Below are 57671 nucleotides of genomic sequence, written 5' to 3'. Positions count from 1 at the left end.
AACCTAAGGTATGGAAATTAGGTTGGAATCAAGATTCAACAGGCTGGTGGTATTGTACAGATTTAGGGAATAAATATTATTATAAAGATTGTTGGCAAATGATAGAGGGTTCATGGTATTCCTTTGACAGTCGTGGATATGCAAGGGAATCTGCTTGGCTAGAAGAAAATGGAAAATGGTATTATTTAAAAAGTAATTGTGCCATGGCAAAATCAGAATGGTTATGGATAGATGGTGAATGTTATTGCTTTGACGAACATGGAGTATTATACGTAGACGCTACAACTCCAGATGGCTATAGAGTTGATGAAAGTGGTGCATGGATTCCATAAAAGTAAACCATGAAATTTAAAATATAAAGTATATTAATAAGCAACAGTAATAATAATGAATACCTGACCTTCTTTAGGTACACTAAGAGTATTAAATAGAGAAGAGAAAGCTAAGAAATATATTGAAAATTTAAACAAAGAAGTATAAAATTATATAAAGAAAGCTTATTATATATTAGCTATAATATATAATTTGAATTGTAGATAAAGGCGTTTTCTTAAAATTAAGAAAATGCTTTTTCCTTCTATGAAGAAATTATATTATAAACTCAATAAAATCCTTATTTTTACTATGTGCTTTTAGCAACTCTATATCCATTTTGTATTTCTTAAAATATGCTTATTATATTAAGCCATCCCATTCCTCATAAAATTCTGAAAGAAAATTTTCCATATATTTATGGCGTGATTCAGCTATTTTTTTTGCAGCTTCGGTATTCATTAAAGCTTTTAAATTTAAGAGCTTTTCATAAAAATGATTAATGGTAGTTCCGTTAAGGGTAGAATATTCTTCAAAATTCATATTATCACGTGGTTTTTTATTAGGGATATGCATAGGCCTATTTTTATTCCCTCCATATGCAAAGGTCCTTGCAATACCAATGGCCCCTATTGCATCAAGTCTATCTGCATCTTGTACTATTTTTCCTTCTAAACTTTCAGGAACTTGACTATCTGTACCTTTAAAAGATATTGAAGCAATTATATTACAGATAAATTCTATTTTTACATCGGATATTTTATTATTCTTTAAAAAATCTTCTGCATTTGAATAAGTAGATACATTACCATCAAATAACTTATAATCATCAACATCATGTAGTAGAGCAGCTAATTGAATTATCTCTAAATTACCATTTTCTTTTTTGCATATAGAAGTAGATAAATTATATACTCTAACACTGTGATAATAATCATGTCCGCTGTAATCATTTTGAAATCTATTTTTAATATAAGATAGTGTTTTTTCTAATAAATCTTCATCCATAAGTTTTCTCCAATTAGTAAGATATAAATTACTAGTTATACATAGCAAATTAACATTTTGTTAATTATAACATAAGTATCAAGGAAGATTAAGTAATAAAAGATTTAAAAAATTGAGTTTCATGAATATTAAACAGGTTAAAATATTATATTAATAAAGGTAGGTGTATTTTAAAAATCTTTGTACCGTAGAAAGATAGAGTGTAATTATACTAGTTTTAAAATAAGATGCTTATTGAAAATATTTATAGAACATTTGTAAAGTACAAATAAATAGATATATACTCTTGAGAAAAATTAATAAAGTGTAAATATTTGAATAACGGAAATATAGTATTTAAAACTATGTTATAATTTAAATAATATATATTAAATCTCATATAAAATATATTATTTAAATAAGGGAGGAATTACATGAAAAAAAAACAAAATGTTATTTTATCTAAGCTGAGCAGAGTATTATTTATGATAGTAGGTTCAATTTTAGCAGCAATAGGTCTTGAAATATTTTTAATACCTAACAATATAATTGATGGTGGAATAACTGGAATATCAATAATGGCAAGCTATGTAACAAATATTCAACTAGGAATATTTATAGTCATATTGAATATACCTTTTGTTATTTTAGGTTACAGACAAATAGGTAAGACCTTTGCTCTTTCAACTATATTTTCAGTAATATGCTTTTCAATTTGTGTAACTTTACTTCATCCAGTTTCAAGTATAACGCAAGATACACTTCTAGCTACTATATTTGGAGGAATTATATTAGGCGTAGGAATAGGATTAATTATAAGAAATGGTGGATCACTAGATGGAAGTGAAATTGTTGCTATCCTTTTAGAAAAAAGAAGTGTATTTTCTATCGGAGAAATAGTTATGTTTATAAACTTTTTCATATTAGGGAGCTCAGGCTTTTTATTTGGCTGGGATAGAGCTATGTATTCGTTAATAGCTTATTTTATTGCATTTAAGGTAATAGATATAACTGTTGAGGGTCTTGAAGAGTCAAAAGCAGTAATTATTGTTTCTGACAAGAGCGGAGATATTTCTAAAGCAATAATTGATAGACTTGGTAGAGGAATTACTTTGTTAGATGGAAAAGGCGCTTATAGTGGTTATGAAACAGAAGTTATATATGTAGTGTTATCAAGGCTTGAGGTGGCTAAATTAAAAGATATTGTACGTGGTTTTGATAAAGAGGCATTAATTACAATTACAAGCGTTGAAGGTACTGGTAAAAAGTATCAGAAAAAAGCAATACATTAGTATTTCATATGGAGAACATGAAATAAGTTTAATTAAAGATACTTACAGAAATGTAAGTATCTTTAATTACTATATAATATGAATAGAATTGATTATGATATTTAGATATGTATATTTAAATAAAAAATAAGTATAGATATATATTTACAATAGTTTTCTTTTAAAATTGAATAATTGAGTGTTGTAAAAATATGCTATAATAATGAAAAAATTATTAGTTTAAGGAGAGAAGAAATAATGTTTGGTAAAGAATCTAATGAAAGGTTTAATGTTATTTTAAAAGAGGGTACTATGTCTGGTTGTAAGATAATAGTAGACAAAGAAACTGGAGTTAACTATTTATTTAGTTGGGATGGATATGCTGGTGGGATAACACCATTACTTAATCAAGAAGGAAAACCAGTTATTACATTAAACAATAAATAACAATACATATAAAAGAAGCTAAACGACTTAATTCTGCTGGATTTAGTTGTTTATCCTCTTTGCTTAAAATTAAATCATCTCTCAAAATTGATAATATGAAATTAAGGGGGAAATATGGATAGAGAAGATATTATAATTAGTAAATATGGAGTTTATCCCAAAGAAGAATATAGAAAGGAAATCAGAAAATTATTAATAGAAGAAATTAATAATGAAGAGTATGTTGAAAGTCATGATTGCTTAAGGCTTTTATGTTTCTTGTTATTTTCAATTGGAAAAGTAGAAGATTGCGAACTTATATGGAAAGCTAAAATGTTGAATATGGATACGGGATGCATGATCGATGCATTATTTTTGTGTGGAGCAGGTTATAAGGAAACACTATCGTATATTAAAAGTAAAGAAGGATTAGAAAAAATGGAGCTTTTTGTAACAAAGGATGTAGATGAAGATTTTATCAAAGAGGAAGTAATTAATGAATTTAAAAGCTACTATAACGTAATGTAAGAAATCAAAGTTGATTGATATATTCTTTTATAAAGGATTACTATTGTCTTTTATAAAAACATAAAAATATTCATGATACGTCTAAAAAACATGTTTAAGTAATGCACAATAGTAATTGCGATGAATTTATTTATAAATAAAAAGTAAGTCCCTGTTAAAGGAACTTACTTAATGAAGATTAATAATTTAAGTAAAATAATTAAGTTTTACTATTTCTATGAGCAACATGTCTAGTAACCATCATAGTATTTTCTTCATTAGGAAAATATACTGGATTTATTTTAGACTGATTATATAAATCTAGTATATCTATAACATCTACGACCAACTCTTTAAAACTCATAAGCCCGTACATTCTTGGTGGAAGAATATAAATAGGTATGCTAGGGGTTGAAACTTTTAGCATTTTTTTTACCTCCATTATTAGATGAGGGCAACATACAAGGATATCAAATTCAGACATTTTCTTATTTGCTGTAAAAAATGGAGAAAATTCGATATAATAATCGTTTTCCATTTGATTTTCCAATATTTCCTTTTGTACCTTACTAGACAAGGCACTTGAGGAGAAACCACCAGCACAACATAAAAGAATTTTTATCATTTTAAAACCTCCATTTTATAAAATTATCTTATAGGAATTTACTAAAATAAATGTATTAATTCAATAAATACAAGCCATTATTTTTTTAAAAGCATATTATTTTAGAATAAAAGTATATAAATTATATTTTACATAAAGTCACAATTTTTGTAATGCTTTTATTGCAAAGTTTATGATTTATTTTTCTTAATTGATTAGCTTTAAAAATTGTGGCTATAATTAAAATAATATAAGGCAAAGGTTTGTAAAAATTTTGATTTTGAGAAAAAATATATAAGCTCAAATTAAAATCTTAAATTAATACATTGAAGAATTAACTTGAAAATTATAAAAGAATTAACTTATTAACTCTTAACAGTTAACTGAAATAAATCCTCATGGAGGAAGATAAATGCAAAGTAGATTAAAATATATAAAAATATTAAAAAATATATGTAATTATTATGGAATTGATGAAGAGAATTTTGTAGAATTATTAAAAAATAGAGATAATAAATACTTATTATTACTAATTCTAAAAAATAATCATTGCTTAGATAAGGCAGAAGTTAAAGAAATATTTAAATTAAAAACTTCTAAAGGTATAAGTAATAGCTTGAGATTAGCAGAAGAAAAGCTACTGATAAACAGAATCTTTAGAGAAAGATATTTTGAATTAGAAGATAATATAGAAAAGAGTGATATGACGAATTTATAAAAAAAAGACTAGATATTAATAAAAATCTGTGATAATATATTACCTATGTTATTAAACGACGCAAATAACCCATAATATATTTTATGAGGTAATTCACATTATAGCATTAGTTGAAAAAAAAGTCAATTAAAATATTAAAATACAAAAATATTATTTAACATGGGAGGATAAAGATGAGCACGAAATATGTTTTTGTTACAGGTGGAGTTGTATCAGCATTAGGTAAAGGAATAACGGCAGCATCTCTTGGAAGATTATTAAAGAATAGAGGCGTGAAAATTTCTCTTCAAAAATTTGACCCATATTTAAATGTAGATCCAGGAACAATGAGCCCATATCAGCATGGAGAAGTTTTTGTAACTGATGATGGAGCTGAAACGGATTTAGATTTAGGGCATTATGAAAGATTCATAGATGAAAGTCTAACTCAAAATTCAAATGTTACAACAGGTAAGATATACAGCTCCGTTATAGAGAAAGAAAGAAGAGGGGAATACCTTGGAGGTACAGTGCAAGTAATTCCTCATATAACAAATGCTATAAAGGATAAAGTATATCAAGTAGCAAAAGAAAGAGACGTAGATGTAGTAATAACTGAAATTGGTGGAACAGTTGGAGATATTGAATCTCAACCATTTTTAGAATCTATTAGACAAATCAAAAGTGAAGTTGGAGCAGAAAATGTTTGTTATATCCATGTAACGTTAGTGCCATTCTTAGGTAAAGCAGGAGAATTAAAAACAAAACCTACTCAACATTCAGTAAAAGAATTGAGAACTATAGGTATTCAACCAGATATTATAGTTTGTAGAACAGAAAAAGAATTATCAGATGACATAAAAGGAAAAATCGGTTTATTCTGTAATATAGATGGAAGATCAGTAATCCAAAACCTTGATGCTGAAGATCTTTATGAAGTACCATTAATGTTACATGATGAAGGTTTAGATAACTTAGTTTGTGAAAAACTACACTTAGGCTGCAAAGATATTGATAATTCTGAATGGATTTCAATGGTACATAAGATAAAGAATCTTAAAGATAATGTTAAGATTGCTTTGGTTGGTAAATATGTTGAATTACATGATGCATATATATCAGTAGTTGAAGCTTTAAGTCATGGTGGATATAATAATGATACTAAAGTAGAAATTAAATGGGTTAATGCAGAAGAACTTGAAAAAGGTGATGTTAATGAAACACTTAAAGGTGTAGATGGAGTACTTGTTCCAGGTGGATTTGGAGATAGAGGAATCGAAGGTAAGATTTTAGCTATAAAATGGGCTAGAGAAAATAAAGTACCATTCTTAGGAATATGTTTAGGAATGCAATGTGCCGTTATAGAATATGCAAGAAATGTATTAGGATATGAAGGTGCAAATAGTTCAGAAATAAATCCAGATACAAAATATCCAGTAATAGATCTTATGAATGACCAAAAAGATATAGAAAATCTTGGTGGAACAATGAGACTTGGACAATATCCATGTAAGCTTGAGGAAGATAGCAATTCTTTTGCAGTATATAATTCAGAGCTTATAAGTGAAAGACACAGACATAGATATGAATTTAATAATACTTATAGAAACCAAATAGCTGAAGCAGGAATGCAAATTGTAGGAACTAGTCCTGATGATAGATTAGTTGAAATTGTTGAAATTAAAGATCATCCTTGGTATGTAGCAGTTCAATTCCATCCAGAATTGAAATCAAGACCCAATAAACCACATAAATTATTTATAGGATTTATTAAAGCTGCATTAGAAGAAAGTAAAGCAAAATAAATTTGTTTTATTAGAAAGTTTAATATATAATAAAACTTGAATATAACAATTTAAAAGAACTGGTAAATTTATAATAAGGATTTGCCAGTTCAAAATTATATTAAGGTATAAGGCATACTCCAGAAAATAATAAGTCAGCATAATTCTACTTTGTGTCATATTGTGTTAACATGTTTAGTTAATCCCACTATTGAGCAAATATACTTCCTTGCTTGACGTAAGGTGAAACTTTTTTGGTAGAATTTCACATTTCAGCTGAATTTAGTTGAATCTATCTTAAGGCAAAATATATATCGCATCATTAACTTATTATTTTATTTCATATGCCTAAAGAAAATATATTTTCTTAAATATTCAAAATTCTCATATCATATCTAAATATAAATATCTTATTAGAAAATTTCCTTATATAGAAATATATTATGTTGCAATAATAAAATTACATTCAAAAAAAGGTTATGTGCTGAATAAATGATTAGATATATGATGTAAAGAACTAATTGCAACGTATATAATTAAAATACATATTGTGAAAAGAAAGCTACAGATAAATTATGTAATAATAGTTTGATTTTGCTGAAAACTAAATTTGCAAAATATTATGTGGAAATTTAATTTACAAAATATTATGAATAGAAAGTGATTTTTATAGATTTTTAATCTATAAATTGGAGGTGCCAATTTGACAAAACAAGAATATGAAAGCATGACTTTAACATCTTTAAAAGACATTGCTAAAAATTTAGGTGTTAAAAATATATCTAAATATAAAAAGACTGAATTAATAGAAGAAATATTAAAAAATTCCAATAATTTTATAGAAAAAGATGGTGTGATATTAAGAGAAAATATAGCGCCTAAAATAGTAAAAGAACCTAAAAACGAAAAAGAAACAGGGAATGTAGTTAAATCTGTTAGTAATGAAGCTTCAAGGACAGCTGCGAGTGAAGTTTCAAGAGTGGTTAATAGTCAAGTTTCAAGGACAGCTGCGAGTGAAGTTTCAAGAGAGGTTAATAGTCAAGTTTCAAGGATCGCTAGTAATGAAGTTTCAAGAACTTCTAATAATAATCCAACAAGAGTAAGTAATAATACAGAATTGAATAAAGTTACAACTGAAGCTGCGAATACAGAAAAAAAAGAAGTTCTAAAGGAAATGATAAATGAATCTGTTATGGCAAAAGGAATTTTAGAAATTTTAGAAAATAACAGTTTTGGTTTTTTAAGATGCAAAAATTATTTGACTAGCAGTGATGATATTTATGTTTCTCCATCTCAAATCAGAAGATTTAATTTGAGAACAGGAGATGAAGTTGAAGGTAAGGTAAGAGAAGCGAAGGAAACAGAAAAATTTAAAGCTCTTTTATTTGTTCAAAGGGTTAATGGAGAACATCCAGAAAAAGCTATAGGTAGAAAATATTTTGAAACTTTAACACCAATATATCCTAAAGAAAGAATTAAATTAGAAACATCTAATAGTGGTGATTTATCATCTAGATTAATGGATATAATTTGTCCAATAGGTAAGGGCCAAAGAGGAATTATAGTGGCACCACCTAAAGCCGGAAAAACTACTTTATTAAAAAAGGTTGCTCAAAATATATCTAGGAATTATCCAGATATTAAATTAATAGTTCTACTTATAGATGAAAGACCAGAAGAAGTTACAGATATGAAGAGGTCTATAAATGGAGATGTAGTTTATTCAACTTTTGATGAAGAACCACAAAACCATGCTAAGGTTGCTCAAATGGTTTTAGAAAGAGCAAAGAGAATGGTTGAGCAAGGTAAAGATGTAGTTATTTTAATGGATAGTATAACTAGATTATCAAGAGCATATAACTTAACAATAACTCCTACAGGTAGAACTTTATCTGGAGGGCTTGATCCAGGTGCGCTTATAATGCCTAAAAAGTTCTTTGGAGCAGCAAGAAATATTGAAGAAGGCGGAAGCTTAACAATACTTGCAACTGCACTTGTTGAAACAGGTTCAAGAATGGATGATATGATATTTGAAGAGTTTAAGGGAACTGGAAATATGGAAGTACACTTAGATAGAAGATTACAAGAAAGAAGAATTTTCCCAGCTATAGATGTATATAAATCAGGAACTAGAAAAGAGGATTTAATATTGTCTAAGGAAGAATTAGAAGTAGCATTTGCACTAAGAAAAACAATGTATAGAGAGAAAAATGCAGATAGCGTTACAGAGAATCTTATTAATATGTTATCTAAAACTAAGGATAATGATGAATTCGTAAATACCTTCCTTAAAAAGTAGAACAAACTTAGAAACTATATAAAATTTTATTTTTATATAAGCTCTAATTTATTTATCACATTAAAGATATATGTAATAAATAATTGTACGCAGTTTATTGGAACATGTATAATTATATATTGAGATTAATTAAAGCTAATAAAAAAAGATGACCATTAGAATTTTTATGGTCATCTTTTATTTATCTAAACTAAGTTTATCTGCTAAATCAACAATTTTTGTTAATGAGTAAGTTGAAGATAATTCTTTAAGTTTATTTTTCATTTTTAATAATTCATTTGGATTTTTTATTAAATGATTTATAGTATCATTAATTTTGCTCAAATCTTTTATACAAATAGAATATCCTTCATTAGTTAGAAAATCTATATTTTCATTTTCTTGACCAGGAATTGCAAAAGGAATAACTAAAGGAATATTTTTTACGATTGATTCTGTAACTGTTAATCCGCCTGGTTTTGATATTATTACATCACAATAATCCATTAGGTAAGAGATATCTTTAGTAAAACCTAATATATGAAGCTTTTTATCTTTGAAATGGTTATCATTGCAATAATTTGTTAATTTGTTTTTTAAATGATCATTCTTACCACAAACAACTGTTATCCGTAATTTATTTGGATTTTTTAATAGCTCTTTAAGAACAATAAAAATAGTATTTAATCCAAGACTTCCACTCATAAGCAGTAAATTGAAATATTCTTCATCTTTTAAATCATCAGCAGATGTAATTTCAGTGTAAAATTTACTGTTTATCGGAATTCCTAAAGGATGTATTTTATTAGGATCAATATTTCTAGCTATTAGTGATTGTTTTGTGTAATTGCTTCCAGTAATATAAGCATCAACATAAGAATCTACATATATATAGTGAGCTTTAAAATCTGTAACTATTAAAATGTAAGGACATTTTAAGCCTTTCTTTTTTAAATCTGAAATTACGCTAATACTGAGAGCATGTGTGGCAACAATTACATCAGGATTAATTTCATTTACCAACTTTGAAACCTTTCTCTTTGTAATAAAAAAAGGAAGCTTCAAGAAGTTATTTATAAATTTATTATCTGTAAGTCTATAAAAGAATCCGTAAGTCTTTGGAAATTTTGCGGCCGAAATTTCATACCCAGCAACAATTATGTTATTTAAGATTGTGCTGCTTTTAGCCAAAAAGTCAAGCTTTGTAATTTCATATCCAGCGCTTTCAAAGGAGTCAGCTACTGAAGCAGCAGCTTGGTTATGCCCTTGACCAGTGGAGGTTGTTAAAATTAAAACTTTTTTCATGAAAGTCACTCATTTCTGCAGTATTATATTAAATAGTTTAACATTTTTATTATAAACTTTAAATATTAAAATAAACTTATCAATATATTAATATTTAGTTAAGGAAACTTTATTAATTGTCCCAGATTCCTCATAAAGGGTATCAATTTTACATTTCAATATATGTTGTATATTAAAAAAATCTATAAATGGATTGTTTCTATGCTTAAAGAAAAAGGGAAAGACAATGTCTTTCCCTAAGTTTCTTACTTGTTGTCAAGGTTAAATCTCTTGTTGAATTTATCAACTCTTCCACCAATGTCAACAATTTTTTGTTTACCAGTGAAGAATGGGTGGCATTTAGAGCATATTTCAACTTTTAGTTCTTCTTTAACAGAACCAGTAGTGAAAGTGTTTCCACATGCACACTTAACCACTGCTTCGTGGTATTCTGGATGTATGCCTTCTCTCATTATTTTTCACCTCTTTCAATTATATAAACTCATGTTAATTATTCAATAACAACCATTAGATTATAGCATAGTCAAATTTTAGCGTCAATAATAATTTACAATTTTAAAGTAAAATAGTAGTTTGAAATTTCTAAGTAATATTCAAATATAACGTAAATATAGCATGAAAATATAAAGTTAAATAATATAAAAATATCTTTTTATGCTGAGTATTAAATGTTATAATCGAATATGATACCTTAAAGAAGGAGAGAACTTTAAACGTGAGTAAATTATATTTTAGATACGGTGCTATGAATTCTGGTAAGTCAACTCATTTAATGCAAGTTGCTTATAATTATGAAGAGCGTGGGATGAAGGTAATTATTTTAAAACCTAAGGTGGATAAGAAAGGTGGTAATACCCTTGTATCCAGACTTGGAGTGAACAGACAGGTGGATCTGTTAATTTCAGAAGAAGAAAATATTTTTGATACTATTGATAATTACTTAAAGGAAAATAGAGAAATACACTGCATATTAGTGGATGAAGTTCAATTTATGAAGAAAAATCAAATAGATGAATTGTTTCAAATTGCAGTTACGTTGGATATACCTATTATATGTTATGGACTTAGAACAGATTTTAGAATGGATGGATTTGAAGGCAGTGCAAGATTACTATTGCTTGCGCATAGCATAGAAGAAATGAAGACCATATGTGCATGTGGTCAAAAAGCTATATTTAACGGAAGAAAAATAAATGGCAACTTTGTATTTGAAGGAGAACAAATTGCAATTGATGAACAGGATGATGTTAGATATGAATCATTATGCGGAGATTGCTACTACAAGTACATTGGAAATCCTAAATAAAAATAATATAAGGGAGTAGTGATTTTATTAATGAAAAGATGTGACGTTGGAGGTCAAGCTGTTATTGAAGGTGTTATGATGCGTGGCAGTAAGAGTCTTGCTACAGCAGTTAGAACTCCAAAAGGAAATATAGAAATAGATTTTAAGGACAATAGACCAGTAACAAAGAAGTATCCATTTTTAAATATACCTTTTCTTAGAGGTTTTTTTGTACTTATAGAATCTATGAAGATTGGAATGACTTCATTAAATTATTCCGCTTCATTTTTAGAGGATGAAACTGAAGAGTCTACAAAGTTTGAAAAGTGGCTTGAAGATAAATTGGGAGAAAAAGCTAATGATATATTAATGGGCGTAACCATGTTTATTTCATTTATTTTTGCAATAGGCCTTTTCGTTGCACTGCCAACTGGAGCAGCATCGTTTTTTAAAGGAGCCGGTGTATCTAATGTAGTGTTAAATTTAATTGAAGCTGCTATAAGAATAATAATTCTCCTATTATATATGTATTTTATAAGCAAGCTTAAAGACATATATAGATTATTTCAATACCATGGTGCTGAACATAAAACAATTTTCTGCTATGAAGCAATGGAAGAACTTACTGTAGAAAATGTTAAGAAACAACCAAGGCTTCATCCAAGATGTGGAACCAACTTTATGTTTTTAATAATGTTTGTTAGTATTGCAATTTTTTCCTTTACTGGTTGGGGAGGAATTGTTGAAAGATTAGTAATAAGAATTATAGGTATACCTGTAGTTACTGGAATTAGTTATGAACTTATAAAATGGCTTGGCAGAAATGAAAATATGCTAGCTAAGATAATAGCGTATCCAGGACTTAAACTTCAATTATTAACGACTAAGGAACCAGATGATTCACAAATTGAAGTTGCTATTGCATCTTTAAAAGCAGCAGAAGGTATTAAAGATCCAGATAAAACAATTGAAGAATTAATAAACATGGGGACGGTTACCTTAAAAGAAAAGGGAATTGATACAGCACGGTTAGATGCAGAATTATTACTTGGAAGTGTAATTGAAAAAAAAAGAGTTTATTTAATTAGTCATAAAGAAGATCAAGTGAGTCTAGAAGATGCTGAAAAATATTTTGATTTAATTGAAAAACGCAGAAATAAAATGCCTGTAAAGTACATTTTAAATAAGTGCGAATTTATGGGACTAGATTTTTATATTGAAAAAGGTGTATTAATTCCAAGAGATGACACAGAGATATTAGTTGAAGAAGTTCTTAAAAAGATAGATGAAAATGATGAAAAACAGGTATGCGACTTATGCTCAGGATCTGGTGCTATTGGAATAGCATTAGCTAATTTTAGAAAAAATATAAAGGTTGATTTAATAGATTACTATCTTATTCCAGAAAAAGTCTCGTTAATAAATATAGAAAAAAATGCGTTAAAAGACAGGGTGAATTTTATAAAGAGTGATTTATTAGAAAGACCTATAGAAGATGGAAAAATGTATGACATTATAGTTTCCAATCCTCCTTATATAGAGGAAGAAGAAATAACCAAGCTTATGGAGGATGTTAAAAATTATGAACCACATACTGCTTTAAGTGGCGGCATTGATGGATTGGATTTTTATAGAAAAATAATTGACCAAAGTCAAGCTGTATTAAAAAATAATGGCATATTAGCTTTTGAAATAGGTTATAATCAAGGGGAGGCAGTAAAATCATTGCTTAAAGAACATAATTTTAATGATATAAGAGTTATTAAAGATTTTGCAAGCCTTGATAGAATAGTTATAGCGGTTAACTCTTAATTGTTAACTGTATTAATATGTGTTATAATGTAGAAATGTGAAAAATGAAATACGGAGTGATTAAATGTTATTAGATAGATTAGAATTTATAGAAAATAAATATGATGAATTATCAGTTAAAATCAGTGATCCATCAATTATGCAAAATCAAAATGAATGGAGAAAACTTTGTAAAGAGCATTCTGATTTAGAGATTATAGTAAATGCTTATAGAGATTATAAGAAAGTAACAGAAGATTTAAAGGCTAATAAGGAAATGTTAAGCAGCGAAAGTGATAAAGAGATGAGAGAAATGTTAAATGAAGAGATATCTGATCTCACAAATAGAGAAGCTGAATTAGAAAATGAAATACAAATTTTATTATTACCAAAGGATCCTAATGACGACAAAAATGTATTTGTTGAAATTAGAGGAGGCGCAGGTGGTGAAGAGGCTGCACTATTTGCATATAACTTATTCAGAATGTATACAAGATATGCAGAAACTCAAAGATGGTCTACAGAAATAATGAGTTTAAATGAAACAGATCTTGGTGGTTTTAAAGAAGTTGTATTTATGATTAAAGGTAATGGTGCTTATTCTAAATTAAAGTATGAAAGTGGAGTTCACAGAGTACAAAGAGTACCAGATACTGAGTCAAGTGGAAGAATTCATACATCAACAACTACAGTAGCAGTGTTAGCAGAAGTTGACGATGTTGAAATAGAAGTTTTAGATAAAGATATCAGAATAGATGTATTTAGAGCTTCAGGAAATGGAGGACAATGCGTTAATACTACAGATTCAGCTGTTAGAATTACACATTTACCTACTGGGCTTGTAGTTTCCTGTCAAGATGAAAAATCACAATTAAAAAATAAAGAAAAGGCTATGAAGGTTTTAAAATCAAGACTTTACGAAGCAGCAGAAAGAGAAAGAGCTGAAGGAATAGCTGAAGATCGAAAGAGCCAAGTTGGAACTGGAGACAGAAGTGAAAGAATTAGAACTTATAATTATCCACAAGGAAGAGTTACTGACCATAGAATAGGTCTAACTTTATACAAGTTGGAAACATTTTTAAGTGGGGATCTTGATGAAATGATAAATGCCCTTATTACAGCAGACCAAGCTGAAAAAATGAAACTAATGGGAAATACACAAGTGTAGTAATTACTCAAAAAGCCTTGCATTAAATATGTAAGGCTTTAGGTATATGTAAAGAAATAATATTTCTCTATTCTTAGTCTATTTCAGAAAATAATAAATCAGCAGCTTAGTTATTAGATAGTGGTTCAGCCACTTTTGTTAATATGACATAAAAATGGAGGATTTAAGATGGATATATATAAAGCTATAAAAAAAGAACGATCACATTTAAAGATATTCTTAATTGCTATGGCTGTTATTGCATTTATTCTTCCTGTAACAGTAGAACTAACTGGATTGACGACTATATTTTATATTATTTATGTAGGTTTTATTGAATTTTTAATAATAATAGCAATCATAATTAAACTAAATGGTTATAAGGTAGAATATAGATGTTCAAATAACAGATTAATGTTTAAAACAGGCATTTCTTCTAAGGAATATTTAATTATTTGTGATAAGGTTGCTTTAGTACATACAAATAAATCAGATTATGATTTAGAAATAGTAATAGTAACAAGCATAGTCTTCAAAAATAGAGCATTAAGGCCAGTTGATCAAAACTTTTTAAAGAGATATCCACAAATTGTGGAACAATATGAATCGATTAAGCAGCAAAATCCTAAAAAAGATTATTATTTTCAAGTTGTAAAAAGAGGCGGATTAAAAAAATATCTTTTGTTGGATTCAATATATAAGAATTGTGTTAAAGCAATTTATACAGATGAAAGCATACAAAATATAAAGATAGCAAGAGGGCAGCTTATAGTTTAGAGAAATGATGAAAAATTAAGGCTGAAAGCTTCGAAGAGAAAGTTTTGATGCCATTGATTATTCATCAATTTGAGAAGGAAGGGAAAATATTTGAATACTAAGGTCGGCATAATTAAGGGTGAAAAAGAAGATGAAATAAGGATAAAAGAAGCAGCTGAATTTATTAAAGCAGGGGGAACCGTAGCATTTCCCACAGAGACAGTTTATGGATTAGGTGCTGATGCACTTAATGCAGAAGCGGTAGAAAAGATATTTAAAGCAAAGGGAAGACCGCAGGATAATCCACTTATAATTCATGTTGCTTCAAAAAATATAGAAGCATATGCCAAAGAAATTCCGGAGGTGGCCAATAGACTTATAGAGAAATTTTGGCCAGGACCACTTACTATAATTCTAAGAAAAAAGGATATAATACCAAATGTAACTAGTGCAAATTTAGATTCTATTGGTATTAGGATGCCTGATAATCAGATAGCTAGAAAATTAATTGAGTTTTCTAATACAACTATTGCAGCTCCTTCAGCTAATATAAGTGGAAGACCAAGTCCAACAGACTTTCAAAGATGTATAGAGGATTTAGATGGAAAAATAGACTATATCTTAGGTGGAGATCAAAGTGATATAGGAGTGGAATCAACAATAGTAGATTGTACTATAAATCCACCAATGGTTTTACGCCCAGGCGGTATTACTCTGGAAATGCTTAGAGAAATTGATTCAAGAATTGAAATAGATAAGGCTATAATGCAAAAGCCTAATAAAGATTTAAAGCCAAAAGCACCAGGAATGAAGTATAGACATTATGCACCTAATGCTAAAGTTACAATAATTTTAGGAGAAAGAAAAAAAACTGTTGAAAAAATAAAAGAAATGGTACACTATAATATAGAAAACAGTAAAAAAGTATGCATTCTCACTGTTGAAGAAAATGCTAAAGAATATACAGAAGGAATAAGTATAATTTTAGGCAGTGGAAAAGAATTATCAACAGTTGCAAGAAGCTTATTTGAAGCTTTGAGAAAATGTGATGATTTAAAAGCTGATGTGATTTTAGCAGAAGGCTATGAAGAAAAGGGCTTTGGAGTAGCTATTATGAATAGATTAAATAAAGCTGCTGGGTTTGACGTAATAGAAGTTTAAATCAGCTAAAAGTTAGCGGCTAATAGTTGAATAAGGTAGTAATTTAAAATAGATAAAATTTAATCTAAAGAATATTAATATCCTTTAGATATGTTTATAAATAAATGTTAAGACTAAATTATAATTCGGAAGGTGATTTGATTATGAAAATTGCAATTGGATGCGATCATGGTGGATTTGAACTAAAAAGTGAAATTATTAAATTTTTAGAAAATGAAAATCATGAAGTGAAAGATTTTGGTACATATTCAACTGGTTCTTGTGATTATCCTGATGTTGCACTACCAGTAGCAGAAGCTGTAGTTGCAAAGGAATATGAATTTGGTATATTAATTTGTGGAACAGGAATAGGCATAGGAATTGCGGCCAATAAAGTTCCAGGAATTAGAGCTGCATTATGTTCAGATACTTTTAGTGCACATGCAACCAGAGAACATAATAATGCTAACATATTAACTATGGGGCAAAGAGTTGTTGGGGTAGGTCTTGCTTTAGACATAGTAAAAACTTTCATAACATCAAAATTTGAAGGTGATAGACACCAAAACAGGATAGATAAAATTTCAGAAATTGAAAAAAAATACACACATTAGAAAAAAGCGCTTTAGCGCAAATAAGAACAATTCACATTAGAAAAAAGCGCTTTAGCGCAAATAAGAACATTTCACCTTAAAAAAGGTGCGTTAGCACAACCATGAACATTTCACATTAGAAAAAGCCCTTTAGCGTAATTAAGAACGTTTTAAATTAAAAAACTGGATAGAGCATATAATAAAAAATTATATAGCACTATAAATATAAAAAGTGAATTTTGGAGGAATAATAATAATGAGTAAAGTTATAGAAATAAGTCACCCACTAATACTACATAAACTGGCATTTTTAAGAGATGAAAGAACAGGTTCAAAGGATTTTAGAAAATTAGTAGAAGAAATTTCTATGTTAATGGCTTATGAAGTAACAAGGGATTTAAATATGGAAGAAGTTGAAGTGAAAACTCCAGTAGCCTTAACAAGATGTAAAATGCTTGCAGGTAAAAAGATGGCAGTAGTTCCTATTTTAAGAGCTGGTCTTGGAATGGTTGATGGAGTACTTAACTTAATTCCGGCAGCTAAGGTTGGACACATTGGATTATATAGAGATGAAAAGACTCTTCAACCAGTAGAATACTTCTGTAAAATGCCACAAGACATTGCAGAAAGAGATATAATAGTTGTTGATCCAATGCTTGCAACAGGCGGATCATCAATAGATGCTTTAACTATGTTAAAAAATAGAGGTGCAAAAAACTTAAAATTAATGTGTTTAGTAGGGGCGCCAGAAGGAATAGCTGCGGTACAAAAAGCTCATGATGATGTTGATATTTATTTAGCTTCAATAGATGAAAAGTTGAATGAACATGGATACATAGTACCAGGTCTTGGAGATGCTGGAGATAGATTATTTGGAACTAAGTAAACTTTTTTAATTTACAATTGACAATGTAGAAAGAAAAGCCAAGGTAAATTCTTACTACATTGACTACAGGGTATCCGTAAAGGGTACCAACTGTAAATTGTGAATTATAATATAGGTTGCAATTTAAAATTTATATTTTTAGTATTTTATTTCAAGGAAAAGTGAGAATAGAAAAGTGATGTTCCAAAAATGAGAATCAAAAAAGTTAATGTCCCAATTTTATATTTGGAAACATGAACGTTCTCTTTAAGCTTTTATATTTTGTTTTTTTTTTTTTGAACTTTCACATTAAATATTGTATTTAGCTAAGAGAACTTTCCCGGTGGCTATTTTATATTTCGTTCTTGGAACTTTATACTTGGAACTTTCAGCATTCATTGTTAACAGTTAACAGTTAATTCGAACATGTAGTAGTAATTAGTAAGAAATATTTAGATTTGGGGACAGAGTTATATCTGTTTATATAACCCCAAATAATATGGTTTGGGAGAAGATAAAAATGGATAGGCGTGATAAACAAAACTATTATTTAGATATTGCAGAAACAGTTCTAGAAAGAGGGACTTGTCTCAGAAGAAACTATGGCTCAATAATAGTTAAAAATGATGAAATAATTTCAACGGGTTATACTGGGTCACCAAGAGGCAGAAAAAACTGTATGGATTTAAATAGGTGTATAAGAGAGGAACTTAAAGTTCCAAGAGGAACTCATTATGAACTTTGTAGAAGTGTACATAGTGAAGCTAATGCCATAATTAGTGCTTCAAGAAGAGATATGATTGGAGCTACCTTATATTTAGTTGGAAAAGATGCAAAAACTAAAGAATATGTTAGAGATGCTAATTCTTGTTCCATGTGTAAGAGGCTGGTTATTAATGCTGGAATCTCATATGTGGTAATAAGAGACTCAGAAGGAGAATATAGGGAAATAAATGTAGAATCATGGATAGAAGATGATGATTCTTTAAAGATCATAAAGGATGCCGGATATTAATTCGGTTAATAGTTAACAATTAGCTGTTGGCGGTTAACAGTTGGTAGTTGATTTGAGATTTTAATTTTTTGTTAATTTTATGTAAATAGATTTACTATTAAGATAATGAAATAAAAAACTAGAAATCTTAATCATAATCTACAATTATTTATGTATTTAATGAATTATACAATATTATATAGCTGAGTTTTAATCATAACTGTTAACTTATAACTGTTAACTGTTAACTGAATAAAGTGGCTTGAATTAGGAGGGAATAGATTGAGGAAGAAGAAGATTATTACCATTTTTGGAACTAGACCTGAAGCTATAAAAATGGCACCTTTAGTAAAAGAACTGGAAAGAAGAGAAGAAATTGAATCAAAAGTTTGCGTAACAGCTCAACATAGAGAAATGTTAGATCAAGTTTTAGAGTTATTTGATATTAAACCAGATTTTGATTTAAACATAATGCAAACAAGACAAACGTTAACAGGAATAACTAGTAAGGTTTTAGAAGGTTTAGAAGAGGTTTTTGAAAATGAAAAACCGGATATGATATTAGTTCATGGAGATACTACAACTACTTTTGCTGGTGGTCTTGCAGCGTTTTATCAACAAATTAAAGTGGGCCATGTAGAAGCTGGTCTTAGAACCTTTAATAAGTATTTTCCTTTCCCAGAAGAAATGAATAGAAAACTAACAGGTAGTTTAGCAGATTTGCATTTTGCACCAACTAAGGGTTCCAAAGAAAATTTACTAAGAGAAGGCATAGCAGAAAGTGATGTATATATTACAGGTAATACTGTAATTGATGCTATGAAGCATACAGTTGAAGAAAATTATGTTTTTGAAAATGATAAATTAAATAATATTAATTTTAGCAAAAAGGTAATAATGATTACTGCCCACAGAAGAGAAAATTGGGGAAAAGGTATTGAAAATATTTGTATTGCATTAAATAGGATAGTTGAACAAAATGAAGATGTAGAGTTAGTATATTTAGTTCATTTAAATCCTGTTGTTAAAGATGTAGTATTTGAAAGACTTGGTGGGAATGATAGAATTCATTTATTATCGCCATTAGATACTAAAGAAACTCATAATTTAATGAATAAGTCATTTATGGTAATGACAGATTCAGGTGGTCTGCAAGAAGAAGCACCTCATTTAGGAAAGCCAGTATTGGTATTAAGAGATGTTACAGAAAGACCAGAAGCTGTTGCAGCCGGAACAGTAAAATTAGTTGGAACAGATGTAGAGCAAATAGTAAAAGAAGCAAATGAATTATTAAAAAATAAAGAAGCGTATTTAAAAATGAGCAAATCAATTAACCCTTATGGAGATGGTATTGCATCACAAAGAATAGTAGATGCTATATTTAGATATTTTGAATTAAGTAATAAGGAAGTAGAAGAATTTAGAAGATGAAGTTTGTCTAAAATTTAACAATTAACCCTTGATAAAAAAATTAATAATGGTTATAATGAAATTATGTTAATAATTTAACGAAAGTTAATAAAATAATTTATAAATTTTAGGAGGTCAAATATGAGAGAGGTAGTTATTGTAAGTGCAGTAAGAACTGCATTAGGTAGTTTTGGTGGAGCGTTAAAAGACGTATCAGCAGTAGATTTAGGAGCTTTAGTAATTAAAGAAGCGGTAAATAGAGCTGGCGTTAAGCCAGAACTAGTTGAAGAAGTTATCATGGGTAATGTAATTCAAGCAGGTCTTGGACAAAATACAGCAAGACAAGCGACAATTAAATCAGGATTACCACAAGAAGTTTCAGCTATGACAATAAACAAGGTTTGTGGATCAGGATTAAGAGCAGTTAGTTTAGCAGCTCAAATGATTAAAGCAGGAGATGCTGATATAATAGTTGCAGGTGGTATGGAAAACATGTCGCAAGCTCCATATGCTTTAAAAACAGCTAGATTTGGTCAAAGAATGGGCGATGGTAAAATGATCGATACAATGATAAACGATGCATTATGGGATGCATTTAATAACTATCATATGGGTCAAACAGCTGAAAATATAGCTACCCAATGGGGATTAACAAGAGAAGAACAAGATGAATTTTCAGCATCATCTCAACAAAAGGCTGAAGCAGCAATCAAAGAAGGAAGATTCAAAGATGAAATAGTTCCAGTTGTTATTCCACAAAGAAAAGGAGAACCAAAAGTATTTGATACAGATGAGTTCCCAAGATTCGGGACAACAGCAGAATCTTTAGCAAAATTAAAACCAGCTTTTGTTAAAGATGGTACAGTAACTGCAGGTAATGCATCAGGAATTAATGATGGAGCAGCAGCATTTGTTATTATGAGCGCAGAAAAAGCAGCTGAATTAGGAGTTAAGCCATTAGCTAAAATAGTTTCTTATGGTTCAAAAGGATTAGATCCAACTATAATGGGATATGGACCATTCCATGCAACTAAGGCAGCTTTAGAAAAAGCTAACTTAACAGTTGAAGACTTAGATTTAATTGAAGCTAACGAAGCTTTTGCAGCTCAAAGTTTAGCAGTTGCTAAAGATTTAAAATTCGATATGTCAAAAGTAAATGTAAATGGTGGAGCAATTGCTTTAGGTCATCCAGTTGGAGCTTCAGGTGGAAGAATCTTAGTTACTCTTCTTCATGAAATGGAAAAGAGAGATGCTAAGAGAGGTCTTGCAACACTTTGTATAGGTGGAGGAATGGGAACTGCTCTTATAGTTGAAAGAGTTTAAGAGAAGTTTGTATTTCATAAAAAAGGTTACTATGATAATTAATCATAGTAACCTTTTTTAGAAAAATATATATTTTCTAAAAGTTAATTCACCTAAATATAATTTTAAATTATATTTAGATGAAGGAAGTGTATTTTAAATTGTAAATTATTAAATATATATTGTCGATTGGAGTATGTATTCCATAATTTGTTTGAGTAAATATGAAATAATGCTTGAAAATGATTGTAATTTTAGTTAAGATTAGATAAATAGTTTAAAAAAGAAGTTGTAATGGATTTTTTAGTGAAAAAAATTAGATGAATATTTATAAAGAGTTATGTATAAATTAAAGTATAATTTTATTTGATAAAACACTCATAATATGTAATTTTGAAAGTTAAAACATTATTACAGCGTTTTAAATACTCTGTAGTGTAGTTTAAATAAGGATTTAGATGACTTGAATAAAAATTTAAACAATTGAAGATGAGATTGCAAAAAAAATAAATATTGAATAAGAATGAGATTATATATTCACTAATATAAAAGATATAACATTAAATACAATATTATGAAGGGCTAAAAAAGGAAAAAAAACTTTGGAATTTCTAATATTTTCAATTTCATATCATAAAATTTGGGATGAAACTGTTAACACTGGTAAAAAGAAAAAGTTTCTTGTTACAGAAAATTCAAAAAAATGAATAAAAATATTTTAAAACTTTCAAAAATGAAGAAAAATAGAGAAAAATGCAATATTAGGTAAGTAATTTTGAGAATAAGTGAGTTAATCTTATTAAAAACGCATAATAAAGATAATTTAATCTAAAATTGCGTTTTGTTAAAGATAAATATAAAGATATAATATGTCATATTGAGGGTAAAGGGGGTTATGCATGAATAAAGTGATGAATAAACTACTTCTACAACAGGTGCAATACGATTTAGGAAGCGGATTATTTATATCTTTAGTTATAGGAATAATTTCTACTTTCATAAATGCAGGAAGCTATTTGGCAGGAATAGGTGTAGCAGCAATAAACTATTTTATAAGTGGATATGTTATTTCAACATGTCTAGTACAAAATAAAAAGCAGTTTTTTATTATTGTTAGTTATTTTTTGCGATTGGGATTTATAGTAATGACTATAATACCTTTCACAAAAAATGTTAATCTTATGGCATTTTATGTTGCTGGATTTATTACACATTATATACTGCTTGTGGTTTTAGGCATAAAAAATAGGAAAGGAAGTGTTTAGGTTGGAGGGATCCATGAGGCCTATATTTTCTCCTGAAATTTTTGGCATTACCATTAATATTACATCAAGTATATTAATCCAATGGTGTGTTATTTTAATTTTAGGAATAGGTGCTTTTCTATTAACAAGAAATCTAAAGTTAAAACCTAATAAAACGCAATCGGCTTTAGAAAAACTTTATCAAAGTATAAGAGAACTTGTACTTGGCATTATGGGTGATGAATATGAATCATTTTTACCTTACATAGGTACATTAATGATTTATCTGTTAACCTTAAATCTTAGTGGATTATTAGGTGTAAAACCACCTACGGCAGATTTAAGTGTAACCCTATCGTTGGCAATAGTTACGTTCTTGGTGGTAAATCTAAATGCTATCAAGAAACATGGAATGGTTGCTTATGGTAGAGGATTGTTACATCCATATGCATTTATGTTACCAATCAATGTAATGGAAAGATTCGTACTTTTAGTATCTTTATCATTACGGCTTTATGGTAATATGATGGCAGCAGTAGTATTGGTAGAATTAGTGTATCATGCGCTAGGTTCAATTGGTGCACTCGCTCAATTTGGTTCGCCAATAATAGTACATTTATATTTTGATTTGTTTGATGGAGCACTTCAAATGATTGTATTCTCAATGTTAACAATGATTAACATTAAAGTAACCGCAGAACATTAAAAAGCATGAAAAAAATTTAATTATTATTTTTAGGAGGAATTATAATGAGTTTAGGAGTTCTAGCAGCTGGTATAGCTGTATTATCAGGTATTGGAGCAGGAATAGGTATTGGTATCGCTACTGGAAAGGCAACAGAAGCTGTTGGTAGACAACCAGAAGCATCAGGAAAAATTCAAACAATGTTAATTTTAGGAGCAGCACTTTCAGAAGCAACAGCAATCTATGGATTAATCGTTGCATTCATGGTAATGGGTAAATAATTATTAAATGATGAATTCGTATGAGTTAATAATATTGACTCCGAAGGGAGGATATAGGTAAAATATGGAAATGGAATTATCAACACTAATACTAACCTGGGTTAATTTAGGTGTCATGATTTTAATTCTAAGACATTTCTTTTGGGATAAGATCAAAGGAATAATTGAAGAAAGACAAAAATATGTAGATGATAAATTAACTAAGGCCGATGAAGATTCTGAAAAGGCTAGAATGTATTTGCTAAAAAATGAACAAATACTACAATCAGCTAAAGAAGAAGGTAAAAAAATTACTGAAAGACAAAAGCAAAAAGGCGATAAAGTTTATGAAGAAATCATTAATAATGCCAAAGAAGAAGCAGTTTCATTAAAAGAAAGAGCTATGCTAGAAATTGAAAGAGAAAAGGAAAAAGCTGAATACGAAATTAAAAAGCAAGCAGTAGATTTAGCTGTAGAACTTTCAATCAAAGCATTAGATCAAAAAATAGATGAAAATACACATAGACAACTTATTGGTGATTTTATTGCTAAGGTAGGTATGTAATATGTATGAATATTTAGATAGGCGATATGCTTTAGCTATTTATGAAGTTGCTGAAAAAAAGGGCAAAGTTGATGAATATTTAAATGACTTAAGATCAGTCTGTGATTTGATTGATAATAACGAAGATTTTCAACAAGTAATCAGACATCCACAAGTTAATACCACTAAAAAGAAACAACTTTTTACAGATATTTTTAAAGGTAAAATTGATGATGATTTACTTTCTTTTATGATCGTATTAATCGAAAAGAATAGAATTCTTTATTTAAAAGAAAAACTTGACCAGATGGAAAAAATCGATCTGGAAAGAAAAAATATCATAAAGGGTGTAGTTAAAACAGCTATACCACTTTTACCAGAAGAATTAGAAAAGTTGAAAGCTATCTTTGAAGAAAAGTACGATAAGACTATCATATTCACTGCACAAGTAGACAAAAGCATTTTAGGTGGAGTTTACGTAAGTATTGGAAATGATGTTATTGATGATACTATTAAATCAAAGATAGAAGAAATGAAAGAAATAATGCTTAAGAAGGAATAGAGGTGAATCCATGAATATTAAACCAGAAGAAATAACTTCTATTATAAAAAAAGAAATAGAAAAATATGAAAAGCAAATTAAAACAGTAGATTCTGGTACTATCATCCAAGTTGGAGATGGTGTTGCAAGAGTTTATGGATTGGATAATTGTATGGGAGGGGAATTATTAGAATTCCCTAATGAAGTGTATGGAATGGCTTTAAACCTTGAACAAGATAACGTTGGTTGCGTTCTTTTAGGAGATGAAAAAGGAATAAAAGAAGGTGACATCGTTAAAGGAACTAGCAAAATTGTTGAAGTTCCAGTTGGTGATGGATTAATCGGTAGAGTTGTAAATGCATTAGGAATACCTATAGATGGTAAAGGGCCAATACTTACAACTGAAACAAGACCTATCGAAGTTCATGCTCCAAGTATAATAGATAGAAGTTCAGTTAATGAGCCGTTACAAACAGGAATTAAAGCAATCGATTCAATGATTCCAATTGGTAGAGGACAAAGAGAACTTATAATAGGAGATAGACAAACTGGTAAAACAGCTATAGGAATAGATACTATCATTAACCAAAAAGGTAAGGATGTTATCTGTATATATGTAGCTATAGGGCAAAAACAATCTACAGTTGCACATATAGTAAATACATTTACTGAAGCTGGTGCTATGGATTACAGTATCGTAGTAAGTGCTACAGCAGCTGAATCTGCGCCATTACAATATCTAGCTCCATATGCAGGATGTAGTATAGGTGAACATTTTATGCATCAAGGAAAGGACGTATTAATTATATACGATGATCTTTCTAAACATGCAGTGGCTTATAGATCAATGTCACTATTACTTAAGAGACCTCCAGGAAGAGAAGCTTATCCAGGAGATGTTTTCTACATCCATTCAAGATTACTTGAAAGAGCAGCTAAGTTATCTAAAGAATTAGGTGGGGGATCATTAACAGCTCTTCCTATTATAGAAACACAAGCTGGAGACGTTACAGCATATATACCAACTAATGTTATATCAATTACAGATGGTCAAATATTCTTAGAATCTGATTTATTCTATGCAGGACAAAGACCAGCCGTTAATGCTGGTATATCAGTATCAAGAGTTGGTGGTAATGCTCAAATTAAGGCAATGAAACAAGTTTCTGGTACATTAAGACTTGAACTTGCACAATACAGAGAATTAGAAGCTTTCGCTCAATTTGGATCTGACTTAGATGCAGATTCTAGTAGAAGACTTGAAAAAGGTAAGAGACTAGTTGAAGTATTAAAGCAAAACCAATATAGCCCAATGGAAGTAGGAAAGCAAATTGCAATATTATATGCTGCAGTTAATGACTTCTTATCAGATATTAAGGTTAGCGACATAAAAAGATTCGAAAAGGAATTCTTAGAGTATGCAGATACTCATTATAGAGATATTGAAAAATCAATTATTACAGAAAAAACTTTAACTGATGAAATTAAATCTATGTTAGAGGAAGCAATAGTTGAATTTAAAAAGATATTTTTACAAGAAGCATAGCTTAAATTTAGGCTATGCCCTTCTTTAGGAGGTGGAAATCATGGGTGCAGCTGGACTTCTTGATATAAAGAAGAGAATTAAGTCAGTAGAAAATACAAAAAAAATTACAAATGCCATGGGGCTTGTTGCCACTTCAAAGCTTAGAAAATCTAGAAAAGAGTTATTAGTAAATAATAAGTTTATTGAATTAACTGAACCAATCGTAAGAAATCTTGCAACAACTGCTTCAGAAGAAGGTGCTAACATTTATTTTGACGGAAATAAAAGTGAAAATAAATTGTATGTAGTAATGACATCTGATTCAGGACTATGTGGTGGATTCAATGCTAATGTAGTAGCTTACTTAGATTCTTTAATTGGGAAAAATAAAGATACTGCCAAAATTATCGTAGTTGGAAACAAAGGACTTAGTTACATTAAGAGAACTAAACTTCAAACTGTAGGAGAATATGTTGAAATTTCAGATTTACCAACAGTTAGAGAAGCAAAGGTTATCTTTGATAAAGCTCTTGAAATGTATTTAAATGGAGAAGTTTCTGAAGTTAATATTGTGTATTCTAACTTTATATCACCAGTTAAACAAGTGCCAAAAGTAGATAAAATTTTACCTATACAAAAGCTTGAAGGTAAAGTAAACAAAAGTCATGTTGAGCCGAATTTAGAATTGGTATTAGAAAATGCTCTTAATATCTATCTAAAAGGAAAAATCAGAGGCATTTTATTAAGTTCTAAATGTAGTGAACAAAGTTCTAGAATGACAGCTATGGATGGAGCTACTAAGAATGCAGAAGATTTATTATCTGATTTAAAACTTATGTTTAATAGAATTAGACAAGGTGCTATTACGCAAGAAATAAATGAAATTGTTGGAGGAGCAGCAGCTCAAAATTAGTAAGGAGGTATCTTATGCCTGGAAAGATAGGAAAAGTAGTTCAAGTAATTGGACCGGTAATAGATATAAAATTTGATTCAGATTCTCTTCCAAATTTATATAATGCAATTAATATTAATATGGGAGAGCATCAATTAGTAGCTGAAGTTGAACAACACGTTGGTGATGATATAGTTAGAACAATTGCCATGTCAGCTACAGAAGGATTAAAAAGAGGAATGGAAGCTGTTGATACAGGGAATGCTATTTCTGTTCCAGTAGGGGAAGAAGTATTAGGAAGATTATTTAATGTTTTAGGAGAACCTATTGATAATTGTGGAGAGGTTGATATAAAACAACAATATCCAATTCATAGACCAGCTCCTAGCTTCAAAGATCAAGCCGTTGAACCAGAAATGTTTGAAACAGGAATTAAGGTTGTAGATTTACTTGCACCATATCAAAAAGGTGGTAAGATAGGTCTATTTGGAGGAGCTGGAGTTGGTAAAACAGTTTTAATCCAAGAATTAATAAATAACATAGCTAAGGAACATGGTGGATTATCAGTATTTACCGGAGTTGGTGAAAGATCAAGAGAAGGTAACGACCTATATCACGAAATGATGGATTCAGGAGTTATTAGTAAAACTGCTTTGGTATTTGGTCAAATGAATGAGCCACCAGGTGCTAGAATGAGAGTTGCATTAACAGGACTTACTATGGCAGAGTACTTTAGAGATAAAGGTCAAGACGTGTTATTATTTATAGATAACATATTCAGATATACTCAAGCAGGTTCTGAAGTTTCAGCTTTACTTGGAAGAACACCATCAGCTGTTGGATACCAACCAACACTTGCAACTGAAATGGGAGCTCTTCAAGAAAGAATTACATCAACAGTTAATGGATCTATAACATCAGTTCAAGCAGTATATGTTCCTGCCGATGACTTAACAGATCCAGCACCAGCAACAACGTTCTCACATCTAGATGCAACAACAGTTTTATCTAGAAGTATAGCTGAACTTGGTATATATCCTGCAGTAGACCCATTAGAATCTACATCTAGAATATTAGATCCAAGAATAGTTGGTGAAGAACATTATAAAGTAGCATCAGATGTTAAGCATGTTCTTGAAAAATATAAGGAATTACAAGATATTATAGCTATCTTAGGTGTAGACGAATTATCAGATGAAGATAAGGCTGTCGTAGCTAGAGCAAGAAGAATTCAAAGATTCTTATCTCAATCATTTACAGTTGCTGAACAATTTACTGGAATGCAAGGAAAATATGTTACAGTAAAAGAAACAATAAGAGGATTTAAAGAAATTCTTGAAGGTAAATATGATGATTTACCAGAATCAGCATTCTTATTTGCAGGAACTATAGATGATGTTATAGCAAAAGCAAAAACTTTAGGATAAAGGGGATGAGCAATAATGGCTAATACCTTTTTACTAACAGTTACTACACCAAGTCATGAGGTTTACAATGGAGAAGTTGAAAAAGTATTTTTAAAAAATGCTGATGGAGACTTTGAAGTATTAGCAAACCATGAAAACATGATAGCAAGTACTGTTCCTTGTATTGCAAGGTTTAAAGACGCTAAAGGCGCTGAAGAGGAATTGTTTATTTCAACATCAATTGTTCATATTAGTAAAAACACAATGACAATCTGCAGCGATGCAGCTGAATTTGAAGATGACATTGATGTAGAAAGAGCAAATGAAGCAATGCAAAGGGCAAAGAAAAGGCTTGAAGAAGCTGATAAGTATAATAAAGATAGAGCAGAATCAGCATTATTTAGAGCCACACAAAGATTAAGATTAAAAAAATCTAGCAGATAAATATAATTTAAAGCGTACCTCTTTATATAGAAAAACTATGTAAAGAGGTACGCTTTATTTTTGTATGCGAAATTATGGAATTTTGAAGTGTGGAAGGCTAATTAAATATGGCTTTGGACAGATGCTTTTTATTGTGTATAAAAACATGAAATTTAGGGATATTTTATTTTCTAAGGTGGACAACTTTTTAACTATAGATTGTTTTAAAACTGACAAATTAAAAGTGAAAAATCATGAGGTGGCTGAAAATATGACTTTTATTATAATTTGTACCTATTAAAGCATCAGTTGTAAATTAAGGGAGAAAAATTAATGGCTTAATTTATATTATAGAAATATACATCTAGAGAATTAATCTTAAGAGTGCATTGTACACAGAATACCAATAAAGAACATTAAGTGTCAATTTATATTACATACATTCAACTATATGCTGACAAGCTATCACAAAATTCTAATAAAATTATACTATATATATATAGCTCATATAAGGAACGTTCCTAAATTTAATAATAAATATTTTCTTTGCTTATTTTATGCTATAGGATGTAAGAAAAATCTCAAAAGAGTCACTAAAAAGTCACTAATGTAACTATTAATAAAATTCACATATCTAATTTAAAAGAGAATAAAAGATAACAGAGATGGTCATAATTAAAAAAGGATAAGGTATAAGGCTAAATTAAGGGGGATTACTATGAATATAAAAGTAAGCATAGCAATTTTCGTATTGTTATCTTTTTTTAATCTAGGAGCTGTTTCTAATGTTACTCATGGTGATAGAAATTCATTTGATATTTTAGAAAATAATATAAAAACTGTGAGTGAATTTGAGGAAAATGGAGTAAAGCTGCAATATAAAACAAGAGAGAATATAGAAAAAGAAATTTTTAGGATAAAAAAGCAGTTAAATAGCAATATAAATGGTGATTACACAGAAATTAATGAAAATCAATTTCAATTCTTAAATGATAATTTTCATATTGACATAAAAACATGGGATGAAGATAAATATAATTATGTGGAAATTAAATTAATTAATAAAGATGTAAGGTATAGCACGTTAGATTTAAAAAATATGCTGCAAAAAATAGAAGATGAAAAATCTGAAGATAAACAATATTTTTTTTATTATAAAGGAAAAAGAGCCAAAGAAGATAGCAATTATTCTATAAACAAATTATTAAATAAAAATAAGGTACAAAAGGCAAGTTTATTAGAAATTAGTAATGGTTATTCAGGAACAGGGAATTTAAGTAATGGAGATAAAATTAATTTTGCACTTATTAAGTATAATACAGGGTCAAATGTAATAATTGGTATGCCAACTATATTTGAACTGTACTAGCAGAAAAATTTAATAATATTTGTTTATTGCCATTATATACATGTTGCAATAATGATTTTACAATAAAGCTATATTAGTATCAGCCTATGGAATTAACTTTACTGTATAAACTTAATTGCAACATATATATTATGCTTGCTATGATGAGTAAAATTCACTTCTTTGTTAAATAAAAAATATGTATTGTATCTTTGAGCAATTATTTTATGATGCTTAACAATTCAATGTGGAGGATAATATGGAGAAAATAGTGGTTAAAGGGGTAAAAGAACTTAAGGGTGAAGTTGATATAAGTTCAGCAAAAAATTCAATTTTACCGATAATTGCAGCAACTATATTGTGTTCAGAGCCTGTAGTCATAGAAAACACGCCTAAATTAGAAGATGTAGAAGTTATATGTAAATTATTAAGTGGATTAAATTGTGACGTAGACATTTCTAATGTTAATAATAGATTGACCATAAATGCGAAAAATATAGTAGAAATGGATGCTAATGCAGAACTTATGAGAAAAATGAGGGCATCATTTCTAATTATGGGGCCTATGCTTGCAAGGTTTGGTTATTGTAAACTATCATTACCAGGTGGGTGTAATATAGGTAGCAGGCCAATAGATCTACATTTAAAGGGATTTAAGTTACTTGGTGCAGAGGTTATAATGGGTCATGGTTTTGTAGAGGTTATAGCAAAAAAAATCATTGGAAATAGAATATACTTAGATTTCCCATCTGTTGGTGCAACTGAAAACATTATGATGGCATCAGTTTTTGCAGAAGGTACAACAATAATAGAAAATGCAGCAGAAGAGCCAGAAATTTGGGATTTGGCAAGATTTTTAAATAAGATGGGTGCGAAGATAAAAGGTGCAGGTCTTGGAAAGATAACGATAGATGGAGTGCAATCTCTAAAGGGAATAACCTATACGCCTATATATGATAGGATAGAAGCTGGAACCTTTATGATTGCAGCTGCTATTACAAATAGTAAAATAAAGATTAACGGGGCTAATGAGGAACATTTAAGACCTGTAATAGAGAAGTTGAAAGAATGTGGAGTTATCTTCAGTGATTACAAAAATGATTCTGTAATAGTAGATGGAAGAGGCCCTAAAAAACCATTAGATATAAAGACACTTCCATATCCAGGATTTCCAACGGATATGCAGGCTCAAATGATGAGTTTATTATCCACAGTTGAAGGAGTCAGCGTTATTACAGAAACAGTTTTTGAAAATAGATTTATGCATGTTGCTGAACTTAATAGAATGGGAGCCAATATAAAAATTGACGGAAGGATTGCTATAATTGAAGGTATACCTAAATTTACAGGCTGTCAGGTCAAAGCAACAGATTTAAGGGCAGGTGCTGCCATGATACTAAGTGGATTAGTGTCAGAAGGCGAGACAGAAATAGGTGATATTTATCATATTGATAGAGGATATGTTAATATTGAAGAGAAATTTAGAAATCTCGGAGCAGAAATTTATAGAATAGATATATAGAGATAAACGTTTCAAAGCTAAGTTATTAATTAAAGTTTTAATTAATAATTTAGCTTTGAAGCGTTTATTTACATGGAAATTTAGAAATTTTAATATGAAAGGCTTATACAATTGTAGTGGTGGAGAAAATCAAATAAAGGTTTCTGCTAGAGAAATTGAAATTAACAATTGATAATTAGAGTGTGACAATCATTTTTTTATTTTTTTGTATAACTGATCTCGTATTTTCAAATACGAGGAAATTATAATCAAGTCAAATATGTGGATAACTTTTGAAAGAATTGTAAATACAAGGTTAGTAAAGGTAATTTAAATATGAATGAAATGTTAACACAGAACAACATAGTCTGCGAAGCAGATTTTTTTACTTTAAGAAATTATAATTCTAAGAGGGTGACATAATTATCATAATAAGAAAATTAAAACATATACTTTAGAGTGCATGTTTTAGGAGGAAAAGTTAATGAAGACAATTATTCTAAAAGGCTTAAATATAAAATTAAAAAGATTAAGTACAAATATAAAAACAATAACTATCATGACTTTAATTATTTTTGCTATATTAATAGTATTACCAGTGATTTTCTTAGGGTCAGGCAAAGAGAGCATTAATGTGTTTAATTTAAGTAATGATAATATAATAAAGAGTTCAGAAATAACATTTCCTGCTAGTGGCAAAGTTAGGCTATATCATAAAAAAGATGATACCATAGAGGAAATGGATTTAGAAGACTATATTATGGGAGTAGTGGCAAGTGAAGTTCCTGCAAATTTTAATGAAGAAGCTTTAAAAGCCCAAGCAGTGGCAGCAAGAACATTTTATATGAATAGAAGGAAAAATCCATGTAAAGATGCTAAAAATAAGAATGGCGAAATTTGTGACACAACTAATTGTCAAGTTTATATGAGTAAAGCAGAAAGAATGAGCAAATGGAGTAAAAGTGAAGCAGAAAGCAATTGGAACAAAATACAGAAAGCTGTTTTAGATACAAAGGGACAGATACTTACTTATGAAGAATCAGCATTAGAATATCCGCAATTTTTCGCAATAAGTTCTGGAAAAACAGAAGATGCAAAAGATGTATTTTCAGTTGATGTTCCATATTTAAAATCAGAAGAAAGTAAAGGAGAAGAAATTGCACCTAAATATAAAACAACCTTAGAAGTTCCAATAAGTGAATTTATAAATAAGATTAATTCAAAATATGAAAATGCTAATTTGAAAAAAGGTAATTTATCATCAGCAATTAAAGTAGAAAGCTATACTGAGGCAGGAAGTGTAAAAGAAATTAAAATAGGACGAGAAGTTATAAAAGGAACAGATTTTAGAACATTATTTAATTTAAATTCAACAAATTTTAAGTTTGAATTTAGAGACAATATAGTAAAAATAAATTGTATAGGTTATGGTCATGGTGTTGGAATGAGTCAATGGGGAGCAAATGCTATGGGCAAAAGTGGTTCGAAATACGATGAAATTTTAAAACACTATTATAATGGCGTAGAAATTCAAGAAATAAAATATACACCATAGAAAAAAGCGCGAAGCGCAACCAAGATCATTCCACCATAGAAAAAAGCGCGAAGTGCAACCAAGATCATTCCATCTTAAAAAAAGGTGGATAAGCACAACCAGGAACAATTCACCTAAAAAAAGGTGCGTAAGTGCAGCCAGGAACAATTCACCATAGAAAAAAGCACGAAGTGCAATTAAAATCATTTCACAATTCAAAACTTTAATGATTAGGTATATTAATATAATAAAACAGGTAGTTCAATTGAACTACCTGCTAATAAATAAATCAAGAAAAGATTACCAATAAGGTTTATAACTTACATTTTTAATATTCTTTATACACAAAATGCTCTACTTGATTTGATCCTTCAGCAAGATATTTCTTTGCTTCAATAGGATATAGTTCTATAGTGCCTATATCCTTAATATCAATCCATGAAAATTCTAATTTGAACGACTTATCTTCTAATTGTTCGTATAGGCTGTGTCATTTTGTGGCCTAAGCAGCAGAACTTTCCCATCATGTATTAATACTCTTGATGCTCTGTAACTAAAAACATACTCATCTGTTTTTAATATAATATCTTTACCTATTTTTCATTCCTTCTTTACTAAATATTACATAAGTTATATATGCTTAAAATAAATTATCATTATAAGTAAATGCTATACTGTAATTGCATTTACTTACAGTCATACATATTAACAGTATTATCTAGTAAAGTCTAATATAATTAAAATATGTAGTACTTAATTAAAAATATAATAACAAGTTATTTAATCACATTATAATTATTTTTAATCAAGACATTAATTGCTGCATCCACATCGTTTTCCTTGACAAGTATATAGTCAGTATAATATGTAGATAAAGCAAATATACAAATTTGTTCTTTAGCCATTAAACTGCTAATGGAAGCAAGTATTCCTACTAATGAAAAATCCAATGGGCCTTCTACCTTTAATATTCTCCAATCTTTTTCACATTGTGCATTGCCAAGCTTATGCATATTATGAGTAAGCTTTTCTTGTGAGCAGACAATAGACAATTCATCATCTATTTTTGTTATTGAAAAGAAGTCTCCATTCATTGCCCAAGCAGGGAGCACATCATTTTTATTAAGTCTACAAACACTATATATTTCCTTTAATAATTTTATGGTTAATTTAATTGATGTCATTTCTAATTTAATCCTTTCATGGTAAAAATATAAAAAAAGCCTAAAGAAATATTATAAAATATCTTCTAGGCTTTTATACTTCTGTGTACATAGTCAATTATAAGTGCCTTCTCTTGGACCAGTCTAGCATTTATAGCTACGGAACCCTAGAAAACTAATGATCATTTCACTTTTTATATAGTTATTATAACAAGTAATTTCTAATATGCAAATATAAATTAATGTTAAAGTATTAGCTTTTAATTAGAATAAGCACTAACGTTATCTAATTATAGTGATAATTTTTGTTTATAAAATAGAAAAATGGACATAATCTAGAATATCAATATTTTAATACAAGTTATTAGTAGATTAGTATGATAAAAATGCAAAAAAATGAAATAAAAAATTATATTTATGTATTATTTTTCATTAAAGGGGAAATATAACAGTAGGAGGTGTTCATATTGGACAAAAAATTAAAAGAAAGATTTAAAACATTAATTAGGAAGGAGGGATTTTATATTGCTTTATTCCTTTGTCTTTGCATCATAGTTACAGTTGGAACTATTTCCTATAAGATGTCTAATAATAATGAAGTTAATAAGACAGAAGAGATAAATAAAGAACTAACATTAAATTCTGATAGTAATGGAAAAAATGTAAATGAGATTCCAAATGCAGAAAGAGTAGAAAATATTCCTAATGATGGTAAAGAGAATAATGATAAGACAAAGACAGAAAAATCTACTACAGTAGCTACATCTAATAAAGTAAATTTTTCAAATCCTGTAGATGGTATTGAAAGTAGGAAATATTCTTATCCTACACCAGTAAAAATAACTGATGGAGTTTTTAGAACTATTAGAGGAGTAAATTTACAAGCAAAAATAGGAACTGAAGTTAAGGCAGTAGCTGATGGTATAGTAGAGCTTGCTGAAAATTCAGGAGTTGAAGAAGGCGTAGTTGTTGAAATTAAACATGCTAATGGATTAAAGACTAGATATGGAAATCTTGATGCAAATTTATCCGTGAAAAAGGGTGATAAAGTTGTAGCTAATAAAATTATTGGCAAAGTTGGAGAAACTGCAAAAGTGTTTAGCAAAGATCAATTTGGAGAATTTTTAAATTTGCAAGTAATTAATGCTAATGGTGAACAAGTTAATCCAGAAAAGTATTTTACTTTAAAAACTAAATAAAGCATTGTGATAAATCAATATTAGTTATTCATCCTTATAGTAAGTAGGAATCGATGAATGACTAATATTGAGTATTAAAAAATGCTATGGAATAAAAGATAAGATCGAGGAAGTGGTATTTTGAAAGATTATATTGAGGAAAGAGTTTTAGATGTAGCAAAGTATATTATTGATTCAAAGGCAACAATAAGAAAAACAGCTAAAGTTTTTGGAGTTAGTAAAAGTACAATCCATAAAGATATGACAGAGAGACTTTTTAAAATTAATCCTGAAATTGCAGAGGAAGCGCATTTAATTTTAGAATTTAATAAGGCTGAACGGCATATTAGAGGTGGAAATGCTACACAGATGAAGTATAAAATTATTGAATCTTAATGAGATTAGGACTATAATATAGTATTAGTAGAATTATGTAAACATAGGTATTAATATGTATTATAGGAGTGAATAAAAAATGGGCTTTTTTGGAACAGGCACAGATATTGCAATTGACTTAGGAACAGCAACTGTACTAGTTTATGTAAAAGGTAAGGGGGTAATTTTAAAAGAACCTTCTGTTGTAGCTATAAATAGAAACAATAATAAATTGTTGGCTATAGGGGAAGAAGCAAGAAAAATGATAGGAAGAACCCCGGGTAATATAGTTGCAGTAAGACCACTAAAAGATGGAGTAATTTCAGATTATGATTTAACACAAAAGATGTTAAAAGAATTTATAAAAAAGGCATGTGGTACAAGACGGGTTAGAGCACCCAAAGTAATTGTTTGTGTGCCATCGCAAGCTACGGAAGTAGAAAAAAGAGCTGTTATTGATGCTGCTATGAATTCAGGAGCAAAAACAGTTCATTTAATAGAAGAACCATTAGCAGCAGCTATTGGTGCTGGTCTAGACATTACTAAACCAAATGGATGTATGGTAGTAGATATCGGCGGAGGAACTTGCGATATTGCTGTTATTTCATTAGGCGGTGTAGTTGAAAGAGAATCAATAAAAGTAGCTGGAGATAAATTCGACGATGCTATAATAAAATATGTAAGAAATGAATATAAGTTAATGATAGGAGAAAAAACTGCTGAAGATTTAAAAATTAATATTGGATCAGCATTTAAGAACTCTAGAAATTTAACATGTATGATGAAGGGTAGAAATCTTATAACAGGATTGCCTGATGAAGTTGAAATTACCACAGAAGAAATAAGAAATGCAATAAAAGAGCCTGTGGAAACTATAGTTGATACAGTAAAGAAAGTATTAGAAAGAACACCACCAGAATTAGCTTCAGATATAATAGAAAGAGGAATTTTAATGACTGGTGGAGGGGCATTAATACATGGTTTAGACAAGTTAATAGAATTTAAAACAGGAGTATCAACAGCTGTTGCAGAAGATTCTGTTGAATGTGTTGCAAAAGGAACTGGTGAAGTACTAAGCTATATTGATAAATTAAATAGTGAAGCAAACTCACAACAAATAGTGCTTATAGAATAAAATTAGAAAATAACAGTCAAAGTGTATATATTTTTGACTGTTATTTTCTGTTTAAATAATTATTTTGTTTATACTATTAATAGTTAATACTTTATAGTTAAAGTCTTGGGAATTGTCCGTTATTTAAGCTATAAGATTCAATAAATACTTTAGATATGGTTTTAGCCATATTCATTATAAAAGAAAGTCTAATACTGCGTGAAAAAAATAACTCAGAACTATCGCTAGAGTCAACAATACCAATAACGGAAGCCATACCAACTTCGGGAAGTTCTTTTCCCACACCCTTACCAGGACGAATTGCATAATCTCTTATACGAATTTCACCAATATCATCTTCATCACCTAAGCAGGCATCAACTCCTATTATGTAGGCATTAGGATGGTTAGTATATATTTCATCTAAGCGCTCACTTATATTTAAAGCATGAATTGGAGAAGATAAGGTTCCGTAAACAGGCAGAGGAAAAAAATTCTCGGTTAAAATAGATCCGACTAAAGGACCTAAGCAATCTCCGATACATTTATCAGTACCAATGCACACTATTACAGTGTCTTTATTAATATAATTTTTGATCTCAAAAATGAGATTGTAAGGAAATTTAGAATTCATATTAATATTTGATTTATTCAAGGATAGATACCCCCTTTATAAAATATATATGAAGAATAAAGGGGAGATAGTATAAAAAAATGTTTTTTGGAAACAATATTAAAAAATAATAGATTTAGAAGAAACTTAAGAATAAATATTCTAAAAATAAGATATTAATTACTAGCTTTAAAGTGATTTCAGCAAGTTAGAAAAAAATAAGATTATTGTATTAAATAGGAGCATATTGTATTAATTAAGAGTAATATGAATTTAATTTGAGTATATAGCCTGTAATTGGGGTTGAAAAAAAAGTGCTTTGCAGATATACTAATCATTGTTGATTGGAAAAATAACAGCTTTTAAATAGTTAAATACGGAGGAATTCCCGAGAGGCCAAAGGGGGCAGACTGTAAATCTGTTACGTTAGTTTCGATGGTTCGAATCCATCTTCCTCCACCAATTTGTATGGGCGCATAGCTCAGCTGGGAGAGCACCTGCCTTACAAGCAGGGGGTCACAGGTTCGAGCCCTGTTGTGCCCACCATTCAAGTAAAATATAAAAACTATTTAGATTGACAAAATTGTGAGAGTTTTGTTAAAATATAATTGACTGTTTTTTTAAATGTTAACTGAATAATGTGCTGGCATGGCTCAACGGTAGAGCAGCTGACTTGTAATCAGCAGGTTGTAGGTTCGATTCCTATTGCCAGCTCCAATATAAAGTATAAGAAAAACTTATATTTTAATAGAATAAAATATGGAGGAATTCCCGAGAGGCCAAAGGGGGCAGACTGTAAATCTGTTACGTTAGTTTCGATGGTTCGAATCCATCTTCCTCCACCAATTTACATGGGCGCATAGCTCAGCTGGGAGAGCACCTGCCTTACAAGCAGGGGGTCACAGGTTCGAGCCCTGTTGTGCCCACCATGTAAGTAAAATATAAAACTATTTATCTTGACAGAATACTAAAAAATTTGTTAAAATAAATCTGCTGTTAATTGTTAAGCTTAATGAAAAAATTTAACTCATAAATCTTAGCTGAATTATGCTGGCATGGCTCAACGGTAGAGCAGCTGACTTGTAATCAGCAGGTTGTAGGTTCGATTCCTATTGCCAGCTCCAACAAGAAATATAAGAAAACTTATATTTTAATAAAACAAAATATGGAGGAGTTCCCGAGTGGCCAAAGGGGGCAGACTGTAAATCTGTTACGTTAGTTTCGATGGTTCGAATCCATCTTCCTCCACCAAAAAAAAGAGTAAACTATGTTTACTCTTTTTTACATAATTTGAAGTTTATATGATTTTGTTGATTATAAATTATTATATTTAATTGGCTTAAAAATATATTTAAGAAACACAGAGCAAAACATAAATTTTTATGAACTGATTGAACTTAACACTAGAACAATCTCAAATATTATAGTGACCATTAGCCGAGAATGTACAAATAAAATTTTAGATTGTATAAATTCTAAATCAACATAAAATTTAAAGATATGAATATTTTCATTAATAAAAAAATAATAATAACAAAAACTATTGACAACAAGAATTAGAAGAGTTAATATTAAATCGTACTCGAACGAACGAGGTGAGAAAATGAAAAATGAGTGTTTATTAAGCAAAATAAATGAAATTAACACTATTTCTAATAAATATCTTGCAAAAAAAATAAAAGAAGAAGGACTGCCAATATTACAAAATCATATTTTGTTATTTTATATTCTTCCTGAAGATGGAAGTGCTCTAATTTTTAATGAAATATCAAATATATGGCAAATATCTAAATCTTCTTTATCTGATATTATAAACAAATACGAAAGTCAAGGTATAATAAATAAATGTGTTTGTGTTGAAGATAAGAGAAGTGTATACATAAGCTTAAAACCAGAAGGAATTTATATAAGACATAAGCTTAAAAATATAGAAGCTGAAATTCTAGATTTAATGTTAAGTAATTTTGATAAGGATGAAAAACAGAGTTTTGAGGATAATATCAATAAAGCTTTAAATAATATAAAAAAGATGCTCTGAGGGCATCTTTTTTAAGAAATAGATTCGTTCACGTACGAAATAAATTGATAATATAATGTGAAAAGGAGAAATTAAAATGAACGAAACATTAAAAGTAATAAAAGAAAGAAGAACTACAAGAAAGTTCAAAGCTGAATAAATAAAGTAAGAAGAGTTACAGGCTATAATTGAAGCTGGTATATATGTACTAAGTGCACATAATAAGCAATCTTGGAATTTTATAGTTATACAAAATGCAGAGTTATTAAAAGAATTAAATACAGAAGCTAAAGAAGCAGCAATTTTAGTTTTTTACAAATGAAAATTATATTGATGCGTGATATAAATCACGCTAAAAATATGAAGCAATGGTTATAATATTATCATCTAATAAAATTTTATTCCGAAGGGATTTATCCTTGTCGAGAGGAATTTAAGGAGGAATTAATTATGACAAATTTTGATATAACCATAGATGTCAGAATCTATGAAAAAGGACATAAAAAGGATATCATTTTCAAAGCATTTGAGGAGTTAGCAATAGGTGAAATAATGGAACTTATAAATGATCATGATCCTCGTCCACTTTATCAGCAGTTTATATTAAATTTTCCAGAACACTTTAAATGGGAATATTTAGAACAAGGACCTGAAATATGGAGAATTGCAATTACGAAAAAATAAATAAGAATAAAAATTTATTGTTTTTATATTTAGATTATATATGTTCTAAAAAATTTTGTTCATTAAAATTTAATTTCTATATTAGAGTGATTGGATAAGACAACCAACTAAATTATGAACTTTCTTAATTAGAACTTATATATATTAAAAGAGAAAAGGAGTTAGTTACATGGCAATTATAAATCAGGATTTACACCAATTTAGTAGTTATGTTCAGCAGATTAATCTTACATTTCATCAATATTTACTATTAGGTGATGAACCATTATTAGTACATACAGGTAATGTAATTCAGGCAGAAGCTTTGCTCCCACAACTTAAAGCAGAACTTAATGGTAAAGCTTTAAAATATATTTTTATTTCTCACTTTGAAGCAGATGAATGTGGTGGGCTGTCAGTAATATTAGAACATTTTCCTAAAGCTGAAACAATCTGTTCTGAAGTTACAGCACGCCAATTAAATGGTTTTGGAATTAAAGCAAAAATTCTTGTTAAAAAAGCTGGTGAGAAGTTAACTACAGATAGTTATGAATTGGAATTCATTGAGTATCCTTCAGAAATGCATCTTTGGAATGGATTATTAATGGTAGAAAATATACGTAAAATATTCTTTAGCAGTGATTTAATGTTTGCTACGGGAGAAGAAATAAATACAGTGAAAGAATTAAACTGGAAGATGGAAGTAAATAGTATTATGTCAGAACAGGTACCAGACTCTGATAAGCTAGAACAATTGCAAAGAACTTTGAGAAGGTTAAATCCTAATTTTATAGCTACAGGTCATGGGCCTTGTCTTAAACTGCAATAGATAAAGTTAAGACTAATAAGACATTTAAGAGCATCAGAATATAATGAATTGTTTGGTGAAGATCCAACTTGGGTAACTGAAACAATTGGAGGTTTTGGTACATATGATATTTCAAATGCATTTTCAATAGTTCCAGATACCCTTAGAAAAGAGAGGAGGATAATATACATTTTCTTCTCTTTTTTGCATATTTTAATTTATTCTAAACTATAATAGCGAAAGGATGTCTTAAAAGTAATTTTAAATATTTTTTAAAACAGCAAATTTCAAGTTGACTTAACAATAGTAAAAGATTATAAATAAATAAAGATTATGTAAGGTGGTGAAGAAGTGACATTACAACAACTAAAATATGCTATTGAAATTGCCAAATGTGGCTCCATAAATATTGCTGCCAAAAAATTATTTATTACGCAGCCTAGTCTTTCTAATGCAATTAGAGAACTAGAAAATGAATTAAATAAAACTATTTTTGAACGAACCAATAGAGGAGTTAGTGTTACAGTTGATGGTGCTGAATTTTTAGGTTATGCAAGACAAGTAATTGAGCAGACAGAATTGCTAGAAAAGAAGTATTTTAATACGAAGCCATCTGCTCAGCATTTTTCTGTATCAACACAACACTATGCCTTTGCAGTCAATGCATTTGTTGATTTAATTAAAGAATATGGAAATGATGAATATGAATTTAATCTAAGAGAAACAAAAACTTATGAAATTATTGATGATGTAAAGAACCTTCGGAGTGAAATAGGAATTTTATATTTAAATGAATTTAATTCTAAAGTCTTAAATAAGTTGATTAAGGAAAATAATTTAAAATTTACTAAGTTATTTGTTGCAAAACCACATATTTTTATAAGTGTAAAAAACCCTCTTTACAAGCGAAAAGAAGTTACTCTTGAAGATTTAAAAAATTATCCTTACTTATCCTTTGAGCAGGGGGAGTTCAATTCTTTTTACTTTTCAGAAGAAATATTAAGCACGCTTTCCCATAAGAAAAGTGTCAGAGTTAGTGATAGAGCAACACTTTTTAATCTATTAATTGGACTCAATGGATATACTATTTCAACTGGAATTTTGAGTTCTGACTTAAATGGAAATGATATTGCTTCTGTGCCTTTAGATATTGAAGATAAGATAACAGTAGGGTGGATTGCACACAAGGATATAATACTTAGTCAGCTTGGGAACATTTATATAAATGCACTAAATGAGATAATTGATAAATTTGGCGATGAATATATTCTAAAGCATTAAAAGAATAAATTACATAGTACAATGATTTTTGACTTTAGGAATACACAATAGTTTATTATTTTTCCTCCATTCATCGTATTTGTAGGTAAAAACTGATGAATGGAGAAAGGCGGGGAACGTCAACCGGAGCGAGTATGGTATGTAGGTCCGGCTCAAAGTGATAACCGTAGATGTGTTTGCCGGATTTGCGCTTACTCCATCTATAATCGAAAATGAAAGTGGCAATTGTATAAAGAAAGTAGGTAGTTTACATATTTACATGCGTTCTCTTATATAAAACTGGTATTGCCACTGTTATAAGGATCATACCCATAAAAGCAGGTGCGGCATGACCAAGTGATACATAGATTTGACCTCCAATGATAGGTCCAATCATTCTTGCTAAAGATTGAATAGATTGGCTACCACCTTGAATCCTTCCTTGTTCACTAGAATCGACAGATTTGGAGAGCATCCCATTGAATGAAGGTCCAAAGATCGAATCACCAAAACCGAATATAAACGTTCCAGCGATAAAAAGAGGATAGAATGAGAGTAAAGATGATGCTGCAATAAGACTGTAGCCTATAATTTCCGAAATCATTCCAAGAATTGCTATCTGTTTATCACTAAGTTTTACTAAAAGCTTTGGCATTATGAAACCTTGAGAAATAATGTCTTGGAAGCCCATAATTGAAAACATAAGCCCAATTAGCGTAGGTCTCCAACTGAAAGTATCCATTGTAAATTGTGAAAAAACTGCCTGTAAAGACCCGTTAGGTATCCAAAGTAAGAACGCTGAAACAAGTAGCCTTTTTAAGTTTTTCATGGAAAGTAGATTGGCAAGCTGTATAAATGGATTCAATCTTACAAGGGTAATCTCTTTCAGTCTATTATTCTTGTCAAGGCTCTCAGGCATAAAAAAGAATCCATAAACAACATTCAATAAAGTTATTATTGCTCCAAAATACATGGGTACAAAATAACCAAACTTGGCAAGTAATCCGCCTAGAGTTGGGCCAATGACGGTGCCTACACCTACAACCGCGCTCACCCATCCAAAGTATTTGGTTCTCTGCTTAGGAGGAATGATGTCTGCAAAATATGCGAAGATAGTGCCTATGCTCCCACCTGTTATACCTTCTATTATGCGTCCAGCAAATAGTACCCATAGAGCTCCTCCTATGCCAAAAACTAAGTACCCGATTGCGGAACCCAAAAGGCATACTAAGAGTAATGGACGACGACCATATCTGTCGCTCAAAGCTCCAAGTATGGGGGCTGCAAAAAACACGCAGACTGCATAAACAGAGGTCAGCAGCGTAACAACTATAGCTTGTTCTCCGGGATTGCTTATATAAGGCTGAACTAAGAAGGGGACGACAGGTGTTATGATACTGAAGCTCATTCCGCAAAGAAACACAGACATAAGACCGAATATTAAAGCCTTTTTATCTACGATTTGTTCTGTATTCTGTTCATTGTATAATCTAAATTTGAACATTTAAGTTCTCCTTTCAAAAGTTATGATTTTGATTCCTTGGAAACATATTTATCGTACCATCATTTTGTTTCCGTGTCAACAAAATGATGAGAATAAAAATGCAGCCCGTTCTCAATAGAGTTGGCTGCTTGTAGTTTCATTATTCAAATTTATTCTGACTTAATATCTATACCTAGTTTCTTTATTTCTGCATCCAAATGGTTACTATACTTTTCCACGAAGCTAAGCATACTGTCAAATTGTGCCTCTGTTACCTGATCAAATATAGCTTTATCCCGCTCTTGAAACTCTTTGTGCATTTCCTCATGGACGTTATAAATTACTTGCCCTTGTTCAGTAAGCCTAAAATAGATTTCTTTCTTGTTATCTGGCTTCTGATAGCTTTCAATGATACCCTTTTTTATGAGCTTCTTGGTCATTTTGCTTATGGCACCTCTAGTCATATAAAAGGACTCTGCAAGTTTTGTCACGTTGGAATCTACATTTTTTCCAATGCATTCGATGCAATGTACTTCAGAAGACTTATAATCCTTAAGACTGTCTTCCATCTTAAACTTATTAAGCCAAGCCATCTTGTTTAATAAGTCTCTGAAACCCATTATGACCTGTTCTTCTTTGTTCATGGCCTATCCTCCCACCCGTTTGTGCATTAACAATATTATATTAAATCTTTGTTTCTATTTCAACAATATTAAACTAATTATTTTAGGAATTGAGCTATACGTGAAAAAGAGAGCTAAAAGCGTCTAAGTGTAGTGTAACATAGGTGGTGCTCTTTTTGTATGCACCGAATAGGTGTTAATCAAAAAAATAATGAATCTGTATCAGATTAAGCATAGATCAGACTTATCAGCAAAGAGTGAATGATTCAGGTTTATGTATGTATTTATAATGCTTAATGGATATATCGTATGTTCATTAAAATAAATATGCGGTATATTGTATTTTGGAAATTTGTATTTGAATTATAAAAATTCTCAATTATGATAAATTTGAATTGCTTGTTATATTTATTTTCTATAACAAGCAATAGTTTTTTTGAGTTACCTTATAATAAGAATTCTCTGATATGATTAGCCTACAGAAAATTTTTAGTGAAAGGAATGTAGTGTTATGAGGAATTCGATTATTGGTTATCCACGAATTGGGGAATTTCGAGAATTAAAATTTTGGATAGAAGATTATTTTAAAGGTGATTTATCTTTTGAAAAATTACAAAATAATGTTAAAGGGCTGAGAAAGGCACAGTGGTCATTATTAAATAATAGTGGACTTGACTTTATACCATCAAATGATTTTTCTTTTTACGATGGAATGCTTGATACAGCGGCTCTTTTAAATGCAATACCAGAAAGATACAAGTCTTTAGGACTTAATGAGCTTGATACTTATTTTGCAATGGCTAGAGGATATCAGGGGGAAAGAGGTGATGTTAAAGCACTTCCTATGAAAAAATGGTTTAATACAAATTATCATTACATAGTTCCAACACTTGAGGATAGAACTGAAATTAAGCTAAACAGCCATAAGTTTTTTAGAGAATTTACTGAAGCAGTTGAAATTGGAATTAAAACAAAACCTGTAATTATTGGCGGATTTACTTTTCTCAAATTATCAGATTACAATGGAAATAAAAAACTTATTGATTTTATACCAGATATAATTAAGGCATATAAAGATGTTTTTGCTAAGCTAAATGAATTAGGTGTGGAATGGATTCAGATAGATGAACCAATTTTAGTTACAGATTTGAACCTAAAAGATATAGAAGTGTTCACAAAAATCTATAAGGAATTATTAAAACATAAAGGGAAACTTAATATTTTAATTCAAACATACTTTGGAGATATTAGGGATTGCTATAGTGAGGTTACTAATCTTGGTTTTGATGGGATAGGTTTAGATTTTATAGAAGGCAAGAAATCACTAGAATTAATTAAAGAAAAGGGATTTCCTAAGAATACTGCTATTTTTGCAGGAATAGTAAATGGTAAAAACATATGGAAAAATTCTTATAAGAAATCATTAAAAACTTTGACTGAGATTTCAAAATATATTGAAAAAGATAATATTATAATAAATACTTCATGTTCTCTTTTACATTTGCCATATACTTTGAGAAATGAAGAAAAGCTATGCGAGAATTACAAGGTTCATTTTGCATTTGCAGAGGAAAAATTAATAGAATTGGATGAACTAAAAGAGCTTTTCGCTGAAGAGAATTATTTAACCAATGAAAAATATAAAAACAACATTGCTTTGTTTGCTGAGAAGGTGAATAATGTAAATTCTGAAATAAAGGGAAAACTTGAAGGTTTAACGGAAAAAGATTTTACAAGATTACCAGCATTTAATGAAAGAAGTGAAGCTCAAAAGAATTTTTTCAACCTTCCGCTATTACCAACCACAACAATTGGTTCATTTCCTCAAACAGCTGATGTAAAGTCAAATAGAGCAAAATATAAAAAAGGGGAGATTACACAAGAAGAGTATGTAGGGAATGTAAAGAAAAAAATTAAAGATTGCATAGAACTTCAAGAGAAAATTGGAATTGATGTTTTAGTTCATGGTGAATTTGAACGTAATGATATGGTAGAATATTTTGGTGAGCACTTTAAGGGTTATTTATTTACTCAAAATGGATGGGTTCAATCTTATGGTACACGCTGTGTTAAACCTCCAGTAATAGTCGGAGATGTTTCTAGAGCAAATCCTATTACTGTTGAATATTCTAAGTATGCACAAAGTCTTACTGAAAAGCCTGTAAAAGCTATGCTTACAGGTCCTGTAACTATTCTTAACTGGTCTTTCCCTCGTGAAGATATTTCTCTAAAAGAAATGGCCTTTCAAATTGCACTAGCTATTAAAGAAGAGGTTTTAGATCTTGAAGCAAACTTTATTAATATAATTCAAGTAGATGAGGCAGCCTTAAAGGAGAAGCTTCCAATTAGAAGAATCGATTGGCATAGTGAATATTTAGATTGGGCAATTGCTGCATTTAGACTTGTTCACAGTGATGTTAAGTCAACTACACAAATTCATACACATATGTGTTATAGTGAATTTGCAGAAATAATAAAGGATATTGACGCTATGGATGCGGATGTAATTTCTTTTGAAGCATCACGTTCAAACTTATCAATTATTGAAGCATTAAATAATAATAATTTTATTACTGCAGTTGGACCAGGAGTATATGATATTCACTCTCCAAGAGTACCTAGCGTAGAAGAAATTACTATAGGAATTAATTCAATGCTAAGTCAAATTAAAGAAGAAAAATTATGGATTAATCCAGATTGCGGATTAAAAACTCGTGGTGATGAGGAAACCAATCTTAGTCTTAAAAATCTTGTGGAGGCAGCTAAGAAAGTGAGAAATACATTACTTCAGTAGTTTAGCAATAATATTGATATATGTAAATATATATGAATTTACATATATCAATAAAAAGAAGTTGAAATAAATATTCATTGAATAAAACCACCTTAGGAGAGAAAGAGAGTCTTGCAATTAATCTCATAAGGTACTTTTTTTATATAACTCTCTATCTTTACCCATATTATCATAAATATCTATAAAGCTTTAAACATAATCTCTAAGAATAAATTTATTATTGTTAGGTAATAGAGAATATAAAATTAATTTAAACAAATAATAATAAGGATTAGTTTTTAAGGAGTGATATTTATGGATGAAAATCCTATGTTTTGTTATCAATGTGAGCAAACAGCGGGAGGAAAAGGATGTACTAAAATGGGGGTGTGCGGAAAAACGCCTGAAATAGCAAATCTTCAAGATTTACTTGTATACCAATGCAAAGGAATAAGCTGTTATGCCAAGGATCTTATAGAAAAAGGAGAAGAAATAGACAAAAGTATTGTTAGCTTTGTAGAAAATTCATTATTTACAACCCTTACAAATGTTAATTTTGATGCAGAAGTTCATGTGGAAATGCTTAAGGATTCTCAAAAAATAAAAGAAAGTTTGAGAGATAGAGTAAGTGCGGATAAAGAATATCCAGAACAAGCTACTTATAGCTTAAGCGAAACCAAGGAAGAAATGCTTAAAGATTCTAAAAGAGCTGGGATTATGTTTGATCAGGATTTAGACCCTGATGTAAGATCACTTAGACAAACAATATTATATGGCTTAAAGGGGATAAGTGCATATGGGCATCAAGCAAGATGTTTGGGTTATTATGATGATCAAGTTGATAATTTCTATTTTAGAGGATTAGAATGTACAACAAATGATAATTTAAGTGTTGAAGAGTTAATTCAAATGACTATGAGAACAGGTGATATGAGTGTTGCTGTTATGAAGAAATTAGATGAAGCTAATACTAGTACTTATAAGAATCCAAGTCCACACAAAGTTAATGTAAATATTAAAAAAGGACCATTTATCATTGTTTCTGGTCATGATTTAAGAGATTTAGAAATGTTATTAGAACAAACAGAAGGCAAAGGAATTAACATATATACTCATGGTGAAATGATACCTTCTCATGGTTATCCTGAACTTAAAAAATATGAACAGCTTGTAGGAAATTATGGTGGTGCTTGGCAAGAGCAGCAAAAAGAATTTGATGGCATACCAGGTTGTATTTTAATGACTACAAATTGTTTAATGAGACCTAGAGAAACATATAAAGATAGAATATTTACAACGAGTGTAGTTGGATGGGATGGAGTTAAATATATTAAAGCTGATAAAGATGGAAATAAAGATTTTACACCAATAATAGAAAAAGCATTAGAACTTGGTGGATTTACAAAATCAGAAGAACCTAAAGAAATTCTTGTTGGTTTTGGGCATCATGCGACCTTAAGCCATGCAGAAACAATTGTTAATGCGGTTAAGGATGGAAGTATTAGACATTTCTTCTTAATAGGTGGATGTGATGGAGCAAGACCAGGAAGAAATTACTATACTGAATTTGCAAAGAAGGTTCCAGAAGACTGCGTTATTCTAACACTAGCATGTGGAAAATATAGATTTAACAAATTAGATTTTGGAGAAGTTGCTGGACTTCCAAGATTATTAGATGTAGGTCAATGTAATGATGCATATTCAGCAGTTAGAATTGCTACAGCACTTGCAGATGCTTTTGATACAGATGTTAATGGATTGCCATTATCAATAGTTCTTTCATGGTATGAACAAAAAGCAGTTGCAGATCTATTAGCATTACTTTCATTAGGAATAAAAGGAATGTTCCTTGGACCTTCACTTCCAGCATTTATAAGTCCTAATGTATTGCAATATTTAGTTGATACCTTTAACTTACAAACTATAAGTGAGCCTAATGAAGATTTAAAAACTTGTTTAAAGCAAAGCGTATAGTTACAGGTAATGAGAATTTAAATAAAAACTATCTCTAATTTATTTTGAGATAGTTTTTTTATGTTTTATTTTCAATCCTTCAATCTAACCAACTTTAGTAAAACCGAAGGAACGACAGTATTAAAAGCATATTTAACTGCGCCTTCGGTAATGGAGGAGATTCATGCATTATTATCTTGGCTGTTTAATGATATATCTTTACTTAGAGAGCGTTTTAACAATAGTGCAATACAAAAGGAAATAAGCATATAGACAGCAAGCGTTAAGACATTTTTTATGACAATTTCTGCAATCATACCGCCAATGGTTTCTCTCAATATACTCACAGCATGAGTGAATGGCATAAAAGGACTAATAGCTTGAAAAAAATGTGATGTCATACTAACTGGAAAGGTTGCTCCAGAGCTAGACATCTGCAAAACTAGGAGAATCATTGATATTCCATTTCCTATATTGCCAAACACTGAACGCAAAGTATATGTTATTGTGACAAACACTATGCCAATAAAAATACTAAGCAGCACAAACCAAAATTTATTTACTATATACACATGGAGTAAAAATATATTTCCAAGTGCCATAATAAGTGATTGAAAAATTCCTACAGAAAGGAAGGTCAAAAGCCTGCCAAAATAAATGTGATAGCTTTTATATATATTATCAGGATTCTTTACATCTACAGGCAAGGCTGAATTTAAAATTGTACCTCCTACCCATAATGCTAACATGGTATAGAGTGCTGCCATGGCAGAGCCATAATTAGGAATAGGGAAAATTCGTTTGGTATTTAATAAAATAGGATCTGCTAAAAAGCTGCTTCCCTTTGACGGATCAATTTTAAGGAAATCAATTATATCATTTAAGTCTACATTGTTTTGAAATTTTCGGATTTTATCAGCGGCTTTTCTCACTTTAGCTTCGAAATCAGATAAATCATTTTGAGCTAAATCAGCCAATTTATTAACTGCTTCTTCAAATACAGGAAATTTATTTTGAACTAGGTCAGAAGCTCTTATAATATCAGCTTCAACATTAGAAAAATCATTTCGCACAAAATCTGCCGCTTTATGAATATTTTCTTCAACAGTAGGCAAGTTATTTTTTACAAAGTTTGCTGAATTATTTATTTCTTTAATCATTTCATCAATTTTTTGCTTAAGATTAACTCGAGACGTTTTTATATTATTATGAATATTTATAAGTTCTTCTTGGAAATTAGTCAATTGTTGATCATTAGCTGAGACCTCTGTTTGAGCATCAGCTGTAGCTTTTGTATTGTCAATAGTATCTTTAATATTTCCTTCTATTGAAGATAAGTTATTTTCTACTTCAACAATAATTTCTTCAGCATGCTGTATATCTGCAACTTTTCCTTGTAATTCTAAAATTTTATCACCAGCTTTTTCTACAAGTGGCAGTTTTGACTCCACAGTTAGGATACTATTTGCAACTTTTTCTAAATCAGGTATTCTTTCTTTTAGCTCAATGATTTTTTGAGACTTTTGTTTAATTTCTGGAAGTTTAGCTTGAAGTTCAATGGATTTTTCGCCTAGTTCTTCAATTACTGGCAGGTTATTTTCTAATTCTAAAATTCGATTTTCAATGGTTTGAATAGTAGGGAGTTCTTGTTGAAGCTCTACACCAGCAGCATTAAATTCGGAGAGAATAGAATTACTGACTGTTTCGGTGAAGCTTTGACGAATTTGAGCAATTAAACCAGAAGCACCTGAAGTGGCGATCTTAGGCGTAACAGCATTGATTTTTTCATTGACAGCAAATTCAATATCAGGTTTTTGAGGATTTGCATTTAAAATACTAGTGAGTTTTTTTGAAAAATCTTTTGGTATGTAAATATAAGCATAATAATCTCCGTATTCAACGCCTCGTTCAGCCTCAGCATAACTAACAAAATCCCAACCAAGCTTAGGATTTTTTTTAAGACCTTGGATAGTTTCAGCTCCAATATTAACAGTCTTTCCTTGTATATCAGCGCCTTCATCTTCATTTGTGACAGCAACTGGAATCATTGAAGTATTGCTATAAGGATCCCATATAGCTTCAATATTTATCCAAGCATAAGTTGATGGCAGCAACATTATTGCAAGTACTAACAAGGCTAAAGTAGGAACTTTAAATACACTCTTTAAGTCGTTTTTATAAATATGCCAAATCTTTTCCATTACTTGTCCTCCAAATTTGTAGAATATCTAAATCTTCTATAACTATTGTTTCACTAGAGTTTCTATAATATTCGAAAAGATAGCTTGAACAGTATATAAATTTGTTAAACAAATATCAAGTAATATGCAAGGTAGAATCTAAGTAAGATTTTATGAGAGCTAGCCATAAATTATATTCAATTAATTTTTATTTGATTATTAATAATTAAAATGATATACTTACTTAAGTAATTATTACCTAGGTAAATATTTGGAGGTAGGAAAATGATCCTATATGGTCATAATGTAAATCAATTAGCAAGAAGTTTTACAAAAAAGTTAAATGAGAAAATTTCTCCTCTTGGGCTATACTCATCCCAATGGGGAATTATAGTATACTTACATAAGAAAAAGCAATGTACACAAATTGAATTATGTAAATATCTTGGTGTAGAGGCACCAACTATAACTAGGACCTTAGCTAGGATGGAAGAAATGGGACTAGTAATTAGGACGGAAGGCAAGGACAAAAGAGAAAGGAATATAGAATTAACTAAAAAATCTTATGAAATGTATCCTAAGTGGTATGAAGCTGCGATAGGTGTAGAATTAGAAGCTATAAATAACGTTAGTGAGGAAGAACTAGAAATCTTCAATAAGATAGTAGAAAAAATGATGATGAACTTAAATTAAAAATACAAAAGAAGAAAGAAGAAATAATATGTATATAAGTATAATAAAACAAGCATTTAAATTAAATAAAAATCCTTTTCCATGGGAAAAAGCAATAAGTGCAGCAATATGTGGAGGCTTTCCAGTATTGATTGGACTTTTATTAAATCAAGTACGTTTTGGATTGCTAGGTGCAATAGGTGGATTTACTTATTTATATGTGTTTAATGAGCCATATGCGGAGCGTGCAAAAAAGATATTTTTTATTGCCATTGGTATTACACTTTCAGTTGGATTAGGAACCTTAGTAGCACCTTACCCATTACTTATAATATTAATTGTAGGTTTGATAGGAACAAGTGCAACTTTTGTATTTGGTATATTTAAGATACCTGGACCAGCAGCAGTATTTTTTGTATTAAGTTTTACGATGACAACAGGAATTAACCTTAAGCAAGCAGAAATACCTATTTTTATTGGTGTTGTATTTGCAAGTAGTATGTTTTCATGGATAGTTAGCATGGTAGGATATTTTTTTAATCCTCATGGTCCTGAATTAAAAAAAATTAAAGGATTATATTCGGCCTTGGCAGAATTTGCTGAAGTTATTGGCAGGGAAGACGTAAGCAATATTAGAAATCGAACTGTTAATGCATTAAAGGAATCAGAAGAAATTCTTGCAATAGGATATATTCCATGGAAAGTTTCATTTTTGTTTAATAGATTAGTTCTTTTGAATCAGCATGCTAATAAAATGTTCTTAGAAATGCTCGAGCTTCAATCTAATAGTAAAAATAAAGTGCCTAAAGAAATCATTGATATGATAAGAAAATTAGGGGCTGGAATTAACTTAAGGGATGAAGAAACCTTAGAAATAAAGAAAACAGATAAAGAGTTAGAGGAAGATTACCATAAACTTTTAGAGATAATATATGATATTGAAGCTATAATGAATATACCGCTAAAGTACATTGGTCATAGCATCAAAATTTCTAAACCATCATTAAGAACAATATTTATTAAATCTTTTAATAAGGACTCTATAGTGTTTGTTAATTCTATTAGATATGGAGTAGTGCTTTCAATATCAGCAATAGTAGCCTTTGAATTTTCTTTTACAAGACCGTATTGGATTACTTTGTCGTGTGCCGCAGTTATGTGTGGCTCAACTATTATGGCAACTTTTCATAGAGCAATTCAACGTTCAGTTGGAACACTGATTGGTATAGTATTGGCTATTATTATTTTAAGCTTTAATCCAGAAGGTTTTATGGTAGTTGTAGTTAATATGCTTTTAACAGGTTTAATAGAACTTGCTATTTCTAGGAATTATGCACTAGCAGCAATATTCATCACACCAAATTCAATACTTATAGCAGAAAATTCTACTCAAATTCATAATGTAGGATATTTTGCAACAGCTCGTATTACAGATATAGTTGTTGGGTCTGTAATTGGATTAATTGGAACTTATATTATTGGGCGTAAATCAGCATCTAGCAGATTACCAGATTTAATGGCTAAATTATTACGCAGCCATGCTAGAGTCTTAGTTTTTTTGGCAGCTAACAATAATGATAAGAATACAAGTATTATAAAAGAAAAGCTGGAAATAGATTTTATGAACTTTAAAATGGCTTATAATACAGCATTGGGGGAGATTCCTAATAATGAAGAGATGCTTGAAATGCTTTGGCCAGCATTTTACTCATTAGAACATATTAGTTACTTACTTGCTCAATATTGTACAGAAAAAGAACATTTAAAATTGTCTGATGAAGAATTGTCGCAATTTATACTTATTTATGAGACAATAGCAAATAATATTGAACAAAAAAATTCAATACAGCTTAGAAAAATTTCTATCATAAATGAAATATCTGAGCTTTGTGAAGAGATTAATAGGCTTCAAGAAGCATTAAGCATCAAAAGTAAAATATTTCAAGGGAAGTTATAAGATTAACAAATTACATTCAAGAATTCAAAATAAAATAACTGAAAATCAGCTTCAGGAATTAAAATCAATAGAACTAATTATAGAATAAAACAAGTAATCTTATTTGTGCGTGTTAAAAATTAAGAAATCTCCAAATAATTGCTATAATATTTCAATTGTTTGGAGATTTATTGATTTAAAATGAAAAAGAGTATCGCTCCAGATTAAAATTTAATCATTTTGCGACACTTACTTTTAGTTGCAACCATATTGTTTAAGTTTCTCTTTATAAGAATCACAAAAGTCAACAAAACTATCAGGTAAAAAACCTGGCTTAGTTGTATTTAAATCTTTAGCAAAATCTTTTACTTTATCTATAAAAGATAAATAACTAGTAGGATTTTGAGAATCAGGAATAAAAGAAGATGTTGGTATACCTTCATATTCCATTATAGAAAGAGCAGTATTATAATATAAACTCATATCAGCACAGTTTCCATTAAGAGCTTGAACATAACCAAAATCAGAACAGGAATCTTTAAAAGCATCATAAGCTTTTTTTGTATTGACAATATTTTCATCTCTTTCATTTAATTCTATATTATCAGTAGAATTAGTCTGATCAGTAGTATTATTAGATAAAGATGTATTTGAGTTTATTTTATAAGCATTTTGATTATTATTTATACCAATATTAAGTTTTTGATGATATGTGTTGTTAAGTATATTATTCATGTTAATCTCCTTTTAACTTTTTTAATATGTAATGTAAGTATTATTATATATAAGTTTTAATTAAATTAACATATTTCAACAATAGAATTATTTAAAATCTTGAAAGGATTTTAACATCATATTATTGATTTTTATGACAATGTTATGTAATATGTATTATAATGTGGTAATTGATAATAATACTCAAATAATAATGGGGAGTGAGGAGTATGAACAAAAGGATGAAAAGGATGTTTAATTTATTAATTTTAACTATAATATTTAATTTTATCTTTAATATTAATGCTTTTGCAGAAGTTACAATTAATACAAATGAATTATCTCCTTTAGATACTTTCTTAAATTTTGTCTATGATATTTATACAAATTATAGAATAATATTGCTAATTATTGTAGGGTTTATTTCCATTTCATTGTTGGATGCTTTTTATTGCTTTATTGTAAAAGCTAAAGAACAGGGTAAATATTTAAAAGAACTAGATTTGGAACGTGAGCGTTATTATATTGTTGTGGAGCAATTGAATGATATTATTTTTGACTTTGATTTAACAGAGAAAAAAATCTTAAGTTCCTCTAAATTTGAAGAGAAGTTTGGTTGGACTTTAAATATTCAGAATTATAATAAAAATTTCTTAAAGGAGTTAAAAATACATCCTGAAGATGAAGTGCTGATAAATAAAATTGTTGATGATATGAAAGCTTTAAATAAACAATCCATTATAAAACAAATTAGATTAATGAAAAAAAATGGAGAATATTTATGGTGTGAACTAAAACTAAATTACATACAAAGAGATGATAAGATTGTAAGGGTAATTGGAAAGATTACAGATATCGATTATATTGTTAGAGAACATTCACTTTTAAAATTAAAATCAGAGTATGATCAATTGACTCAAATATATAATAAATCAACATTTTATGATAAAGTTAAAGATTATATCAGAGAAAATAAAGAGGATACTTGTACATTAGTTTTTATAGATTTGGATAATTTTAAAGCAATAAATGATAATTTAGGACATATGGTAGGAGATGAAGTTTTAAAAGATACTGCTAATAAAATCAGTGATGTTTTTAATGGTGCTGATTCCATTATTTCAAGATTTGGTGGAGATGAATTTTGTATATTTAATCCTAGTCTTTCACTGTCACTAATTAAAGAAAAAATAAATGTTTTATGCAATAATCTTAATGCCACATATGTTGGTAATAATATTGAAATAACGGTCTCTGCAAGTGTTGGAATTGCTTTTTACCCAAAGCATGGCAATACTATAGAAACCTTGATTAAAAAATCGGATATAGCATTATATAATTCTAAAGAAAATGGTAAAAATCAATTCACTATATATAGTAAGAAACTTGATGCATAATAAGAAATTTATACTACATATATTATAGTTATTACTTCAACTAATATAGTTTATTTAATGAAATTTTAAATAATTAATTATTAAAAACGAATTATTTAATTAAGAAGGTTGTATAAATAAATTTTGGAATTATATTGAATACTATTAAACACCATGATATAATCGAAACTAATCAATTAATAGAAAAATGTAAAATAAAATCTAAATGTGTATTTATAAGAGCTTAAATGTATAATAAGTGACTTGATTAGAGCCTTTTTATTGGCTATAGATTAAAAACTTTTTATATAGCGGAAAATAGAGGTCAGAAGTTAAAGGTATTTCAATATGAGTAGATGCCTTATAGTTGGATTTTAAACATAGTCTATATTTAGATAGTTCTAATAGTGGTAGAAAATAATAAATTTGCTATAAAAACTAAATAAATAAAAAGCTGGTTATTACTATTAATAGATTAAAAAAATAATTATAAATTTTTTTATATGATTGGAGGAAACTATATGTTTAATATTTTACAATATGTAGCAATCGTAGCAGCAGTCATAGGAGTAGTTTACCTATTTTTGTTTTGTGCAAGCATTATTGGAGGAAAGAAAGAAAAAATCTTAAAAAATCTTTTTAGATCTTTAATTTTCATAGGTATTTTTGCTATTTATGTAGTTGTAGCAGTAAAATTTCAATTACCATTTTTTTAAATAATAAAATTTCTAATTTTAAAAGGAGTTTTTAATCAATAAATAAACAATACTTATAAAATACATAATCATATTAAAAATTCAAAATCTTAATGAAATAATTAAAAGGTTAAGATTTGAAAGCAACAAGGATATGTGAATTTCTAACTATAATATAAATATTGGTGGATTTTAAAGGAAACCCAGGAAGAGAATATGCTCTCTTTATAGTAGACAGTTAAAAATAATAAAACTGTTTTATAAAGGGGGCATATTTAGTTTAGTTAAAGAAGAAAAGACTTTAAAAGAAGCTCCCATAAATGGGGCATTGATGTTTGGAGCCTTTAATGCCTTTTGGACTTCTATTATATTTTTATTAAAACCTAATATTTACAATATGGGTGCAGGGGAAGTAGGAAGCTTAGGATTAATTGGAGTTGCTTGATCTACAGCAGCACAATTAATGTTATAGTGGATTTCAAAGGTCACGCTCCGCCTCCGCTATGCTAATTATAGATAAACCCAATGTTTAGAAAATTTTGAAATGTAATTTTATTGACTATAGATGATAAAAATTAGTACAATATATAATAAAAACAGTTTTAATTATTAACGGATTCAACTTAAATTCATTATTATATTGAATTTATTAAGTTCTAATTAATTTTCTACATTAAAAGTATATATATATGTTCTAAAAAATTTTGTTCATTAAGAT

General features: G+C 29.3%; 53 protein-coding genes, 7 tRNA genes, 1 pseudogene and 1 riboswitch (1 of these 62 running past the window's edge). Of the genes and pseudogenes, 51 read left to right on the top strand and 10 right to left on the bottom strand.

The genetic code is table 11. The annotated features are described in order from the left end of the window. Positions 1 to 332: the final stretch of an N-acetylmuramoyl-L-alanine amidase gene (locus CLPUN_RS25290; protein WP_077849961.1), read on the top strand. The gene continues 526 nt to the left of window position 1, outside the view; the window shows 332 of its 858 coding nt (coding positions 527-858); its start codon lies beyond the left edge, outside the window; it ends in the stop codon at positions 330 to 332. Between the two features lie 343 nt (positions 333 to 675). Here the strand turns inward: CLPUN_RS25290 and CLPUN_RS25285 are convergent, their stop codons facing one another. Beyond that, on the bottom strand, positions 676 to 1320 hold the full coding sequence (locus CLPUN_RS25285) for an HD domain-containing protein (RefSeq protein WP_077849960.1): 645 nt from the start codon (positions 1318 to 1320) through the stop codon (positions 676 to 678). Positions 1321 to 1733: 413 nt separating this feature from the next. On the opposite strand from CLPUN_RS25285, the gene CLPUN_RS25280 reads away from it, so the two are divergent. The 3 genes from CLPUN_RS25280 to CLPUN_RS25270 all read left to right on the top strand — a co-directional run bounded on the left by CLPUN_RS25280 (position 1734) and on the right by CLPUN_RS25270 (position 3524). Next, positions 1734 to 2591, top strand: a complete 858-nt coding sequence (locus CLPUN_RS25280; RefSeq protein ID WP_077849959.1) for a YitT family protein — start codon at positions 1734 to 1736, stop codon at positions 2589 to 2591. Positions 2592 to 2828: 237 nt separating this feature from the next. Then, complete coding sequence (locus CLPUN_RS25275; RefSeq protein ID WP_077849958.1) at positions 2829 to 3017, top strand: DUF6440 family protein; 189 nt, start codon at positions 2829 to 2831, stop codon at positions 3015 to 3017. A 114-nt stretch (positions 3018 to 3131) separates the two neighbouring features. Beyond that, entirely contained in the window at positions 3132 to 3524 is a 393-nt protein-coding gene (locus CLPUN_RS25270; protein WP_077849957.1) for a hypothetical protein, read from the top strand. Between the two features lie 199 nt (positions 3525 to 3723). On the opposite strand, the gene CLPUN_RS25265 is transcribed toward CLPUN_RS25270, so the two are convergent. Beyond that, positions 3724 to 4128 carry a PTS sugar transporter subunit IIB gene (locus tag CLPUN_RS25265; protein WP_077849956.1) on the bottom strand — a complete coding sequence of 135 codons (405 nt, stop codon included), beginning with the start codon at positions 4126 to 4128 and terminating at the stop codon, positions 3724 to 3726. 391 nt (positions 4129 to 4519) lie between these two features. Here CLPUN_RS25265 and CLPUN_RS25260 point away from each other — a divergent pair, with 391 nt between their 5' ends. The 3 genes from CLPUN_RS25260 to rho all read left to right on the top strand — a co-directional run bounded on the left by CLPUN_RS25260 (position 4520) and on the right by rho (position 8887). After that, positions 4520 to 4825 carry a hypothetical protein gene (locus CLPUN_RS25260; protein ID WP_077849955.1) on the top strand — a complete coding sequence of 102 codons (306 nt, stop codon included), beginning with the start codon at positions 4520 to 4522 and terminating at the stop codon, positions 4823 to 4825. 173 nt (positions 4826 to 4998) lie between these two features. After that, the gene (locus CLPUN_RS25255; RefSeq protein WP_077849954.1) at positions 4999 to 6609 is read left to right on the top strand and encodes a CTP synthase; all 1611 of its coding nucleotides are present in this window, start codon (positions 4999 to 5001) and stop codon (positions 6607 to 6609) included. A gap of 682 nt (positions 6610 to 7291) precedes the next feature. Further along, positions 7292 to 8887: a transcription termination factor Rho gene (gene rho / locus CLPUN_RS25250; RefSeq protein WP_077849953.1), complete on the top strand. Its 1596-nt coding sequence runs from the start codon at positions 7292 to 7294 to the stop codon at positions 8885 to 8887. 177 nt (positions 8888 to 9064) lie between these two features. Here rho and CLPUN_RS25245 read toward each other — a convergent pair whose 3' ends face one another. Both CLPUN_RS25245 and rpmE read right to left on the bottom strand, forming a co-directional pair. Then, on the bottom strand, positions 9065 to 10171 hold the full coding sequence (locus CLPUN_RS25245; protein WP_077849952.1) for an MGDG synthase family glycosyltransferase: 1107 nt from the start codon (positions 10169 to 10171) through the stop codon (positions 9065 to 9067). A gap of 245 nt (positions 10172 to 10416) precedes the next feature. Next, positions 10417 to 10623 (bottom strand): 50S ribosomal protein L31, encoded by a 207-nt coding sequence (gene rpmE / locus CLPUN_RS25240; RefSeq protein WP_077849951.1) that lies wholly within the window; start codon positions 10621 to 10623, stop codon positions 10417 to 10419. A gap of 263 nt (positions 10624 to 10886) precedes the next feature. Between rpmE and CLPUN_RS25235 the strand changes: the two genes are divergently transcribed. The 22 genes from CLPUN_RS25235 (at position 10887) to spoIID (ending at position 33378) form a co-directional block, all read left to right on the top strand. After that, positions 10887 to 11477 (top strand): thymidine kinase, encoded by a 591-nt coding sequence (locus tag CLPUN_RS25235; protein ID WP_077849950.1) that lies wholly within the window; start codon positions 10887 to 10889, stop codon positions 11475 to 11477. 30 nt (positions 11478 to 11507) lie between these two features. Further along, entirely contained in the window at positions 11508 to 13268 is a 1761-nt protein-coding gene (gene prmC / locus CLPUN_RS25230; RefSeq protein WP_077849949.1) for a peptide chain release factor N(5)-glutamine methyltransferase, read from the top strand. A 64-nt stretch (positions 13269 to 13332) separates the two neighbouring features. Then, positions 13333 to 14415, top strand: a complete 1083-nt coding sequence (gene prfA, locus CLPUN_RS25225) for a peptide chain release factor 1 (protein ID WP_077849948.1) — start codon at positions 13333 to 13335, stop codon at positions 14413 to 14415. A gap of 168 nt (positions 14416 to 14583) precedes the next feature. Next, complete coding sequence (locus CLPUN_RS25220) at positions 14584 to 15171, top strand: hypothetical protein (RefSeq protein WP_077849947.1); 588 nt, start codon at positions 14584 to 14586, stop codon at positions 15169 to 15171. Positions 15172 to 15261: 90 nt separating this feature from the next. Then, positions 15262 to 16311: an L-threonylcarbamoyladenylate synthase gene (locus CLPUN_RS25215; protein WP_077849946.1), complete on the top strand. Its 1050-nt coding sequence runs from the start codon at positions 15262 to 15264 to the stop codon at positions 16309 to 16311. Positions 16312 to 16454: 143 nt separating this feature from the next. Then, a complete protein-coding gene (gene rpiB / locus CLPUN_RS25210; RefSeq protein ID WP_077849945.1) occupies positions 16455 to 16904 on the top strand; it encodes a ribose 5-phosphate isomerase B in 450 nt (149 codons plus the stop codon). 235 nt (positions 16905 to 17139) lie between these two features. After that, the gene (upp, locus tag CLPUN_RS25205) at positions 17140 to 17769 is read left to right on the top strand and encodes a uracil phosphoribosyltransferase (protein WP_077849944.1); all 630 of its coding nucleotides are present in this window, start codon (positions 17140 to 17142) and stop codon (positions 17767 to 17769) included. 499 nt (positions 17770 to 18268) lie between these two features. Beyond that, on the top strand, positions 18269 to 18763 hold the full coding sequence (locus CLPUN_RS25200) for a deoxycytidylate deaminase (protein WP_077849943.1): 495 nt from the start codon (positions 18269 to 18271) through the stop codon (positions 18761 to 18763). Positions 18764 to 19024: 261 nt separating this feature from the next. Beyond that, complete coding sequence (gene wecB, locus CLPUN_RS25195) at positions 19025 to 20173, top strand: non-hydrolyzing UDP-N-acetylglucosamine 2-epimerase (RefSeq protein WP_077849942.1); 1149 nt, start codon at positions 19025 to 19027, stop codon at positions 20171 to 20173. A 120-nt stretch (positions 20174 to 20293) separates the two neighbouring features. Further along, a complete protein-coding gene (locus CLPUN_RS25190) occupies positions 20294 to 21475 on the top strand; it encodes an acetyl-CoA C-acetyltransferase (protein ID WP_077849941.1) in 1182 nt (393 codons plus the stop codon). A gap of 878 nt (positions 21476 to 22353) precedes the next feature. After that, positions 22354 to 22719 carry a hypothetical protein gene (locus CLPUN_RS25185; protein ID WP_077849940.1) on the top strand — a complete coding sequence of 122 codons (366 nt, stop codon included), beginning with the start codon at positions 22354 to 22356 and terminating at the stop codon, positions 22717 to 22719. Between the two features lie 13 nt (positions 22720 to 22732). Then, positions 22733 to 23404 (top strand): F0F1 ATP synthase subunit A, encoded by a 672-nt coding sequence (locus tag CLPUN_RS25180; RefSeq protein ID WP_077849939.1) that lies wholly within the window; start codon positions 22733 to 22735, stop codon positions 23402 to 23404. Positions 23405 to 23448: 44 nt separating this feature from the next. Next, positions 23449 to 23664 carry an ATP synthase F0 subunit C gene (gene atpE / locus CLPUN_RS25175; protein WP_077849938.1) on the top strand — a complete coding sequence of 72 codons (216 nt, stop codon included), beginning with the start codon at positions 23449 to 23451 and terminating at the stop codon, positions 23662 to 23664. A gap of 64 nt (positions 23665 to 23728) precedes the next feature. Beyond that, on the top strand, positions 23729 to 24208 hold the full coding sequence (locus tag CLPUN_RS25170) for a F0F1 ATP synthase subunit B (protein WP_077849937.1): 480 nt from the start codon (positions 23729 to 23731) through the stop codon (positions 24206 to 24208). Position 24209: 1 nt separating this feature from the next. Next, entirely contained in the window at positions 24210 to 24749 is a 540-nt protein-coding gene (locus CLPUN_RS25165; RefSeq protein ID WP_077849936.1) for a F0F1 ATP synthase subunit delta, read from the top strand. Positions 24750 to 24759: 10 nt separating this feature from the next. After that, positions 24760 to 26274 carry a F0F1 ATP synthase subunit alpha gene (gene atpA, locus CLPUN_RS25160; protein ID WP_077849935.1) on the top strand — a complete coding sequence of 505 codons (1515 nt, stop codon included), beginning with the start codon at positions 24760 to 24762 and terminating at the stop codon, positions 26272 to 26274. A gap of 40 nt (positions 26275 to 26314) precedes the next feature. Then, on the top strand, positions 26315 to 27166 hold the full coding sequence (gene atpG, locus CLPUN_RS25155) for an ATP synthase F1 subunit gamma (RefSeq protein ID WP_077849934.1): 852 nt from the start codon (positions 26315 to 26317) through the stop codon (positions 27164 to 27166). A gap of 14 nt (positions 27167 to 27180) precedes the next feature. Continuing rightward, entirely contained in the window at positions 27181 to 28572 is a 1392-nt protein-coding gene (gene atpD / locus CLPUN_RS25150) for a F0F1 ATP synthase subunit beta (protein ID WP_077849933.1), read from the top strand. A gap of 15 nt (positions 28573 to 28587) precedes the next feature. Beyond that, a complete protein-coding gene (gene atpC, locus CLPUN_RS25145; protein ID WP_077849932.1) occupies positions 28588 to 28995 on the top strand; it encodes an ATP synthase F1 subunit epsilon in 408 nt (135 codons plus the stop codon). Positions 28996 to 29692: 697 nt separating this feature from the next. After that, a complete protein-coding gene (locus CLPUN_RS25135; RefSeq protein WP_077849930.1) occupies positions 29693 to 30343 on the top strand; it encodes a hypothetical protein in 651 nt (216 codons plus the stop codon). Positions 30344 to 30581: 238 nt separating this feature from the next. Further along, positions 30582 to 31844 carry a UDP-N-acetylglucosamine 1-carboxyvinyltransferase gene (gene murA / locus CLPUN_RS25130; RefSeq protein WP_077849929.1) on the top strand — a complete coding sequence of 421 codons (1263 nt, stop codon included), beginning with the start codon at positions 30582 to 30584 and terminating at the stop codon, positions 31842 to 31844. Between the two features lie 463 nt (positions 31845 to 32307). Then, complete coding sequence (gene spoIID / locus CLPUN_RS25125; RefSeq protein WP_077849928.1) at positions 32308 to 33378, top strand: stage II sporulation protein D; 1071 nt, start codon at positions 32308 to 32310, stop codon at positions 33376 to 33378. A gap of 755 nt (positions 33379 to 34133) precedes the next feature. Here spoIID and CLPUN_RS25120 read toward each other — a convergent pair. Beyond that, a complete protein-coding gene (locus CLPUN_RS25120) occupies positions 34134 to 34541 on the bottom strand; it encodes an ACT domain-containing protein (RefSeq protein ID WP_077849927.1) in 408 nt (135 codons plus the stop codon). 60 nt (positions 34542 to 34601) lie between these two features. Further along, positions 34602 to 34702, bottom strand: a riboswitch (guanidine-I (ykkC/yxkD leader). A 285-nt stretch (positions 34703 to 34987) separates the two neighbouring features. On the opposite strand from CLPUN_RS25120, the gene CLPUN_RS25115 reads away from it, so the two are divergent. The 3 genes from CLPUN_RS25115 (at position 34988) to mreB (ending at position 37208) form a co-directional block, all read left to right on the top strand. Then, the gene (locus CLPUN_RS25115) at positions 34988 to 35719 is read left to right on the top strand and encodes a M23 family metallopeptidase (protein WP_077849926.1); all 732 of its coding nucleotides are present in this window, start codon (positions 34988 to 34990) and stop codon (positions 35717 to 35719) included. 120 nt (positions 35720 to 35839) lie between these two features. Then, positions 35840 to 36094, top strand: coding sequence for a sporulation transcriptional regulator SpoIIID (gene spoIIID, locus CLPUN_RS25110; RefSeq protein WP_077849925.1), 255 nt, complete (start codon positions 35840 to 35842; stop codon positions 36092 to 36094). Positions 36095 to 36173: 79 nt separating this feature from the next. Further along, positions 36174 to 37208 carry a rod shape-determining protein gene (gene mreB, locus CLPUN_RS25105; RefSeq protein ID WP_077849924.1) on the top strand — a complete coding sequence of 345 codons (1035 nt, stop codon included), beginning with the start codon at positions 36174 to 36176 and terminating at the stop codon, positions 37206 to 37208. Between the two features lie 97 nt (positions 37209 to 37305). Here the strand turns inward: mreB and yyaC are convergent, their stop codons facing one another. Further along, positions 37306 to 37821, bottom strand: a complete 516-nt coding sequence (gene yyaC, locus CLPUN_RS25100) for a spore protease YyaC (protein WP_198944411.1) — start codon at positions 37819 to 37821, stop codon at positions 37306 to 37308. Positions 37822 to 38178: 357 nt separating this feature from the next. Here yyaC and CLPUN_RS25095 point away from each other — a divergent pair. From CLPUN_RS25095 to CLPUN_RS25040, 13 genes and pseudogenes are all read left to right on the top strand, one after another. After that, a tRNA-Tyr gene (locus tag CLPUN_RS25095) sits at positions 38179 to 38262 on the top strand. Between the two features lie 8 nt (positions 38263 to 38270). Beyond that, positions 38271 to 38346 (top strand) — tRNA-Val (locus CLPUN_RS25090). A 96-nt stretch (positions 38347 to 38442) separates the two neighbouring features. Continuing rightward, a tRNA-Thr gene (locus CLPUN_RS25085) sits at positions 38443 to 38517 on the top strand. A 44-nt stretch (positions 38518 to 38561) separates the two neighbouring features. Continuing rightward, positions 38562 to 38645 (top strand) — tRNA-Tyr (locus tag CLPUN_RS25080). An 8-nt stretch (positions 38646 to 38653) separates the two neighbouring features. Next, positions 38654 to 38729, top strand: a tRNA-Val gene (locus CLPUN_RS25075). Positions 38730 to 38849: 120 nt separating this feature from the next. Next, positions 38850 to 38924: transfer RNA gene (locus CLPUN_RS25070), tRNA-Thr, on the top strand. Between the two features lie 43 nt (positions 38925 to 38967). Further along, positions 38968 to 39051: transfer RNA gene (locus CLPUN_RS25065), tRNA-Tyr, on the top strand. A 352-nt stretch (positions 39052 to 39403) separates the two neighbouring features. After that, complete coding sequence (locus CLPUN_RS25060; RefSeq protein WP_077849922.1) at positions 39404 to 39838, top strand: MarR family winged helix-turn-helix transcriptional regulator; 435 nt, start codon at positions 39404 to 39406, stop codon at positions 39836 to 39838. 160 nt (positions 39839 to 39998) lie between these two features. Beyond that, positions 39999 to 40139, top strand: a pseudogene (locus CLPUN_RS29765) (hypothetical protein); the annotation flags it as partial. 128 nt (positions 40140 to 40267) lie between these two features. Next, on the top strand, positions 40268 to 40501 hold the full coding sequence (locus CLPUN_RS25050; RefSeq protein WP_077849921.1) for a DUF2249 domain-containing protein: 234 nt from the start codon (positions 40268 to 40270) through the stop codon (positions 40499 to 40501). 169 nt (positions 40502 to 40670) lie between these two features. Then, positions 40671 to 41309, top strand: a complete 639-nt coding sequence (locus CLPUN_RS25045; RefSeq protein WP_077849920.1) for an oxygen-binding di-iron domain-containing protein — start codon at positions 40671 to 40673, stop codon at positions 41307 to 41309. Positions 41310 to 41357: 48 nt separating this feature from the next. Continuing rightward, a complete protein-coding gene (locus CLPUN_RS27855; RefSeq protein WP_158078836.1) occupies positions 41358 to 41522 on the top strand; it encodes a hypothetical protein in 165 nt (54 codons plus the stop codon). 117 nt (positions 41523 to 41639) lie between these two features. Continuing rightward, positions 41640 to 42569: a LysR family transcriptional regulator gene (locus CLPUN_RS25040; protein WP_077849919.1), complete on the top strand. Its 930-nt coding sequence runs from the start codon at positions 41640 to 41642 to the stop codon at positions 42567 to 42569. 247 nt (positions 42570 to 42816) lie between these two features. Here the strand turns inward: CLPUN_RS25040 and CLPUN_RS25035 are convergent, their stop codons facing one another. Further along, complete coding sequence (locus CLPUN_RS25035) at positions 42817 to 44052, bottom strand: MFS transporter (RefSeq protein WP_077849918.1); 1236 nt, start codon at positions 44050 to 44052, stop codon at positions 42817 to 42819. A gap of 149 nt (positions 44053 to 44201) precedes the next feature. After that, on the bottom strand, positions 44202 to 44675 hold the full coding sequence (locus tag CLPUN_RS25030) for a MarR family transcriptional regulator (RefSeq protein WP_077849917.1): 474 nt from the start codon (positions 44673 to 44675) through the stop codon (positions 44202 to 44204). 490 nt (positions 44676 to 45165) lie between these two features. Between CLPUN_RS25030 and metE the strand changes: the two genes are divergently transcribed. Then, on the top strand, positions 45166 to 47448 hold the full coding sequence (gene metE, locus CLPUN_RS25025; protein WP_077849916.1) for a 5-methyltetrahydropteroyltriglutamate--homocysteine S-methyltransferase: 2283 nt from the start codon (positions 45166 to 45168) through the stop codon (positions 47446 to 47448). A gap of 294 nt (positions 47449 to 47742) precedes the next feature. After that, a complete protein-coding gene (hcp, locus tag CLPUN_RS25020; RefSeq protein WP_077849915.1) occupies positions 47743 to 49401 on the top strand; it encodes a hydroxylamine reductase in 1659 nt (552 codons plus the stop codon). Positions 49402 to 49562: 161 nt separating this feature from the next. Here hcp and CLPUN_RS25015 read toward each other — a convergent pair whose 3' ends face one another. Further along, positions 49563 to 51581, bottom strand: coding sequence for a YhgE/Pip domain-containing protein (locus CLPUN_RS25015; RefSeq protein ID WP_077849914.1), 2019 nt, complete (start codon positions 51579 to 51581; stop codon positions 49563 to 49565). A 264-nt stretch (positions 51582 to 51845) separates the two neighbouring features. Between CLPUN_RS25015 and CLPUN_RS25010 the strand changes: the two genes are divergently transcribed. Together CLPUN_RS25010 and CLPUN_RS25005 are read left to right on the top strand one after the other, a co-directional pair. Next, positions 51846 to 52253 carry a MarR family winged helix-turn-helix transcriptional regulator gene (locus CLPUN_RS25010; protein ID WP_077849913.1) on the top strand — a complete coding sequence of 136 codons (408 nt, stop codon included), beginning with the start codon at positions 51846 to 51848 and terminating at the stop codon, positions 52251 to 52253. Between the two features lie 28 nt (positions 52254 to 52281). Continuing rightward, positions 52282 to 54189: an FUSC family protein gene (locus tag CLPUN_RS25005; protein WP_077849912.1), complete on the top strand. Its 1908-nt coding sequence runs from the start codon at positions 52282 to 52284 to the stop codon at positions 54187 to 54189. 234 nt (positions 54190 to 54423) lie between these two features. Here CLPUN_RS25005 and CLPUN_RS25000 read toward each other — a convergent pair whose 3' ends face one another. Then, positions 54424 to 54903, bottom strand: a complete 480-nt coding sequence (locus CLPUN_RS25000; protein ID WP_077849911.1) for a hypothetical protein — start codon at positions 54901 to 54903, stop codon at positions 54424 to 54426. Between the two features lie 209 nt (positions 54904 to 55112). Here CLPUN_RS25000 and CLPUN_RS24995 point away from each other — a divergent pair, with 209 nt between their 5' ends. Together CLPUN_RS24995 and CLPUN_RS24990 are read left to right on the top strand one after the other, a co-directional pair. After that, the gene (locus tag CLPUN_RS24995; RefSeq protein ID WP_077849910.1) at positions 55113 to 56279 is read left to right on the top strand and encodes a sensor domain-containing diguanylate cyclase; all 1167 of its coding nucleotides are present in this window, start codon (positions 55113 to 55115) and stop codon (positions 56277 to 56279) included. Between the two features lie 500 nt (positions 56280 to 56779). Further along, positions 56780 to 56974 carry a hypothetical protein gene (locus tag CLPUN_RS24990; protein WP_077849909.1) on the top strand — a complete coding sequence of 65 codons (195 nt, stop codon included), beginning with the start codon at positions 56780 to 56782 and terminating at the stop codon, positions 56972 to 56974. Positions 56975 to 57671 lie beyond the last annotated feature (697 nt).

Origin of the sequence: Clostridium puniceum, from assembly GCF_002006345.1 — a bacterium.
Lineage (GTDB): Bacteria > Bacillota > Clostridia > Clostridiales > Clostridiaceae > Clostridium > Clostridium puniceum.
Note: the sequence above shows the minus strand (reverse complement) of the source record. Positions and strands in the feature narration are given on the sequence as shown.

Bases quoted from the DNA above. Each gene is read 5' to 3' on its own strand.
- CLPUN_RS25285 (WP_077849960.1), bottom strand. From the start codon at position 1,320: ATGGATGAAGATTTATTAGAAAAAACACTATCTTATATTAAAAATAGA.
- CLPUN_RS25280 (WP_077849959.1), top strand. From the start codon at position 1,734: ATGAAAAAAAAACAAAATGTTATTTTATCTAAGCTGAGCAGAGTATTA.
- CLPUN_RS25275 (WP_077849958.1), top strand. From the start codon at position 2,829: ATGTTTGGTAAAGAATCTAATGAAAGGTTTAATGTTATTTTAAAAGAG.
- CLPUN_RS25270 (WP_077849957.1), top strand. From the start codon at position 3,132: ATGGATAGAGAAGATATTATAATTAGTAAATATGGAGTTTATCCCAAA.
- CLPUN_RS25265 (WP_077849956.1), bottom strand. From the start codon at position 4,128: ATGATAAAAATTCTTTTATGTTGTGCTGGTGGTTTCTCCTCAAGTGCC.
- CLPUN_RS25260 (WP_077849955.1), top strand. From the start codon at position 4,520: ATGCAAAGTAGATTAAAATATATAAAAATATTAAAAAATATATGTAAT.
- CLPUN_RS25255 (WP_077849954.1), top strand. From the start codon at position 4,999: ATGAGCACGAAATATGTTTTTGTTACAGGTGGAGTTGTATCAGCATTA.
- CLPUN_RS25245 (WP_077849952.1), bottom strand. From the start codon at position 10,171: ATGAAAAAAGTTTTAATTTTAACAACCTCCACTGGTCAAGGGCATAAC.
- rpmE (WP_077849951.1), bottom strand. From the start codon at position 10,623: ATGAGAGAAGGCATACATCCAGAATACCACGAAGCAGTGGTTAAGTGT.
- prmC (WP_077849949.1), top strand. From the start codon at position 11,508: ATGAAAAGATGTGACGTTGGAGGTCAAGCTGTTATTGAAGGTGTTATG.
- prfA (WP_077849948.1), top strand. From the start codon at position 13,333: ATGTTATTAGATAGATTAGAATTTATAGAAAATAAATATGATGAATTA.
- CLPUN_RS25220 (WP_077849947.1), top strand. From the start codon at position 14,584: ATGGATATATATAAAGCTATAAAAAAAGAACGATCACATTTAAAGATA.
- rpiB (WP_077849945.1), top strand. From the start codon at position 16,455: ATGAAAATTGCAATTGGATGCGATCATGGTGGATTTGAACTAAAAAGT.
- upp (WP_077849944.1), top strand. From the start codon at position 17,140: ATGAGTAAAGTTATAGAAATAAGTCACCCACTAATACTACATAAACTG.
- CLPUN_RS25200 (WP_077849943.1), top strand. From the start codon at position 18,269: ATGGATAGGCGTGATAAACAAAACTATTATTTAGATATTGCAGAAACA.
- CLPUN_RS25190 (WP_077849941.1), top strand. From the start codon at position 20,294: ATGAGAGAGGTAGTTATTGTAAGTGCAGTAAGAACTGCATTAGGTAGT.
- CLPUN_RS25185 (WP_077849940.1), top strand. From the start codon at position 22,354: ATGAATAAAGTGATGAATAAACTACTTCTACAACAGGTGCAATACGAT.
- CLPUN_RS25180 (WP_077849939.1), top strand. From the start codon at position 22,733: ATGAGGCCTATATTTTCTCCTGAAATTTTTGGCATTACCATTAATATT.
- atpE (WP_077849938.1), top strand. From the start codon at position 23,449: ATGAGTTTAGGAGTTCTAGCAGCTGGTATAGCTGTATTATCAGGTATT.
- CLPUN_RS25170 (WP_077849937.1), top strand. From the start codon at position 23,729: ATGGAAATGGAATTATCAACACTAATACTAACCTGGGTTAATTTAGGT.
- CLPUN_RS25165 (WP_077849936.1), top strand. From the start codon at position 24,210: ATGTATGAATATTTAGATAGGCGATATGCTTTAGCTATTTATGAAGTT.
- atpA (WP_077849935.1), top strand. From the start codon at position 24,760: ATGAATATTAAACCAGAAGAAATAACTTCTATTATAAAAAAAGAAATA.
- atpG (WP_077849934.1), top strand. From the start codon at position 26,315: ATGGGTGCAGCTGGACTTCTTGATATAAAGAAGAGAATTAAGTCAGTA.
- atpD (WP_077849933.1), top strand. From the start codon at position 27,181: ATGCCTGGAAAGATAGGAAAAGTAGTTCAAGTAATTGGACCGGTAATA.
- atpC (WP_077849932.1), top strand. From the start codon at position 28,588: ATGGCTAATACCTTTTTACTAACAGTTACTACACCAAGTCATGAGGTT.
- CLPUN_RS25135 (WP_077849930.1), top strand. From the start codon at position 29,693: ATGAATATAAAAGTAAGCATAGCAATTTTCGTATTGTTATCTTTTTTT.
- murA (WP_077849929.1), top strand. From the start codon at position 30,582: ATGGAGAAAATAGTGGTTAAAGGGGTAAAAGAACTTAAGGGTGAAGTT.
- spoIID (WP_077849928.1), top strand. From the start codon at position 32,308: ATGAAGACAATTATTCTAAAAGGCTTAAATATAAAATTAAAAAGATTA.
- CLPUN_RS25120 (WP_077849927.1), bottom strand. From the start codon at position 34,541: ATGACATCAATTAAATTAACCATAAAATTATTAAAGGAAATATATAGT.
- mreB (WP_077849924.1), top strand. From the start codon at position 36,174: ATGGGCTTTTTTGGAACAGGCACAGATATTGCAATTGACTTAGGAACA.
- yyaC (WP_198944411.1), bottom strand. From the start codon at position 37,821: ATGAATTCTAAATTTCCTTACAATCTCATTTTTGAGATCAAAAATTAT.
- CLPUN_RS25060 (WP_077849922.1), top strand. From the start codon at position 39,404: ATGAAAAATGAGTGTTTATTAAGCAAAATAAATGAAATTAACACTATT.
- CLPUN_RS25050 (WP_077849921.1), top strand. From the start codon at position 40,268: ATGACAAATTTTGATATAACCATAGATGTCAGAATCTATGAAAAAGGA.
- CLPUN_RS25045 (WP_077849920.1), top strand. From the start codon at position 40,671: ATGGCAATTATAAATCAGGATTTACACCAATTTAGTAGTTATGTTCAG.
- CLPUN_RS25035 (WP_077849918.1), bottom strand. From the start codon at position 44,052: ATGTTCAAATTTAGATTATACAATGAACAGAATACAGAACAAATCGTA.
- CLPUN_RS25030 (WP_077849917.1), bottom strand. From the start codon at position 44,675: ATGAACAAAGAAGAACAGGTCATAATGGGTTTCAGAGACTTATTAAAC.
- metE (WP_077849916.1), top strand. From the start codon at position 45,166: ATGAGGAATTCGATTATTGGTTATCCACGAATTGGGGAATTTCGAGAA.
- hcp (WP_077849915.1), top strand. From the start codon at position 47,743: ATGGATGAAAATCCTATGTTTTGTTATCAATGTGAGCAAACAGCGGGA.
- CLPUN_RS25015 (WP_077849914.1), bottom strand. From the start codon at position 51,581: ATGGAAAAGATTTGGCATATTTATAAAAACGACTTAAAGAGTGTATTT.
- CLPUN_RS25010 (WP_077849913.1), top strand. From the start codon at position 51,846: ATGATCCTATATGGTCATAATGTAAATCAATTAGCAAGAAGTTTTACA.
- CLPUN_RS25005 (WP_077849912.1), top strand. From the start codon at position 52,282: ATGTATATAAGTATAATAAAACAAGCATTTAAATTAAATAAAAATCCT.
- CLPUN_RS25000 (WP_077849911.1), bottom strand. From the start codon at position 54,903: ATGAATAATATACTTAACAACACATATCATCAAAAACTTAATATTGGT.
- CLPUN_RS24995 (WP_077849910.1), top strand. From the start codon at position 55,113: ATGAACAAAAGGATGAAAAGGATGTTTAATTTATTAATTTTAACTATA.
- CLPUN_RS24990 (WP_077849909.1), top strand. From the start codon at position 56,780: ATGTTTAATATTTTACAATATGTAGCAATCGTAGCAGCAGTCATAGGA.